Origin of the sequence: Methylocella sp., assembly GCF_041905455.1 — a bacterium.
Taxonomy (GTDB): Bacteria; Pseudomonadota; Alphaproteobacteria; order Rhizobiales; family Beijerinckiaceae; genus Methylocapsa.
Map to the genome: position 1 here is coordinate 1 of NZ_JAYRLA010000014.1, position 56,063 is coordinate 56,063.

A 56,063-nucleotide genomic window follows, 5' to 3' on the forward strand; every position below is an offset into this window, starting at 1 on the left:
TCTCAACAGCGCCGCAACCCGGCCAAAGAAGCCCGCCCAAGCCAGCCCAAAGCCCGAAAGCCAAAGACCAAACCCAGCCAAACCCCAAAACCAGACCACAGCGCCCGCAAGGACCCCGCCGCCCACGTTTCTCTTTCTTCCAGATGCAATTGTCAAAAAACACCGAAAACCCACGAGCAAACACCCGCGAACTCTCAGATAGAGCATATACGCTTCAAAAGCGCAAGGCCCGAAGCGACGACCTTAACTTAGCTTCACATCCAACCAGCGTCAAGAAGAAAATTCAACGAAAGCAGAATTTCCCTTGACCACAACAAGCAACCCAGAGAATCGACCCCGGATTTCTTATCGTCCCTCAAGTCAAGATCAAATCAATTCAGATTTGATCCAAGTCGAGGGAGGCCGCGTTACACACCCGACGGCGCCGGATGTCAAGCCGCATCGCGGAATTTTTTTTGCGCCGCAGAACAAAGCCGACGCTCAAAAAATTCGACCCGCTCTCCGCTCACGCCGCGAAACAGATCGCCCCGGCCAGTCAAGCCGAACGGGGAGGCTCCATTCCAAGCATACGAGGAAAAAAGCGAGACAGACCAAACGCCGCCCCTGTCAGAAAGAGCGGCGTCAAGCCCGGTGCGGAGGCTTATATGGGAGCCCTGCGGCGCGTGTCAACGTCGTTTGGCGTTTTTCTGACGGTTGCGCCGCACGACGACGACGTCTCGATGACCGGACCGCGCCAAAATCGGCGCAAGGCTCAGATCTTGAAGAAGGCGGCCGCGGCCTGCTTCGACGCCTGCTTCGCCTCCCGCGCCGCCTCGAGCCGCGCGATCTCGGCGCGCAGCAGGGCAATGCGCTCGTCGAGCTGATGCGCGGAGAGATCGTCGAGAGCCTGCCCGATCTCGTGCGCGGGCGGCCGGCGCGGCGGCGGCGCGAAAACTCCCTCGTCGTCGGCGATCATCGGCGATCCTCCCGGTTCAGGCGAGATGATAGCGCGTTTCGCCCAGGGGCGCGCTAGCGCAGCCCGAACACGGTCAGCGCGCCGCCGAGCGCGGTGTATTTCGCCAGCGCCGCGTAGACCTGCGGCGACGTCTCGTTCTCCTTTCCCCCGGTGAGGCCGGCGGCGAGCCCCGCCCCGGCCCAGCCGCCGACGCCCGAGAGGACGGCGACGTAATCGCGCCCTTCGAAGGAGAAGGCGACCGGATCGCCGACGACGCCCGACGGCGTCCTGAAGCGGTAGAGCTCCTCGCCGGTCCTGGCGTCGAGCGCCTTGAGATAGCCTTCCAGCGTTCCGTAAAAAACGACGCCGCCGGAAAGGGCGAGGACGCCCGAGACGACCGGGAAGGGCTCCTTCGCCTCCCAGGCGATCCGGCGCGCCGACGGATCCCACGCGATCAGCGCGCCCATCAGCCCGCCTTCACGGGGAAAGACCGTCGTGTCCGCTCCCGTGTAGGGCTGGCCTTGCGCGTAGTCGATGTGGAACGGCTCGAAGTCCATGCACAGACGGATCACGGGGACGTAGAACCAGCCGGTCCGCGGCGAATAGGCCGCCGGATTGGCGTTCTTGGAGCCCATCGTCGCCGGGCAGACCCCGCGCGTCACGGCGTCTTCGCCATTGGCCTGCGGCGAGAAGCGCGGATCGACGTCCGGGCGGCCGTAGCCGGGCGAAGACGGATCGAGGTCGATCGCGCGCGCCCAGTTCGCGCCCGGGTCGAACTTGTCGGCGCCAAGGAGTTCGCCGGTCGCGCGGTCGAGGATATAGACGAAGCCGTTGCGGTCGAAATGCGTGAGCAGCGGACGCGCGCGGCCTTCGACGACGCCGTCGGCGAGGATCATCTCGTTGGCCGCGTCATAGTCCCATTGGTCGTGCGGGCTGGTCTGGTAGACCCAGCGCGCGACGCCCGTATCGACGTCGCGGGCGAAGATCGCCGCGGTCCATCTGTTGTCGCCCGGCCGCTGCGCAGGGTTCCATGGCGCGGGATTGCCCGTCCCGTAATAGATCAGGTTGAGCTTCGCGTCGTAGGAGATCCTGCCCCATGGCGCGCCGCCGCCGACGCGCCACTGGTCGCCCTCCCAGCTCTTGAGGCTCGACCCCTCGCCGACGGGGCGCCCGAGCTGCGTCGTGCGGCGCGGATCGATCAGCATGTCCGCGTCGGGGCCGGTCGAGAAGGCGCGCCAGCGCAGGGCGCCGCTCGCGGCGTCATAGGCTGACAGAAATCCGCGCGCGCCATATTCGCCGCCGGCCATGCCGACGATCACCTTGTCCCTGACGACGAGCGGCGCGGAAGTTCCCGTCTCCCCCTTGGCCGGGTCGGCGTTCCTGACCGACCAGAGCGGCGCGCCGGTGCGCGCGTCGAGCGCGACGAGCGTTCCGTCGGCCTGATAAAGGAAAAGCCGCCCCTCGCCGTAGCCGAGGCCGCGGCTCACCGAATCGCAGCACATGACGGCGGCGGCCCCCGCATCCTGCCGCGGCTCGTAGCGCCACAGCACCCGCCCGTCGTGGACGAGATCGAGGGCGTAGACGACGTTCGGGAAAGGCGTGACGAGGTAGACGACGCCGCCGACGACGAGCGGCGCGCCTTCATGTCCGCGCAGGACGCCGGTCGAGAAGCTCCACAGCGGAACGAGCTCGCGCACGCTCGCGGCGTCGATCCCGCCCGAAGAGGCGGCGCGCCGGCTGGCGTAGTCGGGATCGGGGTCCGCGCCGGCCTGCGCGCCGGGCGCCGAAAGGGCCAGCGCGCACGCCAGCCCCCAGCCCATGGCGCCGCGCGTTCTTTCGCCTCGCGTTTTCGTCCGCATGTCCTTCCGCTCCGCCCGCGTCGGCGGAAGGTCGCGAAAACGCGTCTCCGGAGCAAGCCGCGAAACGGCGCGAACGGGCGCAGCGCGAGCAAAATCCCGTCAACGGGCGGGCGCGCCGCGCGGGCGAGCCTTACCCGTGCGCCCTCGCCTTGCGCGTCGCGGCCGCCTTCTTCGCGGAGGCGGAGCGTTCGGCGGCGCTGCGCGAGGCCGAGGCCTGCCCGCCCTTGCGCCCGCCGGCGTGCGCGGCCGGATGGCCCGTGTCCTTGCCGCGGCCGGAGCCGCCCGCCTTCTTGCCGCCGCCGTCGTCCTTGTTGACAGTCGCCCAGGCGCGGCGCTCGGCCTCTTTCTCCGGGACGCCCTTGGCTTCATAAGAGTCGGCGATGTGGTCCGCCTTGCGCTCCTGCTTGTCCGTGTATTTCGACTTGTCGCCGCGCGGCATGGCGCTTCTCCCGATCCGCGACGGCGCGCCCCGCGCCGTCTCGCGCCGGAACGCCGCGGCTCGCGCTCCGTTCCCCGCCAAGGCGGGAGAAGCCTGATGCGGTTCCGCTTCCTGCACGCCGCCGACCTGCATCTCGACAGCCCGCTCCTCGGCCTCAGCGCGAAGTCGCCGGAGTTCGCCGCCAGAATCGAGGACGCCTCGCGGCAGGCGTTCGACAATCTCGTCGAGCTCGCCCTCGCCGAGGACTGCCGTCTTCTCGTCGTCGCCGGCGACGCCTTCGACCGCGACTGGCGCGACTGGCGCACCGGCCGCTTCTTCGTCGAGCGGCTCGCCCGCCTGCGCGAGGGCGGCGTGAAGGTCGTCATGATCCTCGGCAATCACGACGCCCAGAACGGCCTCGCCGCGCGGCTCGAGGCGAGCGACAATTTTACGCTGTTCTCCTCGCGCTGCGCGCAGAGCGCGGTCTTCGAGGACATCGGCGCCGCCGCGCACGGGCGCAGCTTTCCCAATCGCGAGGTCGCCGAGAACATCGCGCTCGACTATCCGCCTCCCCTGCCCGGCTATTTCAACATCGGCGTCCTGCACACCTGCGCGACCGGACGCGAGGGCCATGAGCCCTACGCGCCCTGCACGGTCGAGCAGCTGCGCAACCACGGCTACCAGTACTGGGCGCTCGGCCATGTCCACGCCCGGGAGGTCCTGTGCGAGGACCCGCCGATCCTCTACAGCGGCAATCTGCAGGCCCGCCACATCCGCGAGACGGGTGCCAAGGGCGCGACGCTCGTCGAGGTCGAGGACGGCGCCGTGACGCGGCTCGAGCATCGCCCGCTCGACGTCGCGCGCTTCGCCCATGAGCGGATCGACATCGGCGCGGTCGACGGACGCGACGCGCTTTTGGCCCTCGTGCTCGAACGGGCGCAGGCCACCTGCGCCGCCGCCGAGGGGCGCGCATTGGCCTTGCGCGTGGAACTTTGCGGGGCGAGCCCGCTGCACGCCGAGCTCGTCGCCGACGCGCCGGCCCTGCGCGAGGAGATCGAGACCATGTTCGCGGCGATCTCGCCCGACCTCTGGCTCGAGAAGCTCTCGCTGCGCACGCAGGCGCTCGCGCGCGAGGCGAAGGTCGACCCGAGCGTCGCCGGCGGCCTGCGCGAGGCGATCGAGGAGCTTTTCGCGCAAGGGTGGCTAGAGGGGCGGCTGAAGGAGCGCCTTTCCCGCATCAGGGCCAAGCTGCCGCCGAACGCCCATGGCGAGGACCTGACGCGGCTCATGGAGGCCGAGGGCGCGGCGCGGGCGCGGGCGCTCGCCCTCGCGCTTCTCGAACGCGGCGACGGCTGATGCGCTTCGAGTCGCTGACCCTTGAATGCTACGGCCGCTTCGAGACGACGGAGCTGGCGTTTCCGCCGTCGGCGGGCCTTTGCGTCGTCTATGGCGCCAACGAGGCCGGCAAGAGCACGGCGCTGGAGGCGGTCGGCGATTTTCTCTACGGCGTCCATGACCAAAGCCGGCGCGCCGACACGTACGGCCCGAGCCGCCTGCGCATCGGCGCGACGCTGCGGTTCGCCGATGGAGCCCTGCGCCGGCTCGTCCGCCGCAAAGGGCGCAAAGGAACCCTGGCCGACGAGGAAGGCCGGTCCGTCGACGAAAGCGTGCTCGCCGCGGCGCTCGGCTCGACGACGCGAAAACGCTTCGCGGCGCTGTTCGGCCTCTCCCATGCGCAGTTGCGCGAGGGCGGCGAGGCGCTGATGAAGGCCGACGGCGACGTCGGCCGGCTGATCCTCGCCGCCGGCGGCGGCCTTTCCGCGCTCGTGCCGCGCGTCGAGGCGCTGGACAGGGAAGCCGACGCGCTGTTTTCCGAGCGCAAGGCCGGACATCGCAGATTCTACGCCGCGCTTGACGACTTCCAGGAGGCCGAGCGGCGACACAGGGAGACGCTGGTCACCCGCGAGCAGCACGAGAACGCGGTTCAGCGCGTCAACGCCGCCCGCGACCGCCTCAAGGAGCGCCGCGACCGCCTCGGCGCGCTGAACCGCGAGAAGCACAGGCTGGCGCGGCAGGGGCGCGTCGCCCCGACGCTCGGCGAGCTCGACATGCTCGGCGCGCGCCTCGACGCCTGCGCGTCGCTGGCGCCGCTCGGCGAAGATTTCGCGCAAGCCTGCGCCGACGCTTTCGCCGCCGAGAGACGCGCCGCGGAGAGCTTCGAGGAGGCCGATCTGCGCCTTGCGGCGCTGCAGGGGCGCATCGATGCGCTCGAGCTTCCGGCGGACCTCCTCGCCGCGCAGGAGCGGATTCAGGAGGCGGCGCGGCAGGCGACCCTCGTGCGCAAGGAGCGCGTCGACCGCGAGAAGCGGGAACGCGAGCTCGAGGCGACGCGAAAGGCGCTGGATCCGCTGCGCGCCCTCCTGAACCTGCCCGACGAGACGACGCTCGAAGCGGCGCTCCCTGCGCCCGACGCGCTCGCCGCCGCCCGTCGCCTGCGCGACGAGGGCGCGAGTATTCTCGCGCGACGAAACGCGCTGGACGAGCGCGGCCGCGCCGAGGCGCGGGCGCATACGGCGATTCTCGAACGCCGGCGCGCCCGGATCGAGGCCGGCCGCAACGCGCCGCTCGGCTTTTCTGCGGGGGATTTCGCGCCGACGCCTGGCGCCGAGACGGCGCTCGCCACGCGGCGCGACCGCCTCGCGCAGACCGGAGCGCGCCTGAAGGAGCGATGCGCCAGCCTCGGCTACGCAGATTTCGCGGCGCTCGAGGCCGACGCTTTCCCGGACGCGCAGGCGAGCGAGGCAGAAGGCGAACGGCGCGCGGCGCAGGAGGCGCGGCGCGACCGGCTCGCCGCGACGATCGAGTCCGCGCGCGCCGAGCGTGCGGCGCTCGACGCGGAAATCGGACGGCTGACCGAGGGGCGCGTCCTCGCCTCCCCCGAGGCGATCGAGGCGGCGCGCGCGGCGCGCGACGGCGCTCTCGGCGAACTCGCCGCGCGCTATGCGGACGGCGCGCAGGAGGAGCCGCGCGAAGCGCGGCTGGCTCGGGTCGAGGACGCCAAAGGGCTGGTGAGCGAGGCCGACCGTCTCGCCGACCGCCGCTCCGCCGAGGCCGAGCGCGTCGCAGCGCTGGAGCTCGCCCAGCGCAAGCGCGCCGCCGCGCTGGCGACGCTGGAGGAGGCGGCGCGCGCGCTGAAAACGCTCGACGCCGAGCGCGACGCCGTCGCGCAGACCTGGCGCGAAGCCTGGCCGGCGGCGGCGCGCTTTCCCGATCCCGGCCGGCTGCGCCGCGCCGCCGCCGCGCAGCGCGAGCTTGTCGAGGCGCGGCGTCAGACCGAGCTCGAGGCGCAGGCGCTGGCGGCGGACGAGGACGCCCACGCCGCAAGGCTCGCGGCGCTCGCCCGCGCGCAGGAGCGGCTCGGGCTCGCCGCGGACGCCCCGCTCGCCGCCCGCGTCGAGGCGACGGTCGCCGCGATCAGGACGCATGAGGCCGATTACGCCGATTTCCGCGCCGACCAGCAGGCGGCGGACGACGCGGCGCGCAAGCTCGCGGCGATCGAGGACGAGCGCCGCGCGCTCGACGAGGAGGAGGCGCGCTGGGCGCAGGCCTTCGCAATGGCCGCGGCCGCGCTCGGCGCGCCGGCGGGGGCGAGCCTCGAAGAGGTCGACGCGCTGTGCGCGCGCTGGGCCGACGCCCCGGGCCGCTTCGAGAGCCTGCGCAACACGCGCGCGCGCCTTTCCGGCATGGACCGCGACGAGAGGAACCTCGCCGAGCTCGTCGCCGCCCTCGCCGAGACCCTTGGCCGCGCGCCGGCGCCGGACGCGGCGGCCGCCGCCGAGGCGCTGGCCGCGCGCCTCGAGGAGGCGAAGGGCGTCGCTTCGCGGCGCCGCGGCCTCGAGGGCGAGCGCGCTGAGCGGATCGTCGAGCGGGACGGCGCCGCGCGCAAGCTCGCCGAAGCGCGGGACGCGCTCGAACGGTTGCGCGCCAGGGCCGGCTGCGAGGCTGAGGCCCTTTCCGCCCTCGCGGGGCGCTGCGCCGAGCGCGTCGAACTGGCCCGGCGCCTGCGCGCGCTCGAAGAAGAAATCGCGCGGCTCGGCGACGGCCTGCCGCTGGCGCAGCTTCGCGCCGAATGCGCCGGCCGCGCGGTGGACGAGGTGCGCGCCGCCGCTCAGGCGCTCGAAGCGGACGGGACCGCGCTCGAGGCCGAGGTGGAGGCGGCGCGCGCGGAGCTGCAGGACCGCCGCCGCGAGGCCGAGGCGCTGGAGGACGGGCCCGGCGTCAACGCCGCGGCGGTCGCGCGCGAGGCCGCCGCCGCGCAGATGCACGAGGCGATCGAGCGGCATCTCGAGACCGCGCTCGCCGGCGAGCTGCTGCGCGAGGCGATGGCGCGTCTGCGCGAGCGCCGCAAGGATCCGCTCGTGACGCGCGCCGGCGCGCTGTTTGGCGCTGCGACGCGCGGGGCGTTCGCGGGGGTCAGGAGCGAGGTCAGCGGAGAGGGCGAGCCGAGCGTCGTCGGGCTGCGCGCCGACGGGACGAGCGTTCCGGTCGGCCAGATGAGCGAGGGCGCGCGCGACCAGCTCTATCTCGCCTTCCGCGTCGCCAGCGTCGAGGCCTACGCCGCGGCGGCCGAGCCCATTCCCTTCATCGCCGACGACCTGCTCGTCCATTTCGACGACGCGCGCAGCGCCGCGGCGCTGGAGCTGCTGGCCGAGCTCGGCGAACGGACGCAGACGCTGCTGTTCACCCATCACCGCGGCGTGCGCGAGGCGGCCTCGGCGCTCGCCGGCTCGGGCCGCGTCGCCGTCGTCGACATCGAGCGTTAGGCGTCGTCCGCCTCGAACAGGATCCCCGTAAAGCTTTTCACATGCCGCTCGGGATGGAAGGGGATGGCGCACTCGAGCTCGTGAACCTCCCAGCGGTCGCGCACCCCGTAGCCGCGCGCGGCGAAATAGCCGAGAAACTCGTCCTCATTGTAGATTTCATAAGGCGAGACGCCGACGCCGAAATTCTGCAGCGTGAAGAACCCCGGCCCCTCGGTGAGCGGCAGCTTGTTGAGAAGCACGTGGCGCGGTCGTCCCTTGAAGCGCTCGAGCAGCGCGGCGCCGTCGCGCATGTACTGGATCGCGCCCGCCGACAGCAGAAAGTCCGGAGCCGGCGCCTGCGCCGGATCTTCGACGAAGCGCAGCGCGGCCTTCTCGTCGAGCGCCATGGCCGCGCCCTGGCGGGCGATCGCCGGCACCTCGACCACCGTCCAGTCGACTCCCTGCGGCGGCCCGAAAAAGCGGCGGTAGGCGTAATAAGCGAGGCCGACGCTGCCGCCGTAGTCGACCAGCGCCGCGCCCTCGCGCAGCAGGATATTGAGCCACATCATGACGGGATAGCTCGCCGTCTGCAGGTAGCCGAGGTTGCCGACCCAGAGCTCGGCCGCCGCGTCATTGTCCCAGCCCTCGCGGCGGTCGGCGGGAATGTCCGCGAGCGCTTCATCGTAGGAGGCGTAGACGCCGTAATAGAGGCCGGGATGGTCGCGTCGCCCGAGGGCGTAGCGCCTGTAGGCCGCCTCCGCGAAAGGCGCGCGGCGCAGCGCGGCGCCGACGCCGGTGGCGCCGAGAGCCTTCTTGGCGAGGACGTTGAAGGACATGGCTTGGCCCCGGGGCAAATGAGCGACGCGCCGACGGCGACGCTCCGACGTTAGCGTGGACGCAAGGCCAAAAGCGCAACACGACCAATCGAATTCAAGCGTTTCGCGCCGTGCGGGATCGCACGCCGCTCAGAACGACAGCGGCCCGAGCGCGCCGACGGCGCCGGCGGCGCGCACCCCGCGCGAGACGCCGGAGATCCGGTGGTCCCCGAGGCGGCCGGAGATCTCGAACAGATGATAGGCGGCGCCGTTGCGGCTTGATCCGCGCGCGGACGCGGAAGGCGCGCCGACGACCGGAATCCGGCCCGCCGGCCCCACGAAATGACGCACGCTCGCGCAATGATTGTGGCCGTGCAGGATCAGCTCCGCGCCCTGCCGGCGGATGACCTCGGCGAAGTCGCGCGCGTCGATCAGCCCGCGCGCGAGGCTCGCCGGCTCGAGCTGCGGCGGGTGATGCAGCAGCACGACGCGCACGAGGCCGGCCCGCGCGCAGTCGGCGAGCATCGCCTCCGCGCGCGCAAGCTGCGGCCTGCCGAGCCGGCCGGAGGCGATGAAGAGCGGCGTCGGCACGGCGGACGACAGTCCGATCACGGCGACGTCGCCGCGCACGCGCAGGAAGGGATAGAGCGCCTCTTCCGGCGCGTCGCCGCTCGTCCACGGGGCGAAGGAGGCCGCAAGGTCAGGCAGCGAGCCGCGCACATAGGCGTCGTGATTGCCCGGAACGAAGCTCACCGAACGCGGGTCGCCGAGCGTCTCGAGCCATTTGCGCGCGAGCTGGAACTCCGCCGGAAGGCCGAGATTGGCGATGTCGCCGGTCATCGCGACATGGTCGGGCGCCTGCGCGCGAAGGTCCGCGACGATATGGTCGAGCGTCGCCATGTCATGGACGAGATGGCGTCCGCGCCGCCAGTTCAGATAGCCGGTGGCCCGCTTGCCGAGAAGATCGCGGCGGCGCGGGCGCGGCAGGGGGCCGATATGCGGATCGGTGAGATGGGCGAGACGGAACGGCACGCGCGCCACTATCGGCGCCGGCGCCCGCGCGTCAAGCCGCGCCCGGCGTCCGCGGCTCCGCCGCGCTTTCCCGGAGCGCCGCGGCGCCCTAAGTTCACGCGCCTTTCTCCAGCCCCGACCCCATGGCCGACCTTTCCCTCATCCTCGCGCCGCAGACGCCGGGCGACGCCGTCGCCATCGAGCGCCTCGACGAGCGCGCCTTCGGGCCCGGGCGCTACGCCCGCTCCGCCTATCGCCTGCGCGAAGGCGTCGAGCCGGACTACGCCCTCTCGTTCGTCGCGCGCGTCGGCACGCTGCTCGTCGGCGCGAACCGCATGACGCCGATCCGCTGCGGCGACGCGCCGGCGCTGCTGCTCGGGCCGCTGACCGTCGATCCCGCCTTCCGCTCGGGCGGCATCGGCGAGGCGCTGGTCGTGAAGTCGCTGGAGGCGGCGCGCGCGGCCGGGCACGCCCTCGTGCTGCTGGTCGGCGACCCGCCCTATTACGAGCGCATGGGATTTCGCCCCGTCCCGCCCGGGCGGCTGCGCTTCATCGGCCCTGTGGACCCGGCCCGCCTGCTCTATTGCGAGCTTGTCGCCGGCGCCCTCGCAGGCGCGGGCGAGCGCGTGCGGCGCGCGCCGGAGCGTCCGACGGCGTGACGCCACGGCGCACGGTATATCGCGCGGCTCATTTCGTCACGAAATAGAACGCCTCGCCCGGCAGCGAGCCGTAGGTGAACGGCTCCTGGCGCTGGCGCGTCGCCGTGCGCACCTCGTCGCGGATCTGGCGGAACAGCATGTTGATCTCGAGCCGCGGCTTGACCACGTTGCGCAGGAAAGCCTCGGCGAAGGGGCTGTGCTCGCCGTCGCCGTCCTGCGCCACCTGGCCGTCGCGGGCGGCGTAGGCGACGAGCGTGCCTCCTTCCGGCTCGACGCGGGCGAAGCCGCGCCCGATCGAGCGCGTCGCCATCGTCCGCTGCATGCGCGCGGCGAACGGGTTGTCGCGGCAGGCGTCGAGGATCACGAGGCGCAGCTTCTTCGCCCGCTCGGCGGCGTTGAGCACGCGCTCCAGCGTGATCGCCTCGTCCTGCACGTCGCGGTCGGCGGCGAGCTTGGCGTCCACGGGAATGAGATAATTGACGCCGCCGAGCTCGATCCCGTGTCCGGCGTAATAGACGACCGCCCAGTCGGCGCTCGCCGCCCTGTCCTCGAAGGCGCGCAGCGCCGCGAGGAATTTGGCGCGGGTGAGGTTCGTCTCCTCGAACACCGTCTGGAAGCCGACGTTGCGCAGCGCCTGCGCCACCGCCTTGGCGTCGCGCTGCGGATTGGGCAGCCGGGCCACAGCCTCATAGTCGGAGTTGCCGATGACGAGGGCGACGCGCTCGCCGGGCGGGGCGAGCGGCGGGCTCTTGGCCTGCGCCTCCTCGGCCAGCGCCTTGGCGCGCGCCTCGATCTCGGCCGATACGCGCGCCTCGACCTCGGCTTTCGCGCGCCGCTCGAACTCGGCCTTGGCCTTGGCGTCGGCCTCGGCGAGCGCGCGCGCCTGCGCCGCGAGCTGAAGCTCGAGGCGCGCCTGCGTCGCCTGCGTCGCCGCCTTGGTGCGCGCCTCGACCTCGGCCCTGATGCGCGCCTCCGCCGCCGCCGCCTCGCGCTCGGCCTGAGCCTTGGCCTGCGCGTCGCGCTCGGCCTGCGCATGGGCTTCGGCGGCCTGTTGCGCCGCGCCGGCCGCCGCCGTCTTGGCGCTCGCGGCCTCGGCCGCGGCGAGCGCGGCGAGCCGGGCGCGCGCGAGGCTCTGCGCCGGCCGCGCGATCGCCGCCTCGGCGTCCGCGGAAAGGCCCAGCGCCTTCTCGTAGTCGGCCCGCGCCTTGGCCGTCTGGCCGAGCTTCTCGTAAGCCTGCCCCCGCCCGGCGAGCGCCGGCGCGAAATCGGGAGCGACGCGCAGCGCGTCGGAAAAATCGGCGAGCGCCTTCTCGCCCGCCTCGCGCGCGAGCTCGACGTCGCCGCGGAAGGCGAGGGCGAGGGCCGAGCGCGGATTGAGCGCGAGCGCGCGGTCGAGGTCGTCGAGCGCGCCGGAAAGATCGCCGGAAAGGCGCTTCATGCGGCCGCGCTGGGCGTAGGCGAGGTCGTATTTCGGCCGCAGCAGCAGCGCTTCGTCGCAGTCGGCCATCGCCGGATCGAGCCGGCCTTCGTCGGCGTAGACGAGGGCGCGGTTGACGTAGGCTTCCGGCGTCGCGGCGAGGCTCAGCGCCCGGTCGGCGTCGGCGAGCGCCGCGTCGAAGTCGCCCTTGAGGCGCAGCGCCTCGCCGCGATGGCTGAAGGCTTCCGCGTTGTTCGAATCGGCCTTGAGCGCCGCGCCGTAGCCCTCCAGCGCGCCGGCGACGTCGCCCTTGGCGAGCAGCGCGTCGGCGCGCTGGACGTAGCCCCGCGCCTCGCCCGGCGCGAGCCGGATGAATTCGTCGAAGTCGGCGAGCGCGCGGTCGAACTGCTTCTTGAGATAGCGCGCCTGGCCGCGGTTGTAGAAAGCCTTGGCGAACTTGCCGTTGAGCTTGATCGCGCGGTCGTAGTCGGCGATGGCGCGGTCGTATTCCTCGCGATTGACCAGCGCCGCGCCGCGCGCGTTGTAGAGGTCGGGCGATTTCGGGTCGAGCCTGATCGCCTGATTCAGGTCGGCGACCGCCCCCTCGAAATCGCCGTCGATCTGGCGGGCGAGGCCGCGGTTGCGGTAGGCGTCGGTGAAATTGGGGTCGCGGTCGAGCGCGCTCGAGAAATCCTTGACCGCCCCGGAAAGGTCGCCCTTGCGCGCCTTGGCGACGCCGCGGTTGTTGTAGAGCGAGGCCGCGCCCGCCCCGTTCCGGTCGGCGTCGATCAGCCGCGTGCAAGCGGGGATGCCAAGATCCGGGTCGGCGAGCGAGCGTCCGCACACGGCGAGGTCGCCCTCGAGCGCTTGCGCGCCCGTCACGGGAAGGAGCCCCGCGGCGGCGAGCGCCAGCGCGAGAAGCGCGGCGGCGAAAAGCGCGAGAGTGTTGCGCCTGGCGATCATGGCTCGTGCTCCGGGCCGCGGGGCGGCCGCGCCCCGCGAACGGCACCCTGCGGCGCCTGGCGGCGCCTCGCGGTGCGCCGTTGCACGCGCGTGAATTCTTGACGCGCCGTTCAAGCAGGCGGCGAGTTTACGCTCGCCTTGTTGCGCCCACAACACAGATGGACGCCGCTTTCTGCGCTAGAGTGCGAGCAGGCGGGGGCTTCGACATGAACGGCAGGATCACCATCGGCGTCGCGGGCGCGGCCGCGCTCTGGTTCGCGGGGCTCGGCGCGGCGCAGGCCGGCTCGCTCTGTCCGGCGAGCGTCTCGCAGACGGTGACGAAATCCCGGCTCGTCTGCGTTCAGCGCGACCCGTCGAGCGGCCAGTGCCTGCGGCAGGAGACGCAATTCTACCAGACGCAGGTGACCTATACGGGCGTCCAGCTGCAGAACGGCCTGTGCACCAACAACGGGCGGGGCGATCCCGATCCCGCCGCCTTCTCAGGCGCAGCGCTGGCGAGCCAGGCGTTGAGCGAGCTGTCGCAATCGACGACGCAGGAGACCGCGCGCAGCGCCGAAAACTCGATCGCCGGCCGGCGCGAGGAGGAGACCAACCGCTGCGCCGAGGGCTTCCGGCGCGTCGACGGCGCCTGCGAGCCTGTCGCGCCTCCGGCGCAGGAGCCTGCGCCGCCGCCCCCGCCGAAGCCGGCGAAAGCCGCCTCGAAGAAGAGCGCGAAAAAAGCCGCGCGCGCCGCGCCGGAGCCGGCCGCGCCCGCCCCGCGCGTCAGCTACGCGCGCCCGGCGGTCGTCAGCAAGGACGGCCCGGTTCCGCCGCCGATCGAGGCGCCCGCCCGCTACGGCGTCTGGGCCAACGTCTTCGGCGGCTACGAGAGGCGCGACGCCTCCGCGCCCGGCAGCGTCTACGGCCCCGATTTCAACGCCGGCGCGCCGGTCGGGATCGAGACCTACGTCCAGTCGAAGACCGGCACCGTCGGCTTCCAGACCGGCTTCGACTTCACTTCGCGCGGCCTGTTCGCGCCGACGGACGGCATGATCGTCGGCGTGCTCGCCGGCTATTTGTCCTCGACGCTGAACCTCGACACGCAGACGGCGTCCTCCTCTCCCGACATCGTCGGCGGAAGCTCGACGCATCTGCACGCGAGCCTGCAGGGCGCGACGCTCGGCGCCTACGCCACCTATTTCAACGGCCCCTTCTCGGCCGATCTCCTCGCCAAGTTCGACCTCCTGAGCCTCGACCAGAACTTCAACGACAATCTGGCCTTCGGCGGCCCGGCGGGACCGTTCAACGTCGCCTTTTCCGGCTCGGGCTCGACCAGCCTCACCGTCTCGACGGTCGCTGGAAACCTCAACTACCGCTTCACGCTGCAGCCGAACCTGTGGCTCGAGCCGACCGTCGGCGCGCAGTTCACCTGGCTCGGCTACGGCGGCGGCGCGCAGGCGCTCGGCCTTTCGGACGGCAACCAGATCATGGTGCAGGGCGGCGCGCGGGTCGGAACCTCCGGCGTCTTCGAGAACGTCAAGGTCGCCACGACGCTGACCGGCCTCGCCTATTCCGACGTCGCCGTCAACGGCGGCTTCATCGCCGGCGCCGCGGCCAACGGCAACAACATCCTCGCCGACGCCGACCGCGGCCAGGTGCGCGGGCGCGGAATCCTCGCGTTCAACTTCGATTTCGGCCAGGGCCTGACCTCGTTCATCGCGGGCGACCTCTATGGCGGCCAGGGGCTTTTCGGCGCCGGCGGCAAGGCGGGCCTGCGCTACGAGTGGTGAGCGGCGCCAGAAATTCCTGGCCGCCATCCTCGCCGCGACGCTGACTTTACTCTCCTGCGCGCCAACCGGCGCACTCGCCGCCTGCGCCGGACGCGACCTGCTGCCGCTGATCGCCGAGCGCGCGCCCGCCGCTTTCGCCGCCCTTGAGGCGGAGGCGGCGCGCACGCCCTTCCGCCACGGCGCCCTGTTCAGGGTCGCCTACCCGGGCGCGCCGCCGTCCTTCGTGTTCGGGACGCTCCACCTCTCCGATCCGCGCGCGGCGCCTGCATCCGCCGCCGCCGCGCTGGCGCGCTCGCGCGCGGTCCTCGTCGAGACGGTCGAGGACGGGGCGCGGCTGCACCGCCTGCCTCCCGCGCGCGCCCTCGCCCTGCGCGCCGCGCTGCGCGCCGGCTCCGGCGAGCGCGCGCGGGACCTCCTCGACGCCGACGCCCTGAGGCGGCTCGCGGCGCTGGGGCGCGCGGCGGGCTTCGCGCCGCAGGCGGTCGCGGACATGAAGCCCGCCGCGCTCGCCCTCGTCCTCGACCTGCCGCCCTGCGCGCGCGCCGCCGACTACGCCGACGCGTGGATCGCCGCCGCCGCGCGGGCGCGCGGCCTGACGCCGGTCGGCCTCGAGACGCTCGCCGAGCAGATAGAGGCGCTCGGCCCGCTCGACGCCAGGACGGCGACGGCGCTGCTCGAGGCGACGCTGAAGCAGGCGAGCGCCGGCGAGGACATCGTCGAGACGAGCCTTATCCTCTACGCGCGGGGCGATCTCGGCGCCCTGCTCGCCTTCATGCGCATGGGCGAGCCGCTTCCGGGCGTCGCCGGCTCCGGGACGCCGCCCGAATTCCTCGACCTTCTCATCGACAGGAGAAGCGCGCGCATGGCGGAGCGCGCCGCGCCCTACCTGAAGGCGGGCGGCGCTTTCCTCGCCGTCGGCGCGGCGCATCTGCCGGGCGAAAAGGGGCTTCTGCGCGACCTCGAACGGCGCGGCTTCTCCGTCGAGCGGGCCGACTGAAAGACGAGCTATTCCTCGGGGCAGGTGTTCGGCGCCTCGGGCGGCTCCGGCGTCGACTGATCAGTCGGCCAGCGCCCGGAAGCGGCGCGGCTCGTAGCCGCGCTGCATCAGCGCCGCGAGCGGATAGACGTTGCGGCACACGCGGCCCTGGCAGGCGCCGGGGGACGCCTCCAGCACCTCCGCCTTGCGGTCGGGCGTGAAGCCCATGAACAGCATCACATGCGAGCCCGGCTTGTTCAGCGCGTCGCCGGGCTTCAGCTCCCACGGATCCGCCACCTGCGACGTGATCGAGGGAATCGCCAGCGTCGTGAAATGGGTCGAGAGGCCCCAGGCGGCGCTGACGAAGGACGAGCAGTCGACGCCGACCACATCGCGGCGCGGCGCGTCGCGCGTGCAGACGTTGCCGGCGAGCGCGCCCTTCGCCACCCGCGCCGCGAACTGCGGCAGCGAGCCCTGGCAGCCCCAGCAATAAGGCACGCCGCGCACCTCCTGTCCCGCCCGCCCGGCGAGATAGGGCGGACGGCGCACACGGTTGAATCCCGAGCACGGCGCGTCCGGGTCGCCGCCATAGGAGGTCGGCCCCACCCGCCACGTGAAGGCCTCGAAGGCGCGGCCGGTCTCGACCACGCTCGCCCGGGTCAGCGGGCGCACCGCGGCGATGGCGCCCTTGCCGAGCTTCGCCAGCGCCGCGTAATCGACGGCGGCGGCGCGCGCGGCGACAGCCTCGCCGCGCTTCATCGGCGTGAAGCCGACGCCGATCACGTCGACGACGCCCTTGCGCGTGCGCAGGAAAAAGACCTCCCCGTCGGGCGAGACGGTGACGAAGCGGCGCGACAGGGCGAGGCTCGGCGTCAGCGGCAGCTCGTAGACGCCCTCGAAGGCGCCGCCCGGCGCGAAGCGCGCGACGAAGGTCGCCGCGCCGAGGCCGGCGAACTCCGGGATGATCTCGGCGAGCGCATACATGCGCCCAGCCCTGTCGACGTCGAGGAATTCGATCGAGCCGAACTTCGCCTGCGCCTTCATCGCCAGGCTGGCGAAAGCCTTTTGCGCGCCCTTCTCGTAAAGCGCGAGGCGCGCGCCCTTTCCGTCTCCCTCGAGGCTGACCGCGGCCTCCACCATGCCGCGCCCGCGGGTGGCGACGAGCTGGCGCGCGCGCGCCGGCGCGATCGCCCGCGTGCGCCCGTCCGCGCCGTCCTCGATCTGCGAGCCCGTCTGCGCGAACATCGAGCGCGCCGCCTCGAGGTCGTCGCCGCCCTCGGACAGGCTGCGGGTGAGCCCGCCTCCCTTCGCCTCGAGCGCGATCGGCTTGCCGTCCCAGACGTAGACGGCGCCCTGCGCGACGACGAGGTCGGTCGGCTCGACGCCCTCCGGCAGCACCAGCGAGCGCGTGCGCTCCGGCGCCTTGGCGTCGAAGTTGAGGACGCGGCCGTTGACCTGGTCGAGCAGGTAGATCGTTCCGTCGTCGGCGGCCGAGATCGCCTGCGGCCCGTCGATCTCGGTGTCCTCGGAGGCGTCGACGACGCCGACCGACTGCGGCCCCGCGCCGGCCGGGAAGGCGCGCAGCACCGTCTCGCGCGCGGCGGCCGGCGCGTTCTCCTGCGCACCCCCCTGCGCGAAGCCGCGGGCGGGCGCGAGCGCGAGAACGAGGATAAGGAGAAGACTGCGCGAAATCATCGTCGCCGACTGGCTTGCGGCCGCGCTGGCTAAAGCACGGGGCCGGAAATCTTGACCTGGGAGGACTTTCCCTGCGGGCCCTGCGAGAAGGTCTTTTCGTCGAACGGCCCCATTTCCAGGAAATACACCCGCCCCTTGATGTCCTGCCCGGCGCGCGGCGGCATGTCGTCCTGCTGCATGCCGAAGGGAAAGCTGACGATCTCGCCCGCCTTGGTCTTGAGGTCGGATATGCGGCAGCCCATCAGCCGTCCTCCCTGCTGCGCGTCGAAGGAGAGCGTCGCGACCGTTCCCTTGTCGGCGTCGGCGAGGCCGTCGAGGCCGATCTTCTTGTGGAACGTGTGCGGGATCATCCGGCCGACGTCGGCGCGGAAGCCGAACGGATCGTCGATGATCCACACGTCGGTCGAGGCGCACTCCTTCTGCGCCTTGGCGCCAGGCGTCGAGGAGAACATGTACCAGGCGATCTTCGACTTATCCTCGGCGATCATCGCGAACACGACGCGGATCTTGCCGCCGCCGCCGCACTCGACCTCGAAGCCCGTGAGGCCGGTCAATTTGTAGAGCACCGTATCGTCGCCCATGGAAGCCTCCATCCCGGCTCCGCGAGCCGCATCCCGAAGGACGAGCCTGCGCGAGGACGGCGCGCGCCTCCGTGCGCGCCGGCACGGGTCAATCGCGTCCGACGAGCAGGATCTTCAGGTCGCGCGTCGGCGTGAAATTCTCCGCCTGCGCCTCGAAGGCGGTCGGCGAGACTTTCCGCACATTGTCGAAGCAGAAGCTGACCAAGCGGTCGGGCCGGCCCTTGTCGACATGCAGGCGGAAGCTCTTGACCGGCCCGGCGGAAGCCGCGCCTTGCGTCAGGGCGTAGGCGATGCGGCGCTCCTTCAGCCGCGCCTCGTTGGCCGGCGAGGCGCCGGCGAGCTTGTCGAGGCTGCGGAAGAAATCCTCATTGAGGCAGTAGTCCTTGCGGTAGCGCTCGACCATGGGCGAGATCGCGTCCGTCTCGCGCAGCCCCTTGCGCAGCGGCGTGTCGGGGCCTCCGCCAAGGCTCGTCCTGTAGCGATGCTCGACCTCGACCGCGGCGCCCGGCGCGAACACATGCTTGCGGGTGAACACGGTGGCGAGCGTCCAGGTCGGACCGTAGATCGGCGCGCCGGCCGCGTCCGCGCCGAGCTGGGTGAGAAGCCCGGCCTCAAGGAGGCGCGCGCGCGCGTCGGGCGCAAGCCCGGCGAGGCGGGCTCGCGCGTCCGCGCCGATCAACGCCGCCGGCAGCCCCGCCGCCTTGAGCTCGCCCGTGACGTCGCGCCCGTCGAGCAGAGCGCGTTGCGCCCCGTCGAACCTCACCGGCCTGCCGTCGACGCTGGCGTGGAAATCGACGAAATTGAGCGGGTCGGACCCCGGGATCGCATAGTCGGCGTCGGCGTCGGAGAGGTCGATGTCGGGCAGGGCGAATTTCAGCGCCAGCGTGACCGGCGCCGGCGCCCTGCTGACGACGCGATAGGCGACCGACACCCTGTCCGGGGAGATCGACAGCGTCTCCTCCTCGATCGAAACGTCAGGCGAGCGCGCGAGGACGAGCCCGCCGACGGGAAGCTCGATCGAGCCTTCGTCGGCGCGGGCGGCGGACGACGCGAGCGCAAGCGCGAGCGCCGCGGCGGCCGCTCGCGGAAGGGCCGCGCCCGCCACGCTAGCCGCCGATCATGACGGTCGGCATTCCGCCGACGATCACCCCGCCATGGACGGTCATGTCGCCGATGCGCGCCGCCGGCAGCCCGTTGATCATCACCGTGGTCGAGCCCATCGCGATCATGTCGGGCGGCCCGACGCAGACGGCGACGTCGGTGACGCGCGCGGCCGGCAAGGCGCCGATCAGCACGGTCACCGCCCCCGGCGCGACGATGGGGCCGCCGACATGCGGCACGAGCACGGTGACGGCCGGACAGACATGGGGATCGGTGAGGCGGGCGGCGGGAGGCATTCTCGAAACCCCTCTTGAGGGAAGCGCCTTGCGCATCTGGCGCACGCCCGAGCGGGCGGCGCAACGGTTTTATTCAAATCGCGGGGGCGCGCCGGAGGGGGTGCGGGCGCGCACCGCGTCTTGCCGGCGCGCGGCGTTGAAGTAGAATTGAGAGGCTCGCGCGCATGCGGGCCGCCCATGTCACGGGTCGTCGTCATGAGCCTTCCGCCGCCAGGCCGCCGCGCCGCGCTGAAGCAGGGCGCGGCAGCCGCCCTTTTCTCCTTCTTGCTCCCCCTCGCGCCCGTCGCCGCGCAAACCCCCTGCGCCGATCGGATCGAGGCCTTCAACCGCGCCGTCGACGCCGCGCCCGACGACAAGGCGCAGGCCGGCGTCGACGCGCTCGTCGCCGATCCGCGCTGCGGCGGCTTCGTCATCCCGGCGCAGCGGCGCCTCGCCGCCGCCCGCCTAGCGCGCGCGCAAAAACTGCCCGCCGGCGCCGACGATCCTTATTATCTGGCGCTCGTCATGGAGGCCGACAAGCCGGCGGTGCTGTGGCAGGCCGCGGCGACGCTGGCGGAATCCGCGTTCGCGCGGCGCAGCTTCGCCGAGGCGGCCAAAAACTTCGACCGCGCCATCGACATCGTCGGCAATGAGACGATGACGCCGAAGGCGCCGCCACGCGAGACGATCGAGGGGCTGTTCAAGCGCGCCGCGGCGGCGCGGCTTCTCGCCGTCAACATGGGCCAGCGCCTCTACGCCGCCGCCGCGACGCGCGACGGCAAGCTCGGCGGCCTCTACGCGCCGCGCGTGCGCGGCGTCGAGCCGCGCGCCGTGCCCATGCCGATCACCTTCGACTACCGCTCGGCGAACCTGACCGAGCAGGGACGGCAGTCCGCGGCCGAGCTCGCGCGCGCGATCAGGGAGCAGCGCCCGGACGCCGTGCGCCTCGTCGGCCACACCGACCCGCGCGGCGGCCCCGACTACAACCAGAAGCTCTCGGTGGAGCGCGCGCAGGCGGTCGCCGCCTTCCTCAAGGAGAACGACGTCGAGGTCCCGGTCGAGCCGGAAGGCGTCGGCGCGCGCGAGCCGCTGGCGCTCGACGACATGAGCGGATTGAGCCAGGAGGACGTCTACGCGCTCGACCGGCGCGTCGAATGGCGGCGGGACGCGCCATGAGGCCGCGCGCGCGCCGCGCCCTTCTCGCCGTCGCGGCCTGGCTCGCCCTCGCCTCGCTCCCGGCCGGCGCCGCGGCGCAGGACCTGACAGCGAAGAACTTGACGGCGCAAGCCGAGCTGCGCAACCCTTCCGCCGTGCACGCCATCGTCGTCGGCGTCGACCGCTATGCGGGGCTCCCGCCGCTGCGCGGCGCCGTCGCCGACGCGCGCGACATCGAGGCCTCGCTGCGCCGGCTCGGCGTCACCGACGTCGCCGCGCTTTATGACGAGGCCGCGGACCGCGACTCGGTGCTGAAGCGGGTCTTCGACCTCAGCGCGCGCGTCGGACGCGGCGACCTCGTGATCCTGTCGATCGCCGGCCACGGCGCGCTCGAGCCCGAGCTCGTCAAGGGCTCCGAGCCCGACGGCAAGGACGCGGTGTTCCTGCTTTCGGGCTTCTCGCCGTCGGGGCCGGGCACGCGCCAGCGCATCATCGACAAGGAGTTCAACCACCTCATCAAGATCTTCGAATCGCGCGGCGCGCGCGTCGTCTTCGTCGCCGACTCCTGCTTCGGCGGCGGCCTCGCCCGCTCTGTCGATCCGCGCGGCGGCGACGTCGTCTACCGCTCCGTCCCCGCCTACGCCGTCACCGACGACGAGCTGAAGCCCGTGTCGAGCGCCGCCGACGCCTATGCGAGCGAGGTCGACTTCACCCGCTCGATCTTCCTCGCCGCGGTCGACAAGAGCTCGAGGGCGCCGGAGATCAGGTCGCCCGACGGCGAGGGCTTTCGCGGCGCGCTGAGCTACGCCTTCGCCCGCGCGCTGGAGGGCGCGGCCGACGCCGACGGCGACGGCGTCGTCACCGTCGACGAGCTGTTCTCCTATGTGCGGCAGGCCGCCTACCAGCTCTCCGACCAGCGCCAGACGATCGTTTCGGCGAGCCCGCCGACGCTCAAGGCGGCGAGCGAGCCGGTGGTCGAGCTCTCGCGCGGCGTGACCGTTCTCGGCCCTCCGGGGCCGGCCCGCGTCGCTCCGGCGCAAGACCGCGTCACGACGACTCAAGACCGCGTCGTGACGGCGGAAGCGGCGCCGGGAGCGCCGGCGCTGTCCTCTCAGCGGCCGGTGCGCCTCGCCGCGCTCGACGGCTTGCCGGAGGCGTTCGACGGGGTCGCCCCGCGCGAGGCGCGCTTCGAGGTCGTCACGCCGCGCCAGTCGCCCGAGCTCGTGTGGGACCGCAAGACCGGCGACGTCATCGCCGCCGGCGACGTCGTGGCGCGCGAGATCGCGCGCGAGGATCTGCCCGGCGTCGTCGACCGCACCGCCGCGGTGCGCGCCCTGAAGGCGATGTCGGCGAGAGCCCTGCAGGACGTCGCCCTCTCGCCCGACAGCCGGACGCATCGCGCCGGCGCGGTCGTCGAGGCCGTCGTCGGCGACCTCTCGGGGCGCTCGCTCGTCCTGTTCGACATCGCCGGCGACGGCGCTCTCACGCTGCTCTATCCGCGCGAGGCCGGCGAGGCGCAGGCCGTGGACAAGGCGCAGTTCCGCCTGCCGATCCGCGTGCGCGCCCCGTTCGGCGCCGACCAGCTCGTCGCCGTCACCGGCGACGCGCCGATGCAGGCCCTCGCCGAGACGCTGCGCCGGCTCGACGGACGCAGGGCGCCGGCGCAGGCTCTGCGCGCGGTCGCGCAGAACATGAGGCCCGACATGCGGATCGGCTCGATCGGCGTGTTCACCGCGCCATGACAGCGCGAGGACGCCTCGCCGCGCTCGTCGCCGCCGCGCTCGCCTGCGCGCCCCAGCCGCCGCGCGCGCAAGAGGCGAATCCGGGAGCGACCCGCGCCGTCACCATCCTCGCGCCGCGCGAGGCCCCGGCGCCCGGCGCCGACAATCCGGCCGGGCTCAACGTGGAGATCCTGCCGGGGGAGCGCTTTCCGCTCGGCGCGAAGGTGACCTTCCGCGTCGGCGCGCGCAAGTCCGGCTATCTCATTCTTCTCGAGGTCGACGCCTCGGGCAAGGTCACGCAGCGCTTCCCGAACCTCTATTCGATGGCGCTGCCTGCGGGGGCGAATGACAAGTCCAATCTCATAACGCCCGCGCGGCCGACGCTGATCCCGAACCGCCTCAATCCCTTCGCCGCGTTCGAATATGTCGCCGAACCTCCCGCCGGCGCGGGCTTCTTCGCGGCGCTGCTGAGCCCACGGCCGGTGCAGTTCGTCGACCTTCCCGACGTGCCGCAGCAGCTTCTTGGAACGCCGCAGGCCGAAGCCTTCCTGATCGAGGAGGCGCGCCGCCTGCGCGTCGTCGGGCGCGACGACAAGAGCGCGCCCGCCGACCCCGGCTGGTCCTTCGCCTTCGCGCCCTACGCCATCACGCCCTGAGCGAGCCTCACGTCCACTCGTAGGCGAAGCCGCCGTCCGGCGCCGCCAGCACCCGCGCCGCGCGCGGCGCGTCCTTGGCCAGCGCGCGCTTCAGGAATTCGCGCGAGAGCGCCGGCAGCAGCGTGCCGGTGACGATCTCGTCGACGATGCGGCCACCCGAATCGGGATTGTCGCACATCGCCGCGATGCGCTCGACGACGGCCTCGTCATAGGAGAAGTCGGCGTCATGCGCCTCCCGCACGCGCCGGCCGACGCGCGAAAGGTTGAGCCGCACGATGCCCTTCAGCATGTCGGGCGACAGCGGCAGATAGGGAATGACGACGAGGCGTCCGAGCAGCGCCGGCGGAAAGACGTCGAGCAGCGCGGGCCGAAGCTCGCTCGCCAGCGCCTGCGCGTCTCCGTCGAAGGACGGATCGCGCGCGCGGCGCATGATCACGTCCGTGCCGACGTTCGACGTGAGGATGATGAGCGTATTCTTGAAGTCGATCCTGCGCCCCGTTCCGTCCTCCATCACGCCCTTGTCGAACACCTGGAAGAACAGCTCGTGGACGTCGGGATGCGCCTTCTCGATCTCGTCGAGCAGCACCACGCTGTAGGGCTTCCTGCGCACGGCCTCGGTGAGGCGCCCGCCCTCGCCATAGCCGACGTAGCCGGGCGGCGCGCCCTTGAGCCCGGAGACCGTGTGCGCCTCCTGGAACTCCGACATGTTGATCGTAATGACGTTCTGCTCGCCGCCGTAGAGCGCCTCGGCCAGCGCCAGCGCCGTCTCGGTCTTGCCGACGCCCGAGGGGCCGCACAGCATGAAGACGCCGATCGGCTTGCCGGGATTGTCGAGCCCGGCCCTGCTCGTCTCGACGCGCCTGGCGATCATCTCGAGCCCGTGCGACTGCCCGACCACGCGCTTGTTGAGAATCTCCGGCAGGCGCAGCACGTTCTCGATCTCGTCGCGCACCATGCGCCCGACCGGAATCCCGGTCCAGTCGGACACCACGGCGGCGACGGCCGGCGCGTCGACATGGGCGTAGACCATGCGCTTTTGCGCCTCGACGCCCGAAAGCGCGGCGAGCTTTTCGGCAAGCGCGGCGCGCGTCCCAGCGTCGTCCCCGTCTTCGGCGAGCCTGGCGCGCAGGGCCGAAATTTCGGCCATCAACGCGCGCTCCCTCGTCCAGTCCGCCTCGAGCTCGCCGGCGCCGGCCTCGAGCGCGGCGAGCTCCGTCTCGATCGCGCCGACCCGATCCTCGTTCGTCGCGCCGAGATCGGCGTCGGCGAGCAGCGCCGCCTTCTCCGCCTGGAGCGCCGCCGTCTTCGCGCGCGCGTCGGCGAGCGCGGCGGGGACCGCGTTCTGGCTGATCGCCACGCGCGCGCAGGCGGTGTCGAGCAGGCTCACCGCCTTGTCGGGAAGCTGGCGCGCCGGGATGTAGCGCGACGACAGGTTGACGGCGGCGACGATCGCGGCGTCGGAGATGCGCACGCCATGGTGCTTCTCCATCGGCGCCAGCGCGCCGCGCAGCATGACGCAGCAGCGCTCGACGTCGGGCTCGCCGACCTGCACCGGCTGGAAGCGCCGCGTCAGCGCCGGGTCCTTCTCGATATGCTGGCGATATTCGCTCCATGTGGTGGCGGCGATGGTGCGCAGGGTTCCGCGCGCCAGCGCGGGTTTAAGGATGTTGGCGGCGTCCCCCGTCCCCGCCGCGCCGCCGGCCCCGATCAGCGTATGCGCCTCGTCGATGAACAGCACGATCGGCGTCGCGCTCGCCTGAACCTCGTCGATCACCGCCCGCAGCCGCTGCTCGAACTCGCCCTTCATCGAGGCGCCGGCCTGCATCAGCGTCACGTCGAGCGCATGGATGCGCACGCCGCGCAGGGCGGGAGGAACGTCGCCGGCGGCGATCTTCAGCGCGAGCCCCTCGACGATCGCGGTCTTGCCGACGCCGGCCTCGCCGGTGAGGATCGGATTGTTCTGGCGCCGGCGCATGAGCACATCGACGATCTGGCGGATCTCGTCGTCGCGGCCGAGCACCGGATCCAGCTCGCCGCGCTCGGCTTTCGCGCTCAAATCCTGCGAGAAGCGCGCGAGCGCCGTCGCCTTGTTCGCGCCCTGCGCCTCGGCGCCGGGCGTTCCCGCTGCGGCGACGCCGGAGCCGTCGATCGGACGCAGGCTCTCCTCGTCCGATCCGGCCCACAGCGCGCGATGCTCATTGGTCGGCGCGTCCTCGGGAATCTTCCTGAATTGGTCCGAGATCGAGACGAACGCTCGACGCATCTCCGGCGACTTCATCGCGCCGGCGAGAAGATGGCCCGTGCGGATCTGGGTTTCCCCGAAATAGAGCGTCGCGAAGATCCAGCCCTGCTCGAGCAGGTCGAAGATGCGTCTCGAGACGTCGGGCATCTCGGTCTCGTTGCGGCGCAAGGCGCCGGCCGCGCGCGAAAGGTCCGCGGCGAGCCGGCCCCGGTCGATCTTGAAATGATCGGCCGTCAGCGCGAGGTCGCACCGGTCGTTCTGCAGGATATGCGTCAGCCAATGGACGAGCTCGACGTTGCGGTTGCCCGCGCCCTTCGCCTGCCGCAGCGCCTGCATGAACGTCTCGTAGCCGATCCGGTTGAGCTTGCCGGCCATGGCCTCGAGGCTGATGTCGGCCATCATATCCTCCTATAACGCGGACGCCGCCTCGGCGCGCGCCTGCCGCATGCGTTCGGCCGGGCTGAATCGCGCGTCGGCGCGAATTCCGTCGGCTCTGGTCCAGTCCGGCGCGACCCAGCTCGTCCAGCCGAGCGCGCCGGCGCGCCCGAGCCTCGTCGGCTCGACCGCCTTCGCCGGAATGGCGAGCTCGAGGTCGTAGTCGAGCGCTTCGCCGACGTAGAAGAACACGAGGTCGGCGAGCTTCCCGCAGAACTCGCCCTGCGGCAGGAAGCGCCGGTACGCGGCCATGTCCGCGACGAAGACGCGGATGCGGATCTTGTCCTGCACGCTGAAGAAGCTCGCCCCGACGAGCGCGTCGACGCCGAGCCGCGCCATGCCGAGCCGCGACTGGTCGCAGGCCTCGATAGGCAATCGCGAGCCGACGAATTCGTCGATCTCGACCTCGACCCCGAACAGGCCGCGAATGACGCCGCAAAGGCGCGAGGCCGAGCGCGCGGCGGGGCCGAGCAGGCCGCTGTAGCCGAGCAGCGCGCGGTCGGGCGCGGCGCCGAGGCCGCGGAAAATTTCGGACCCAAGACCGCAGGCCGATCCGACGTAGGTCTCGAAGCGGTCTTCGTCCGGCCGGTCGTGCTGGGCGATCGGACGCGCGTCGGCCCAGGCGCGGTAGAAGAGCTGCAGGAAGCGATGGTTGAGAAGGTCGAGGAAGCGCGCGAAGGCGTCGTCCTGCGCGAGGAGCCAGCCATAGGCCTCCTCGGTCGTCGCCAGCGGCAGCGCGCCCTGCGGCCCGAGCAGGCCGAGAAAATTTGCGCGCACGTCAGCCCCGCCGTCCTCGCGCGCGCGAAAATGCGAAAGCGTCGAGGCGGGAAAGGCCATGTACGGGTCCTGCCCCAGGCGCGCGTAGTCCTCGCGCGTCGAGGCGGCGTCGCCGATGCGCGGACGCCGCGCGCAGCGTCGCTCCAGCGCCCGCAGCACGGCGTAGAAATCGAAGCGCCAGGGCTCCTCTTGCGCCGGCTCAAGGTTCACAGCGGCCTCCTTAATCCGGCGCGCGGCGGCCAGCGCATGACGACGCCGCGCTCGACCGAACGGATCACGACCTGCGTGAAATGATTGAAGCCGGCGTATTCGCAATAGAAGCGGTCGAGAATCGCGCCGAGGAGGAAGGCGCCTGACCCCTCGAACGCCTTCTCGTCGATCGTCACGGTCACTTCGAGCCCGCGCGCGACGCCGACGCCGCCGGCCTGCCGCATGCGCCGCGTCACCGGGCGGCTGTCGACGCTGCGCAAGCCGCGGATGCGCCGTTCGGTGGCGCTGTCGGAGAGGTCGGCGAACATCGACAGCGTCTCGCGCAGGGCTTCCGCATTGCGTCCGGCGCCGCGCTCGACGAGGCCCTGGTGGTTGAGGTTGAGGAGATTGATGAGCCGCCAGGCGACGCGGCCGGCGTAGGCCGATTCGCCGCGGCTGCGCAACTGCGAAACGACCGGCTCGCGCGGGCGCGTCGGCGCGCCGACGCAGCGCAAGTCGATCGTCATGTTCTCGACGAAATGGAAATCGGCGCCGCCCTCCCCGACCGGAAGGAGCTCGCACAGGTGGCGGTTCGAGCATAGCGCGCGCACGCCGAGCTCGGCGACGTCGCCCTCGCCGTGGTCGACGAGCGACAGGAACATTTCGGAGCCGACGTAATCCGACACGGGGCCGCGCTCGACCTCGCGCCCCGAGCGCCGGCGCGGCAGGCGGCGCACCGAGAAATGCAGGCCGCCGCGCCCCTCCCCCTGCGCATCGGCGCAATAGAGCGGGCGCGCCGGCGCCTGATCGCGCCCGCCGCGGAAATGCGCGACGACGGAGAGGACGCGGTGCGGCTCGAAATCGAGCGGACGGCTGCGGTCGGGGACGAGATGGTGCTCGTGGACGTTCGGCTTGACCTGCACGCGGTCGAGCGTCTTCTCGAACAGATTGACCGCGGGCGCGGCGTAGAGCGCCAGCATGTCGGGACGCACGGCGACCTGCAGGCGCGGGTTGAGCTCGCTGAAGCTGAATATGACGTCGACGTCGCGCGCGCGCATCTTCTTCAGCGCCGCGCGCAGCCGCACGAGGCGCAGGCCGAGGAACCTGCGCGGGAGGGTGAAATATTCGCGGATGAGGTCGAAGCCGGAGAAGAGGCGGTCGTTGCGCGGGAACAGCGCCTCTTCTTCGCGAAAGCCGATCTGCTCGACGCAGTCCGGCGACAGCGGAACGACGACAGGATCGCCGAACGGATCGAGCATGCGCAGATGAACGCCGACGCGCGCCGCGAAGATCTGCTCATAGAGCGCCGCGGCGTCGCCTTCGGGCCCGAGGAAATGGATCGGCAGCTCGTCGGCGCTGACGCCGTCGGCCCACAGGTCGGGGCGATTCGCCGCCTCCTCGTCCGAGGGCTCGTCCTCGCGTCGCTCGACGCTGCGGCAGGTTAGCGAAATCCTGAGGCCGGCGAGCGCCTCAGGGCCGGCGGGAACGCCGAGCGCCTGCAGCGGCGCCGAGGAGCCGAAATATTCCGCCGCCGTGATCTCGAAAGGCAGCATGCGAAGCTCGCCGGCGAGACGGAAGCGGCAGGAGATCTGACGCTCCCGCTCGCGATAGACGGCGTCGAGATAGGCGCCGCGCGAAATTTGCAGCCCGTCGCGCAGCGCAGGGTCGCCGTAGGGCGGGACGGCGCGCAGCATCAAGGCGCTCGGCGTCGGCGCGAGGCAGTCGGGGACGAGCTCCTCGATGAGATTGGCGGTGAATTCGGGGAACTCGTGCTTGAGCTTCAGCTGCACCCGCGCGGCGAGGAAGGCCGCCCCTTCGAGCAGGCCAGAGATCATCGGATCGGCGCGCTCATCGAGAAGGCCGCCGAGCCGCTCGGCGACGCCCGGATAGTCCTGCGCGAATTCGCGCGCCTGCTCGTGCAGCAGCTTCAGCTCGCGCTCGTAGTGGTCGAGGAATTCGCGGTTCATGGCCTCAAGCCCTGCGCAACGCGACGGCGCCGGAGTCGAGCTCGACGTCGGCGACGAATTCCACCGGGGCGTTGACCGGCGCGCAGACGAGGTCGGCGCGCGCGACGAAGCGCAGCCGCAGCGAGCCGGGATCTCGCGTCTCGTCGCGCGCGACGCTGACGGTCGCCGGGTCGAGGCGCGGCTCGTAGCGCTTCAGCGCCGCGGCGATCTCGCCGCCGATGCGCGCGACGCCGGCCTCGTCGATCGTGCGATGGATGAGGTCGGGCAGGCCCCAGTTGAGGATCGAGGCGCGCGTCGCCGGAAAGGCGGAAAGGTCTTCGCTCGACTCGAGCGCGGTCGCGTTGAACAGCGCCTCAAGGTCCTTCGCCACCTCGCGGCGCAGCGTCGGCTCGGCGACGGCGGCGCGGGCGGCCGAGCGCCTCGCGGCGACGACGCGCTCGCCCGCCTCGTCGCGAATATCGAGCTTCTCCCGCGCGTCCTTCGCCGCGAAGGCGGCGCGGAAGGCGTGCATGAAAGGAGGGCTCAGCCGGTTCTTGCGCGAGGGAGACATCCGGCTTCGGCTCCAGGGCGGACGGACGAAAGGGAGAGACGGACCGGCGCGCCGCGAGAGGGTCGGCGCGCCGGCCAGGAGCGTGGAAGCGTCAAACCTTCTTGTTCTCTTTGATGTTCCAGCCGGCCGAAATGGCGCCGCCGAGCGTCCCGTCGGGTTTCTGCGGCTTGTATTCCTTCTCGATCTTGGAGAAGGCGAGCGACACGCTCTCGTGCGCGAGGTCGCCGCCGGCCGCGTGGTCCTGGAACGAGATCGAGGAGACCATGACGTCGGTGAGCTTCACGGTGAGATATTCCTGCTGGTCCTTGCCGGCCTTGCGGAAGGTCAGCGTCGCCGACTTGATGTGCTCGCCCGACGAGCAGGCGAGGAACAGCTTGGGGCTCGACTTGTCGACCTTCTTGGTGAGATGGATGTCCTGATGATGCGCCTTGCCGACGCCGCCGCCGCCGCCCTGCGAGAAGGACGTGGCGTTGGAGACGCCCCAGGACACGGTCTCGACCTGCATCTCGTTCTTGTGCTTGGAGTCTTCGCTTTCGCCCTCGATGCCTTCGAGCTTGAGAAAGATGTCGCCGGACATGATGAACCTCGGTTGAAGTTGCGGGGATCGGATCTCGACGCCGCGCTCCCGCGGCATCTATCGTCAATCTACAGGAGCGCCGGATTGTCTTCGGTGTCCGATCACACAGGAGTTCGATTACTTATATTTCGGCTGTCATTTGTTTGCGGCGGGCAGCCGCGAGACGAGGCTGAGGCCGATGTCCATCGCCTCGAGCTGGTAGTGCGGCCGCAGGTAGAAGCGCGCTGCGTAGTAGCCGGGATTCTCCTCGTCGGGGAAGATGTCGACGCGCGCGTCGGCGAGCGGCTTCCTCGCCTTGACCGTCTCGGACGAGCCGATGGGGTCGCCGTCGACATATTGGGTGATCCACTCCTGCAGCCAGATGCGCAGCTCCTCCGCCTCCTTGGTCGCGCCGATCTTGTCGCGCACCATGCACTTGAGGTAGTGCGCGAAACGCGAGACGGCGAACATGTAGGGCAGGCGCGCCTTGAGGTTGTCTGAGGCGGTGGCCTCGACGCCGTTCTTGCCCTCGTATTTCTTCGGCTTGTAGACCGACTGCGCGCCGATGAAGGCGGCCTTGTCGGTGTTCTTGCGGTGGATCAGCGGGATGAGGCCGGATTTGGCGAGCTCATGCTCGCGCCGGTCGCTGATCGCGATCTCCGTCGGGCATTTGAGGTCGACGCCGCCGTCGTCCGTCGGGAAGGTGTGGGTCGGCAGGTTGATCACCTCTCCGCCCGACTGCACGCCGCGGATGCGCGTGCACCAGCCGTATTCCTTGAAGGCGCGGTTGACGTTGACCGCCATGGCGTAGGCGGCGCTCATCCAGCCGTATTTCTCGCCCTTGTGGCCGTCGGTGTCCTCCTCGAAGGCGAACTCCTCGACCGGCTCCGACTTCGCGCCATAGGGCAGGCGCGAAAGGACGCGCGGCATGCACAGGCCGACGTATTTGGAGTCTTCGGCGTCGCGCAGCCCCTTCCAGGCGGCGTATTCGGGCGTGTCGAACACCTTCGACAGATCGCGCGGATTCATGAGCTCGGTCCACGAGTCCATGCCCATCAGGGTCGGCGAGGCGGCGGCGAAGAAGGGGGCGTGTGCGGCGCCCGCGATCTTCGACAAATCGCGCATCAGCTGCACGTCGGCGGGCAGGTGGCTGAACTCATAGTCGCCGATCAGGCAGCCGTAGGGCTGGCCGCCGAGCTGGCCGAACTCGGCCTCGTAGACGCGCTTGAACAGCGGGCTCTGGTCCCAGCGTGCGCCCGGGTAGTTGCGCAGGTTCTTGTAGAGCTCGCTCTTCGACACGTTCATCACGTGGATCTTGAGCTGGGCGTCCGTCTCCGAGTTGAAGACGAGGTAGTGCAGCCCGCGCCACGCGCTTTCGATCTTCTGGAACTCCGGCGCGTGCAGGATCTCGTTCATCTGCGCCGTGAGCTTCTCGTCGAGCTTGGCGATCATCGACTCGATCGTGTCGAGCACGTCGGCCTTGATGACGCTCTGGTCGGCGAGCGCCTCGCGCACCAGCGTCGAGACCGCGTTCTCGACCTCCGTCTGCGCGCGCTCGGTGCGCGGCTTGAAGCTCTGCTTGAGGAGCGCGGCGAATTCGTCGACGTCATTTACGGCGACGCCCGCGGCGGGGCCGGCCGCGGAGCCGGACTGCGCGGATTTGGTTTGAGTCTCCACAGCCATGATTCCCTCCCCGCTCAGGCTTCGTCGGCGGCGCCGGCCGCGTCTTTCGGCTTTTCGGCGGCCAGGCGCTCGTTCAGCGCCGCGAGAAGCTTCGGATCGGCGAGCAGCGTCTTGAGCCGCGTCTCGGCGTCGACCTTGCCGTCCATGTAGCGCAGCAGGTTGGCGAGCTGGTCGCGCGCCTCGAGCAGCCGCGCCAGCGCCGGAACCTGGCGGGCGATCGCCGCCGGGCTGAAGTCGTCCATCTTTTTAAAGCGCAGCGACACCGACAGCTTGGCGGCCGGATCCTCGCCGAGCCGGTCGGGCGTGGCGAAGGAGGTCCCGGGCTCGATCGCGCTCATGCGCTTGTCGAAATTGTCCATGTCGACGTCGACGAAGCCGCGGTCGGCGACGTCCGGCTTCTCGACGCCGGGCGTCGGGCCGGACAGGTCGGCGAGCACGCCCATGACGAAGGGGAGCTCGATCTTGCGCTCCGCGTCATAGGGGTCCTCGTAGGCGATCTGCACGCGCGGAGGCCTGTTGCGCGAAATGAATTTCTGGCCGCTGTCACCTGTCATTGGCGTTCGTCCTCATGCTGTTCGCAGGCGCGCCGCTCACTGTGAGATCAGGCTCGCGCAGGGTGATCTTGATGGGCTGGCCGGTCAATCGAGCGCCGCCTTCAGGCGCCGGCCGAAGCGTCGACGCCGGCGACCTTAACGGCGCGTCTCGCCGCCGCTGTGCGGCGCGACACGAAGGGCGACGAACGACGCTCCGTCAACGGGTTATGGATTTCGCGCAACAGGGCGCGGGCGCGCGCTGAAGGTTCGCGGCGGCTTCGACGCCGCGGCGCCGCGAAGAAAAAAATAATCGAAACTTAAGCGCCGCCCGGCGGCTTCAGCGCGTCGGGCGGCAGCATGTCCTTCAACAGGGCGAGGAAGTCGCGTCCGGTGAGCGCGCGCGCGCGCTCGATCAGATAGGCGATCGGGCTCGAGGGCTCCGCCTGCTGGTAGAACGCCGCGGTCTTCGCGAGCAGCGCGAGCGCGGCCTCGCGCGTCTCGACCACGAACTCCGGCGCTTCGCCCGCCTCTGCCGGCTGCTCCACGTCGGCGAACTCGGAGAGGCGCTCGATCGGCAGCTCGAACACCTGCGCGCGGCCGACCTGCAGCTTGGCCTCCTCGACATGGCCGGGAACGAGCGCGCGCATCACGTCGAGGAAGGACTTGCCGATGAGGCGCTCGGCCTGGCGCACGACGAGCAGGGCGGGATTGGAGGGCTCGCGGCGCGCGTAATAGGCGCCGACCGCCCGCAGCGCCGCGGCGGCGGCCGGAAAGCTCGCCACAGCGCCCGCCGGCGCGGCGGCGACCTGCTCCGCGCCCGCCGAAACCTCGCCGTCCTGCGGCGCAGGCGCCGCCGCGGCGGCCGGATCGCGTGCGGCGACGAGCGCGGCGAAATGGGCGCGCATCGCCTCGACGAGCGGGCGCAGGCGCGGAAAGGCGACCGCCTCGCCTGCGCCGACATGCTCGACGAAGGCGGCGCGGGCGCCGTCGAGCGCGCGCGCGAGATCGTTCAGCTCGTCGCGGCGACGGACCAGCGCGTCGAGGTCGGCCTCCTCGAAGGCGCGGCGCAGGGCGCCCGCGTCCGGCGCCTCCTCCTCGCCGCGCGGCGACGCCTCTCCCGAAGCCAGTAGATGCAGCCGCCACGTCACCGCGCCGAAGCGGCGGTGCTCGAACAGCGGCGCGTAGTGCAGCGGCAGGATGACGGGCGCCATGTCGTCGAGCGACTGCAGCGCGGCCATGCGCAGCACGTAGTCGCCGTCCTCGCCGCGCGGATGCGCCTCCTCCCACCGCTCCGCGCACAGGCGCTCGACGGCGCGCGCCGCCTCGACGAAGCCCGAGAGGTCGTGGTCGAGGATGCGCAGCTTGGCGAGCAGCGCGATCAGCCGCAGGTCGCAGGTGCGGGCGGCGAGCTGGCGAAGCGCGTCATATTGCGCCGGGAAGTCGATCTGCGCGCGGTCGAACGGGCGCCCGTCATGCGCGGAGTAGAAGGTCGCCGGCAACAGCCCCTCGGCGGCGGCCATGAAGTTCATGTAGTCGGGATCGCCGAGGAGGTCGAGGTCGGGGCCGCAGGGCTCGGCCTCGCTCAGGGGGGCGGTCAGCGCCTCGAGGGACAGGGCTTCGTCGCTCATGGTTCAGGCCTTCTTCGCCCGGCGCGCGCCGACGCGCCGGCGGGAGACCATTGCGGCGGGGCGCGGCGCCTTGCTGTGCGCAAACGCAGCGCCATGGGGGGCGCGGGCGGCGAACATGTCAAGACGAGGCGCGCCCCCCGCTCGACGCCGGCGCGTCGGAGCATTATCCTCGCCGCGACCGGCGTTTCGAGGTTCGCATGACGTCCGAACTCGCTCAAGACACGCGCCTCGCCTCGCTCAAGACCCCGCTCGGCGAGGACAAGCTCGTCCTCACGCGCTTCGACGCGGCGGAGGCCCTGAGCGAAACGTTCGAGGTCCGGATCGAGGCGACGAGCCTTGACGCCAACATCGACTTCGACCGCGCCATCGGCGTCAACTGCGCCGTCGTCGTCAAATCCTACGGCGGACGCGAGCGCGCCTTCAACGGCGTGCTCGTCGAGGCGCAGGCGGCCGGCTCGCGCGCCGAGCTGTCGCTCTACCGGCTGACCCTGCGGCCCTGGCTGTGGCTGCTCACCCGCACCAGCGACTGCCGCATCTTCGAGAACAAGACGGCGCTCGACATCGTCAAGCAGGTGTTTCAGGACCGCGGCTTCTCGGATTTCTCCGACCGCACGACCACGAGCTTCCCCCAGCTCGACTATTGCGTGCAGTACCGAGAGACCGACTTCGCCTTCGTCTGCCGCCTCATGGAGCGGCACGGAATCTATTATTTCTTCGAGCACGCCAAGGACAAGCACACCCTCGTGCTGGCCGACGCGAAATCTTCATTGAAGCCGGTCCCCGGCCTTGCGAGCCTGCCGTTCATCGGCGGCGACAAGCAGGAGCGGCGCGACCGCGAGCATGCCGCGAAAATTACGCCGCAGCGCAGCTTCCGCTCCGGCAAGTTCGAGCTGACCGACTACGACTATCTGCAGCCGGGCGCGGACCTTAAAGGCGACGCGCAGGGCGAGGCCGCCTACGCCCGCTCGAAGATGGAGATGTTCGACTATCCCGGCGCCTACAAGAAGAAGTCGGACGGCGAGACCTACGCCCGCGTGCGGCTGCAGGCGGAGCAGGCGCTGGACCGCCGCGCCGCCGCCGAAGGCGACGCGCCGAGCCTCTTTCCGGGCGGCCTCACGACGCTCGAAGGCCACCCGCAGGGAAGCGTCAACAAGGAATATCTCGTCGTGCGCGCGCTGCATTCCTATTCGGCGCAGGCCTACCGCTCGGGCGCGGCGCCCGGCGGCGACCTTTATTCGGGCCGCTACGAGCTCTTGCCGAGCGACGTCCCCTACCGGGCGCCGCTCGCGACCCCGCGCCCGCTCGTGCACGGGCCGCAGACGGCGAAAGTGGTCGGCAAGGACGGCGAGGAGATCGACGTCGACGAGCACGGCCGCATCCTCGTGCGCTTCTTCTGGGACCGCAAGAACAAGCAGTCCTGCCGCGTGCGCGTCGCGCAGGTGTGGGCCGGCAAGGGCTGGGGCGGCCAGACGATCCCGCGCATCGGCCAGGAGGTGGTGGTCGAATTCCTCGAGGGCGACCCCGACCGGCCGCTGGTGACCGGCGCGGTCTACAACGCCGACTACAAGCACCCCTACGACATGCCCGCCGACAAGACGCAGTCCGGCCTCAAGTCCGACTCCTCGAAGGGCCACGGCGGCTACAACGAGTTCATGTTCGAGGACAAGAAGGGCTCGGAGAAGGTGCGCATGCGCGCCGAGCGCGACCATGAGGCGAAGATCCGGCGCGCGCAGACGGTCGAGATCGGCGAGGCCTTCACGAGCCACGGCGACCCCTCGCGCGACGTGACGCTGAAGAACGGCTCCGACTCCCTGTCGATCGAGAACGGCGACCAGAGCGTCGACGTCAAGGGCAAGCAGGACGTCAGCGTGCTGCAGACCATTTCGATCGAGGCGATGCAGAAGATCACCCTGACGGTCGGCGCGAGCTCGATCACCATCGATCCCGTAAGCATCACCCTCAACGCGCCGATGATCAATCTGCAGTCGGCCGTCCAGACGCAGATTTCAGGCGGCGCGATGCTCACGCTGACCGCCGGCTTCATCACCATCAACTGATTCGCCGCGACCGAAGGCCCGACGATGAGCCCGCGCCTGCGCTTCTCCGCCGCCGAGGACCTTTTCGAGGCCTATCCGACGGCCCGCCTCGACGTCGGCGCGCCGGCGCAGGGGCGCTCCAGCCTCGACTTCGCGCGCGCGCTCGCAGGCGAGGGCGCGCTCAAGGGCGCGCTCTCGTTCTGCGCCTATCTCCTGCCGCGCTACGACGCGGTGGTGTGGGGCTGCGCGTGCCTGCGCGCCGACGCCATGGACGGCGCCCTCGCGGCCGAGGAGGCGTGCCTCGCCGCCGCCGAGGCGTGGGCGCGAACGCCCGAGGAGCCGCGCCGCAGGGCCGCGCTCGACCTCGCCGAGCGCTCCGACAAGCTCGCGCCCGCGACCTGGATGGCGCTCGCCGCCGGCCGCGCGGGCGGGCAGATGTCCGTCGACGGCGAGCATTTCGCGCCGATCCCGCCGCACGCCACCGCGCAGGCGACGCGCGTCGCCCTCATCCTCGCCGCCGGCCGCGCCGGATTTTCAGGACGCGACGCCCTGATGCGCGGCTGGATCGAGGCCGGCCTCGCCCGCGCCGTCGCCTCGTGAGCGCCGCCGGCGCGCGAAGCTGTTGCGCGCGCGGTCCGGGGCGGCCATTCTCGCGCGGCACGCATCCTTGAAGGCCGCGCCGCAATGGGGCTGAAGCTCACGCTCGAAAACGTCGCCAACCTGCCCGACGGCGGTCCGGTCAGCTTCACGGCGGCCGGCCGGCGCGGCGTCGACATCGGCCGCGACGACCATCTCGACTGGACGCTGCCCGACCCCAACCGCTACATCTCCGGCAAGCACTGCGAGATCCGCTACGAGGGCGGCGCCTATGTGCTGACCGACGTCTCCTCGAACGGCACCTTCCTCAACGACGAGACCTTCCGCCTGCGCGGCCCCCATCGCCTGCGCGACGGCGACCGTCTGCATATCGGCCATTACATCGTGCGCGTCGCCCTCGACGGGACCGACGCGGGCGCGGCCGAGCCGGACGCGGCCGCGCCGGGACGGCCCGCGCCGCAGGACATCTGGGACAGCGGCGAGGCCGCGCCCGAGCCGATCGACCCGCGCCTCCTGCGCGCGAGCCCCGAGCGGCCGAAGGCCGCCGATTTCCTCGACTGGTCGCTCGACGTGTTCGACCCGCTGACGGCGGCGGCGCGCGCGCCCTCTCCCGCGCCGGCCGAGGCGCAGGACTGGCTGCCGCCCCCGCCGCCCGCGCCGGAGCCGCAGCCCGAGCCGGAAATCCCGGCGCCGCGCCGCGCGCTTTGGGCCGACGCCGAGCGGCCGCCGCCCGCCGCGCCGGAGCCCGCGCCGCGCGCGGAAAGCGGGGATGAAGACGCCGGGGCGCGGTTCCTGCGCCGCTTCGCGCAGGCGGCGGGCCTGCCCGAACACGCCCTCGCGCGCGCCGACGCCGAGGCGCTGGCCGGGGAGCTCGGCGCGCTCGTCAACCTCGTCGCCGGGGAGATGAAGGAGCTGCTGGCCGCGCGCGCGCGCGCGAAGCGGGACATGCGGGCGCAGGCGACGGCGGTCGAGGGCGCGCGCGCCAATCCGCTGAAATTCTCGCCGACCGCCGCCGACGCGCTGGGGCTGATGTTCGGCCCGCCGACGCCGAGCTATCTTTCCGCCGGACCGGCGCTGCGCGAGGGCTTCGGCGACCTCAGGCGCCATGAGCGGGCGACCCGGGCGGCGCTGCGCGAGGCGGCGCGCCGCTTCGCCGCGGAGTTCGACCCCGCCCGCCTCGAGGCGGAGGCCGGCGAGACGGGCGGCGGCCTGTTCTCCTCGCGCAAGGCGCGGCTGTGGGACCTCCACGTCGCGCGCGCGCAGGCGCTGGCGCAGGGAGGCGCCGACGGGCTGGCCGATCTCTTCATGCGGCATTTCGCGCAATGCTATGACGAATCGCACCGGGGCTGACGTGAAAAGACGCTAGAAGAACGGGCGGCGCGGCGAGACGGCGGGGTTCATCGAGGCATGTCCTGGCATAGCAAAGTCCTTTGGTCGGAAGGGCTTTTCCTTCGCCCGCACCACCTGCAGCAGGCCGACCGCTATCTCGAGCGCCTGGTCGAGGCGCGCGCGCGCTCGGTCACCCCCTACCCCTGGGGCTTCGCGCAGGTCGAGATCGACCGCGACCTCGCCCAGCAGAGCAAGTTCGCGCTGCGCCGCGCCGCCGGCGTCATGCCCGACGGCGTCCCCTTCGACGTTCCGGCCGACAGCCCGCCGCCGCCGCCGATCGACGTTCCGGACGGGACGGCCGGCCAGATCGTCTGGCTGGTCATGCCGACGGCCGCGCCCAACACGCGCGAGGTCGACGCGCCGGACGCGCAAAGCGCCAGCCGCTACGTGACCGGGGCCGAAACCTTCATCGATTCGACCTCCCCGCTGCGCGTCGAGGAGGAGATCGACGTCGCCTATCCGCGCCTCTCCTACGATTTGCGCAAGACCGCGCGGCCGGGCTTCAACGCCCTGCCCGTCGCCCGCGTCGTCGAGGTGCGCGACAAATCCGTCGTCTTCGACGAGAAGTTCGCCCCGACCGTGCTGCTCTGCTCGGCGCATCCGACGCTCGAGGGCTGGATCGACCGCGTCGTCGGCTGGATCGAGGCGCGGCTCGGCGAGCTCGCGCGCTATGCGGCCGACCCCACGGCGGGCGGCGGGTTGCAGAGCGTCGACTACCTCGTGCTGCAGGTCCTCAACCGCACGCTTCCCGTGCTGCAGCACCTGCGCGGCTCGCGCTACGTCCATCCCGAGCGGCTCTACACGGAGCTCGCGCGGCTCGCCGGCGAGCTCGCCACCTTCGCGACGCCCGAGCGGCGCGCGCGCCTCTATCCGCTCTACGACCACGACAATCTGGAGCCGACCTTCGCCCCCCTGCTGCGCGACCTGCAGGATTTCCTGTCGGCGCGGCTGGGGCGCCGGGCGATCCGGCTCGACATCATCGCCCGCGCGGAGAACGCGTTCATCTCGCCGATCCGCGACCGCAGCCTGTTCCGCACGGCGAGCCTCGTGCTCGAAGTCTCCGCGCGCCGGCCGCTCTCCGAGATCCAGAGCGCGTTCCCGCATCTGTTCAAGGTCGGGCCGGGCTCGAAGATGAACGAGATCGTGCACGCCCATCTGCCCGGCGTGCCGCTCGTGCATCTGCCGACGCCGCCGCCGCAGATCCGCGCGATCACCGACCATGTCTATTTCTATCTCGACCGGACCTCGCCGCTGTGGCCCGAATTCTCGACGGCGAGCTCGATCGGCATGCATTTTTCCGGCGACTGGCCGGAGCTCGGGCTCGAGCTGTGGGCCGTGCTCGAAGACCGGAGCTGACCTCATGGGCGAGGGCGCGGCGCGATGAACGACAAGGACCCGCCCGACAGCCTCGGCCGCCGCGACAACCGCACGGTCATCGTCCCCAATCCGGGCGGCCGGCGCCCGCAGCCGCGCCCGGCGGCGCCCGCGCCGGCGCCGTCCGTTCCTTCGCAGCCCGCCCCGCCGCCCGAGGCCGCGCCCGGCGAGGACTGGATCAGGGGCGCCTCGGCCGCCCCCGCGCCGGCCGCGCCGCAGAAGCGCGAGATCGACGTCGGCGCGCTGATCGTCCCTAACGAGAACCCCCTCCTGCGCGCCGGCGGCCCGCTGCTCCTGCTGCTCGGGCGCCTGCGCGTCGCCCAGCTGCAGGCCTCGCCGGCGCTGCTGATGGGCCAGGTCGCCGACGCCGTCGGCCTGTTCGACGCGGATGCGCGCAAGGCCGGCGTTCCGGCGGCGCAGGCGGAGACGGCGAAATACATCCTGTGCGCCACCGCCGACGACATCGTCCAGAACATCCCGACCGAAGACCGGCATGTGTGGACGCAATATTCCATGCTGAGCCGCTTCTTCGGCGAGCGCATCGGCGGCGTGCGCTTCTTCTCGGAGCTCGACCGGGCGAAGGCCGATCCGCTCGGCGCCTACGATCTGCTCGAGCTCTTCTACGTCTGCCTCGCGCTCGGCTTTCAGGGCATGCACCGCAGCGCCGCGAACGGGGTCGCCACGCTGCAGCAGACGCGGCGCGACCTTTACGAGCTGCTGCGGCGCGCGCGCCCGCGCGTCGACCGCGAGCTGTCGCCGGCCTGGCGCGGCCAGAACCTGCCGCGCGGCGCGCTGAGGAGCGCGGTGCCGCTGTGGAGCCTCGCCGCGCTCGCCGCCCTCGCCATGTTCGGCCTCTACGTGACGCTGCGCATCCTGCTTTCGGGTTCGGCCGACGCCGCGGCCTCCGACCTTTCCGGCCTCCTCGGACGCGGCGAGATCAGGCTGGTGCGCCAGAACCTCGCCCCGCCGCCCCCGCCCCCGCCGCCCGAGCCCGGCAAGCTCACCCAGCTGCAGCGCATCCGCCTCGCGCTCGCGCCCGAGATCGCCGCCAGGAAGGTCGACGCGACGCAGACGGCGACGCGGATCAAGATCATCGTCGGCGACCTCGCCGCCTTCGCCTCCGGCAAGGCCGACGTCAAGCCGGCCTTCCAGCCGATCGCCGCGCGCATAGCCGAAACGCTCCAGAAGGAGCCGGGGCCGATCTCGATCGTCGGCCACACCGACAATGTGAAGCTGCAGAAGACCTCGCCCTTCGCCTCGAACTGGGAGCTTTCGATGGCGCGGGCGAAGGCCGTCGCCGCTCTGGTGCGCAAGGGGATTTCCGATCCCGCCCGCGTGGAGGTGGACGGCAAGGCCGACGAGCAGCCGATCGCCTCCAACGACACGCCGGCCGGAAGGGCGCTGAACCGGCGCGTCGAACTTTCCCTCGCGCGATCGGACTGAGGCTGATGCCGCTGAAGGAGATCATCCGCATCGTCGCCGCCGGGCTCGGCCTCGCCTCGATCGCCGCGCTCGTCTGGCTCGCCGGGCCGATGGTTTCGATCGGCGGCGTCCGCCCGCTCGAGAATCCGATCGTGCGCGACATCGTCGTCGTCCTCCTCGTCGCCGCGGCGGCGGGTGTCGCCGGCTGGTCCTTCTGGAGACGGCGCAAGGCCGCCGCCGAGATCGAGAAAGGGCTGGAGCAGGGCGCGGAGGACGACGGCGAGGTTCTGGCCGAGCGCATGAAGGACGCGCTGGCGACGCTGAAGAAGGCCTCCAGGGGTGGGCGCGACTATCTCTACGAGCTGCCCTGGTATGTGATCATCGGCCCGCCCGGCGCCGGCAAGACGACGGCGCTCGTCCATTCCGGGCTCAAGTTCCCACTGAGCCGGGGCGCCGCGCCGGCCGCCGTCGCCGGACTCGGCGGCACGCGCTACTGCGACTGGTGGTTCGCCGAGGACGCCGTGCTGATCGACACCGCCGGCCGCTACACCACGCAGGACTCGAACGCCGAGGCGGACAGGAAAAGCTGGCGCGCCTTCCTCGACCTGCTCAAGGCCAACCGGCCGCGCCAGCCGATCAACGGCGTCATCGTCGCGATCGCCCTCTCCGACGTCATGACGGCCGACGAAGCCGAGCTCGAGGCCCATGCGCAGGCGGTGCGGGCGCGGCTCATCGAGCTGCACGAGAGCCTGAAGATCGACTTTCCGGTCTATGCGCTGTTCACCAAGGCCGATCTCGTCGCCGGCTTTCGGGAGTTCTTCTCCTCCTTCGGCGAGGCCGCGCGCGCGCAGGTGTTCGGCGCGACCTTCCAGAGCGCGGACCGGCGCGCCAACCTCGTCGCCGAGGCGCCGGCCTATTACGACGCGCTGATCGCCCGGCTGAACGAGCTCGTCGTCGACCGGCTGCAGGAGGAGCCGGCGCCGGGGACGCGCGTGTCGCTGTATGGCTTCCCGGCGCAGGTCGCGGCGCTGAAGACGCCGGTCCTCGATTTCCTCGGCCGCGTCTTCGAGCCGACGCGCTACCACGCCAACGCCGCTCTGCGCGGCTTCTACTTCACCTCCGGCACGCAGGAAGGGGCGCCGATCGACCAGCTGATCGGCGCGCTCGCCCGCGAGTTCGGCGCGCGGCCGGCGGCGGCCGACGCCTTCTCGGGGCGCGGCCAGAGCTATTTCCTGAAGGACCTTCTCGGCAAGGTGATCATCGGCGAGGCCGCCTGGGTCTCGACCGACCGCGCCGCCGTGATGCGCGCGCGGCTGCTGAAAGGGCTCGCGATCGGCGCGCTGGCGCTCGTCTGCCTCGGCCTCTCGCTCGCATGGTTCAACAGCTATCGCCGCAACGCCGACCTCATCGCCCGCACGAAGGAAGGCGCGGCCGCCTTCGCCGCCGCAGCCGGGCCGCTCGCCGACGAGAGCGAGATCTCCGACCGCGACCTTTCCAAGATCCTGCCGGCGCTCAACGCGCTGCGCTACCTGCCTGCGGGCTACGAGACGCGCGGCGAGCCGGCGCCGCTTTCCGCGACCTTCGGCCTCAGCCAGCTCGACCGGCTGCGCTCGGCCTCGAACGGCGCCTACGCCATGGCGCTCGAGCGGATGCTGCGCCCGCGCCTCGTCTACAGGCTCGAGGAGCGCATGGAGGCGAACCGCGGCGACCCGAGCTTCCTCTATGAGGCGCTGAAGGTCTATCTGACGCTGGGCGGGCTGCATCCGGCCGACCGCGCCCTCGTCATGAACTACCTCTCCCGCGACTTCTCCGAGAACCTCTATCCGGGCGCCGCCAACGCGGAAGGGCGCCGCGCGCTCGAGGCGCATGTCGCGGCGATGCTCGACCTCAACGGCGAGGTCGTCGTCGGCCTCAACGGCCCGCTCGTCGCGCAGACGCAGGGCGAGCTGGCGCGGCTCTCGGTCGCGCAGCAGGCCTATGAGCTCTTGCGCGCGCAGGCCGCGGCCGCCGGCGTTCCCGAGTGGAGCGCGGCGCGCGCCGGCGGGCCGGACGCGGCGGCCGTGTTCGAGGCGACGCAGGGCGCGGCGCTCGACACCGTGAAGATTCCGGCTTTCTACACCTACGAGGGCTTCCACGCGCTGTTCCTCGATGAGCTCGGAAGCGTCGCGCAGAAGCTGAAGGACGACCGCTGGGCGCTGGGGGAAGCCGGGCGGCAGGCGGCGGTCGAGGACCAGTACAAGAGCCTTTCCGACGATCTCCTCGCCCGCTACGCGAAGGACTATGTCGCCGTCTGGCGCGCCGCGCTCGACCGGCTGAAGCTGAAGCGCCTGCTCGCCGACAAGCCGAAATATGTGACGCTCGCCGCGGCCTCGGCGCCGACCTCGCCGCTGAAGCAGCTGATCGTCTCCGTCCGCGACGAGACGGCCCTTACGCGCGAGCGGCCGGCCGGCGGCAAGGATGGCGGCAAGGACGACGCGAAGCAGGCGGCGCTGTTCTCCACCCGCGTCGTCCCGGGCGCCGAGGTCGAGCAGGCGTTTTCCGCCTATCGCGCGCTCGTCGACGGCGACCCGGGACGCTCGCCGATAGACCTCATCCTCAACAATCTCGGCGAGATCTACCGCAACCTGCTGCTTTCGGGCGATCCGGCGCAGGCGGCGCAGGCGGGCGCCCAGATCCAGACGCAGACGGCGGCGCTGCGCGCCAACGCCAACCGCCTGCCCGCCCCCTTCTCGGCCATGCTGCAACAGGCCGCTTCGGATATCGAGAGCGACCTCACCAACACTTTTCGCGCAGCGTTGAACAGGTCGCTGCGCGACGAGGTTACGGGGGTGTGCCAGCAGATCACGGCGAACCGCTATCCCTTCGTCAAATCCGAGCGCGAGGCGGCGCTCGCCGATTTCGGCCGCCTGTTCGGGCCGCAGGGGATCATCGACCGCTTCTTTTCCGGCCAGCTCGCCCGCTATGTCGACACCTCGAAGCCGGCGTGGAGTTTCCGCGCCGACACCAACGTCGGACGCGCGCTCGCGGGCTCCAGCGCGTCGCTGAAGGATTTCCAGCGCGCGGCGCAGATCCGCGACGCCTTTTTCGCGCAAGGCGGCCTCGCGCCTTCGCTGACGCTGACCGTCACGCCGCCGGCGGGACCCGTCGCCCCGCCCGCCGCCGCGCCGGCGCCGACGCCCGGCGCCGCGCAGGCCGCGCCCGCGCCCGTCGTCACCGTCAAGATGGACCTCAACGGCACGCCGATCATCAGTCCCGCCGGCGCCTCGGCGCCGGTCGTCGCGGGGTGGCCGGGCGCGGGGACGAACCGCGCGGCGGTGATCGTCACCTCCGACCAGCCGGGCGCGCAGCCCTCCATGCTCGAGCGGCGCGGCCCCTGGGCGCTGTTCCGCCTCGTCGAGGCCGGCGCGCCGGCGACGCAGGGCGACGAGACCGTCGTCACCTATGTGGTCGGCGGGCGCGAGCTGCAGTATCGCCTGCGCTCGGGCGCGACGCTGAACCCCTTCGCCCTGCCGGCGCTGCGCGAATTCCGCTGCCCGGCCGATCTTTAGCGATGCGTCTCGGCCTCATCGGCAAGATCAGGGCGAAACCAGGCTTCGTCGCCCATGACGCGCCGCCCGCCCTCCTCGGCGCGCTCGAGCCCTGGCTGCACGCCGGCGCCGGCGCGAGCCGTCTCGCGCTCGGCGCGCGCTGGCGGTCCGCCTTCCTCGCCGCGCCGGTCTGGCGCTTCTGGCTCGGCGGGGCGATCTGCGGCGCTCCGACGCTCGGCGCCTTCGCACCCTCGATCGACGCCGACGGCCGCTATTTCCCGCTGCTTCTCTTCGCGCTCGCCGAAGGCGCGCGGGCGATCCCGCCGCCTGAATTTTCCGCGCAGGAGGAATTCCTCTCCGCCGCCGAGGAGCTGCTGGTCGGAACGCTCGCGCCGGGCGCGCGCTACGAGGACACGCTCGCCGCGCTCTCCCTTCTGCCGCCCCCGACGCTCGCGCCGGTCGAAGCCGCCGGAGCGCCCGTCGTCTTCGTGCGCGGCGGCCTCGCCGCGCCGCTCGACGACCACGGCCCGCAGGAGCTGTTCGCGCGGCTGCGGCGCGCCGACTGGGCGCGCGCCTATGCGCCCATGAGCTTCTGGAGCACGAAAGGCGGCGCGGGCTTCCGGCCGCTGGCGCTGGCCGTGTCGGGACTGCCCGACGCCAGCCTGTTCGCCGGCTTCCTCACAGGGGATTTTTCTGGCGGCGGCGCCGCGTCGATGGGATAAGGCGGCGGGCGAAACGCTCTTCAAACGGGAGGCTTCATGTTCGCGGCACGCATCTTTCTCTTCGCGCTCGGCGCCGGCCTCGGCCTCGCCGCCGCGGCCCCTCCTCCCGCCGCCGCGCAAGAAGGCGCGGGCAAGGAGACGGTCGCTCCATCGGGCCTGCGCATGGTCGACGTCGCGCAGGGAGCCGGCGCCGCGCCGAAGGCCGGCCAGAAGGTCAGCGTGCATTACACGGGCTGGCTCTATGAGGACGGCAAGAAGGGCGCGAAATTCGACTCCTCGGTCGACCGCGGCGCGCCCTTCGTCTTCACGCTGGGCGCGGGAGAGGTCATCAAGGGCTGGGACGAAGGCGTCGCCACGATGCGCGTCGGCGGCAAGCGCACGCTGATCATCCCGCCCGGCCTCGCCTATGGCGCGCGCGGCGCGGGCGGCGTCATCCCGCCCAACGCGACGCTGATCTTCGACGTCGAGCTGTTGGGGGCGAAATAGCGGGATCGCCCCGCCCGGCGCAGGCGCAGGAGGCTCACGGGAGGCCCGATGGAGCGGCGGGACGCAGACGAGCGCACGCGAACGGGCGTCGGAAGCCGCCCGCCGCGGTCCGGCGCGACGTCGGGCGGCGACATCCTGCGCCCGGGCGCGCGGCTCAACGGCGTCTATGAGATCGACGCGCTGCTGACGCGCGGCGGCATGGGCGAGATCTACCGCGGCCACGCCATCCAGACGGGCGATCCCGTCGCGATCAAGGTGATCCGCGACGACCTCGCCGACAGCGAGGTCGCGCTCGCCCTGTTCCGCAGCGAGGCCTCGAAGCTGCACCGCCTCCACCACGAGGCGATCGTGCGCTATTTCGTGTTCTCGGCCGATCCCGAGCTCGCGCGCGCCTATCTCGCCATGGAGTTCGTGGAAGGCGAGCCGCTGTCGCAAAAGCTCGCGCGCGGAGGCCTGCCGCCCGGCGAGGCGCGGCGCCTCGCCATCCGCGTCGCGCAGGGCCTCGGCGCGGCGCACCGGCGCGACATCGTCCACCGCGACGTCTCGCCCGACAACATCATCATTCCCGAGGGCGGCGTCGACGAGGCGAAGATCATCGACTTCGGCATCGCCCGCTCGGCGCAGGCGGGCACGACGCTGATCGACGTCGGCTTCGCCGGCAAGCTCAACTACGCCTCGCCCGAGCAGCTCGGCCATTACGGCGGCGAGGTCGGCCCGCGCTCGGACGTCTACAGCCTCGGCCTCACCCTCGCCGAGGCGCTGCGCGGCGCGCCGCTCGACATGAACGGCACGCAGGTGGAGATCATCGAGAAGCGCAAGACCGTGCCGGACCTTGCGGGCGTCGATCCGCGCCTCAGGCCGGTCATCGCGAGGATGCTCGCTCCCGACCCCGGCCTGCGCCAGCAGTCCATGGAGGAGGTCGCCGCCGACTTCGAGCGCGTAAGGCTCGACGCTCCGCCCACCCCGGCGGCCGCCCCGCGCGCCCGCGCGCGGCTTCTCGCCGCGGCGGGGATCGCGGCGCTCGCCCTCGCCGCCGTGCTGTGGTTTTTCGCGCACGCGCCGAAGGCGCCGCCCGCGGCGCGGCAGGAGGCGCGACAGGAGGCGCGACAGGAGGCGACCGAAGAGGCGCCCGCCCAGGGAGCGCCCGTCGCGCCGCCGGAGAAAGAGCCGACCGCGCCCAAAAATCCGCTCGCCTTCGTCGAGGCCTACGACGGCGGGCCCTGCTTCGCCGTGCTGTCGGCGCAGGCGAGCGGCGCGGCGGCGCAGATCGAGGCGGCGGGCGCGAGCCTTCCCGCCTTCGGCGCGCTCAACGCGGCGTTCCGCGCCGCGAACGGCTTCGAGGCCGACGTCAAGGCCGTGCTGACCGCGCCGGCGCAATGTCCGGCGGTGGATTTTTTCCGCGCGGCGAAGGCGTCGGGCGCGCCCGCGCCGCAGGTCAGCCTCGACGCGCCCTTCCTGCGCGCCGGCGAGGCGTTGACCGGAACCTTCGCCGCGCCTCCCGGGCGCGTCGTCGCGGCCGCTCTGATCGACGACGAGGGCGCGCTGCGGCCGGTCCCGCAGATCGGCGAGGAGCGGCGCCGCGGCGATTTCCGCCTCGCCGTGGGAACGCCGAAAGCCGCCGGGCGGCCGCTGCTGCTGCTGCTCGTCTCGAGCGCCGCGCCGTTGCCTGCGCTGGGCGCGCCGGGCCCCGCCGGGGAGGCTTTGAAGGCGGCGGGCGCGCAGGCCGCGGCGCAGGGCGAGGCGGCGGGGGCGGCGCTCGCCTATGTCTATGTCGCGCAGTAGCGCGGCGCCCGGGCCGGGGGGCGCCTCAATGCTTCGCGCCGAGCCGGTCGGCGACGGCGAGCAGCACCATGGTCGCGGCGAAGGCGATGAGGCAGCCGATCACCCAGGCGAGCTCGGTGAAGTTGGTGTCCTCGTTCATCTTCAGGAGGCGCTCGAGCACGTTGACGGCGGTGATCGCCACGATCGAGCTGATGAGCTTCTGTTTTAGTCCGGCGAAGCCGATCTGCACCAGCCCCTCCGGCCAGTCGGGATGGTCGGCGAGATTGATCGGCCGCACGAAATTCTCGTAGGTCGAGCAGATGACGATGAGGATCAGATTGCCGGTCAGCGAAAAGTCGACGAGGCTCAGGACGCCGACGAGCATGCCCGACTGGTCGGTCGTCTTGAGCGCGAGCAGGAAGTCGAACAGCTTGACGCCGAATTTATAGAGCAGCCCGCACAGGCCGAGGATGAGGCCGAGGAGAAAGGGCGCCATCAGCCAGCGGCTGCCGAAGAACAGGCTCTCGACGCCGCGCTGCGCCGTCCTCGCGCCGTTCCCCGTCGACATTCCGCTTTCTCCTCGATGCTCGCGAGCCGCGCCCGCGCCTCCTCATGCCATGGACGACGCGCGCCGCGCAATGCGGCGGCCGCCTCTCACTCGGGCGGCGAGCCCGGCGGCGCCGGCCCGGAGGCGGGCGCGCGCAAGAGGCTCAGCGAGACGAAGCCGCCGATCCACGAGCCCGCCGCCGCGAAGACGACATAGGCCCAGTTGTCGGTGTAGCTGATGACGGCGTAGGCCGAGAGCAGGTACCACAGGCTCGACCAGTTCGCGGCGGCGAAGCGGCGGCGCGCGACGACGGCGGAGGTGAACTGGACGTAGACGGCGTCGGTCGCGGCGGTGGCGGCGGCGACGCCGAGGGCGATCAGCGGATCGACGGCGGAAAGAGCGTGCATTGGGCCTCGGGGCGTGACGGGACGGCGGAGCGCCGGCCGACGCCGAGGTTATCAGGCCGGCGCGCGCTTCTCCTGCTTTCCCGCGGCCGCGCGCGCTATTTCAGGTTGCGCACGGCGGCGGCGATGAGCTCGGCGAGGCTGCCGACGCCGAGCTTGCGGCGCAGGAGGGAGGTCACGTTGACCACCGTCTTGTAGCTGACGCTCATCTCTTCGGCGATCGCGCGGTAGGACTTGCCCGCCGCGAGCAGCGACAGGATCTGGATCTCCCGCCGCGACAGCTCGGACAGCGGGTGGGAGGCCGCATGCGCGCCGAGCAGGGCGACCTGCGTCGCGACGGCGACGCTGAGATAGGGCTTGCCCGCGCACACCGTCTTGACCGCCTCGACGAACTCCTCGACGCCGGCGTCCTTCACCACATAGCCGACGGCGCCCGCCTCGAGCGCGCGGCTGATGATGACCGGATCGGCGTGCATGCTGAAGATGAGGATGCGCACGGCGGGGTCGCGCCGGCGCATGCGGCGGATGAGGTCGAGGCCGGCGAGGCCGGCGCTCTTCAGCACGAGGTCGACGACGACGAGCTCGGGCTTCATTCTGTGAAACAGGCGGTAGGCGGAGACCACGTCGCCGGCCGCGGCGACGGTCGAGGCGCCGCATTCCTCGAGCAGGCGGCGGGACGCCTCCATGAGCATCGGATGATCTTCGACGATGAGGGCGGATTTCATGATGCGTATGTCCGGCCGGCGCCGGCCGCGGCGCGGCTTTGCGCAGGCGCCGCGCGCCTTGCGTCGAGCGGGAGGCTCATGCGCAGGAGGGCGCCGCCGCCCGGCCGCTCGCCGATCGACCACGAGCCGCCGAGCGCGCCGATCCTCTCCCGCATGCCCTTGAGGCCGAAGCCCTCATGGGCGTCGCGCCCCACGCCCCTTCCTTCGTCCTCGACGACGAGCGAAAGCTCGCGCGCCCCGCTCGCGCCCGTCTCGCGCAGGCGGATGCGCACGGCGGCGGCGCCGGAATGGCGGATCGCGTTGGTGAGGCTTTCCTGGACGCAGCGATAGACGGTCAGGTCGATCGCCTCGCCGTAGCTCGGCGCCAGGCCCTGCGCGTCGAGATCCATGGAGATTTGCGGGTTGAGCCTGGAAAAATCGGCGACCAGCAAAGTCATGATCTCTTTCAGCGGAACATGGCCCATGGCCATCGGCCGCAGGCTGTGCAGCAGCGCGCGATTGGCGATCCGCATGCGGTCGAGGATCTCCTCCATGGCCTTGAGCTGCTCCATGGCGCGCGCGTCGTCCGCCGGAAGGTCGGCCTTGAGGGCGCGCAGGCATGCGCTCACGCCGAAGAAGCATGGGCCGAATTCGTCGTGCAGATCGAGCGCGATGGCCCGGCGCTCCTCGTCCTGCAGGCCCACGAGGCGCTGATTGAGCCTCCTGTTTTCGGCGTTCGCCTCGCCGAGCGTCTCCGCGAGATGGTTGAAGCGGTTGACGATCTCGGCGAACTCGCGCGTCCCCGGCGCCTTGATCCGCGTCGAGAATTCGCCCTGTTCGAGGTCGTCGAAGCCGCTCGCGAGCCGCGTCAGCGGCTCGAGGATGCGGCCGAAGGCGACATAGAGGGTCGCGATGACGAGCAGATTGGCGACGAGCGCGATGGTCGCGAGCGCCGTCGTGTCCTCCCAGACCTCGGCGACTTCGTCTTGCGGCGCGCCGATGATCTGCGCGACGCCGATCTTGTGGCGATGCGCGATGATCGGCACGGCGCGCCGTTCGGGCGACGGCGCGACGAGCGCCATGAACCAGTCCGGCGCGGGCTCGCGCTCGACGACGTCGTCCCTGGCGCGCAGCCCGCCGACCGCGCGGCCCTCCTCGTCATAGATCGAGAAGCGGACGTGCCGCACGAAGCCGAGCTGCTGGGCGAGGGCGGCGAGCAGCACGTCGGACGGCGTATGCGGCTCGTTGGCGCGGACCGTCTCGGCGACGAGCGTTTCGGCGAGGCGCATCGACCCCTCCATCTCGACGACGGCGGCGCGGCGCGCCTTGGCGATCACCACCGCCGCGCACACGAGAGCGGCGAGGAGGTCGATGACCACGAAGCCGGCGATCAGCTGCGCGCGCAGCGAGGGCGCCCATCTTGGCGAGCCTGCGATGGAGAGCCTCCTGTCGAAAAACGGAGCGGCGGCGGACGAGCGCGCGAGGCGGGCGTCAATGCGCATGCGGATAGGCCCGGCGCAGCTCCTCGAGCGCCGCGCCCCGCGTTTCGCCCCTCTCTCTCAGATTGAGGTAATGTTGGCAAATCTGGCCATAGAGCAGCTTGCCGCCGGTGAAGTCGGCGAGGCTCGTGAAACCGTCGAGAAGAGAGTCGTAGGTCTCGGAAATCCCATGGTCGGCGAGCGCCTGGGCGGTCTGGACCGTGCGGTTGGCGATCATCCGCTGCTCCTCGTGGAACTGCCGCTCGCCCTGGACGAGAAAATTGCGATAAATCTCGATCATCTTGTCGTCCTTCGGCGCCGGCCCGCCGATGCGGCGGCTCGCCAGCCACCAGGCCGGGTCGATCCTGGTTCCGGCCGGGAGCCAGTCCGGCGCCTCGAGCCGCTCCTGCGCCGGGAGCTTGCGGCGCTCGGGCTCCGGCGGCGCGTCGCAGGAGGCGAGCGGCGCCGCGAGCGCGAGCGCGGCGAGGAGCGCGAGGGCGCGGCTCACGTCCGCGCCTTCGCGCAGAGGCCGGCGCGCGGCCCTCCCCCGGTCCTGAAGCGCCTGACTTCCTCGAAGGACTGCAGGTCGATCACCGAAACGTCGCCGGAAAACCAGTTCATGACATAGGCCTTGGGCAGATGCGGCGCGACGACGACGCCTTCGGGATAGCGTCCGACGCGGATCGCGCGGGTCTTTTCGAGCCGTCCCGTCGGCACGCGCGAGAGCGTCCCGCCCTGCTGGCTGACGACGAGCAGGGCGGCGCCGTCCGGCGCGGCGGCGAGGCCGTAAGGCGTCGGCCCGCAGGCGATCTCGCCGATTCGCGTCAGGGAGGCGGCGTCGAGGACGCTCACCGTCCCGCCGCGCACGCTGGCGACGAACACCTGCGCCCCGGCGGGCGAGGCGGCGATCGGGAACGGCCCCTCGCCGACGCCGATCCCGGCGACGCGCTTCATCGCGTCGAGATCGACGACGCCGACCGCGGCGTCGTCGCGCTCGACGACGTAGAGACGGCGGCGCGACGCGTCGAGGAGCAGCAGCGCCGGCGCGCGCCCGACCGCGATCTCGCCGATCCGCTCGCCGTCCGCGCGCCGCACGCGACGCAGCGCGGCCCCGCTCCAGTCGCCGGCGAGAATCTCGTCCGCCGTGGCGGCGAGGCCGAAAGGCTCGCCGCCGACATAGATCGGCGCCTGGAGCTTGCCGGTCGCGAGGTCGAGCGCGGCGATCTCTCCGGTCTCGGGCATGCTCGCGTAGACGGTCTCGCCGTCGGGCGCGAGCGCGAGCGCGGCCGGTCCTGAGGGCAGCGCCAGCGCGTCGGCGACCTCGTCGCGCTCCATGTCGATCACGAGGATGCGCTTGCCGTCCTGATCGGCGACATAGAGCGCGAAGCCTTCCGGCGCGGCGCGCGCCCCCCCTCCCGCGAGAGAGAACGCGAGCGAGCCGCAAAGCGCCGCGCGACGCGTCAGCATGTGTGTGTCCTTCCGCCCTTCCGCGAGGCCGACGCGGCGCGAAGCGCCTAGGGCGCCTTGCCCTCAACCTTGGCCTTCAGCCCCTCGAGGCCGGTCTTCATGAAGGCGTTCATGGCGTTGACGGCGGCCTCGTCGTTGAGTTCGTCCGGCGGGAAATTGCTGGTGTCGCCGCGGTAGAAACGGCCGAACCATTCGACGAGCGCGCCCTCCGGCGAAGGCTTCACGTCGATCGTCGCGGAATAGAAGCTCACCGGCAGCGCGTCGAGGTTGGGGTCCTTCAGGCGATAGGAATAGCTCATCGCCGCGGCGTCGTATTCGTCGAGATCCTCGTTGATCTCGCCGCCCTTCTTCAGGACGAGGGCGCGGGTCGCGCCGGCCTTGTCGCCGTCGCTCGACTTGCTCGAGGCGACGAGCGGATTCCAGCTCGCGACGTCGCCGTAGGACTTGAGGACGCTCCACACCTTTTCGGGCGTCGCCGCGATGGCGATGGTCTGTTCGACCTTCTGCGGCGTCGGGCCATGCGCGCCGGCGGGACCGGCGAGCGCGACGAAGACGAGGGAGACGAGGGCGGGAAAAAAGGCGTGTTTCATCAGGTCAGGCGCTCCGGCGCAGGGAGGGAAGGAAGCGGGCCGTCGCAGGGACGGCGTAGGAGAGGACGAGCAGAGCGAGTGCGAGTCCGAGGGCGAGCGGGCGCAGGTCCTGCGGCTCGGACGCAGGTCGCGGCCGGCTCGCGGAAAGGATCGCCGATTCAAGCGAGGCGGCGTCGGTGAAGCGGGCGTAGGAGAGGCCGGTCTCCTTGGCCAGCATGCGCAGATAGGGCTCGCGCAGGGACGATAGATGCTCGTCGCCTTCCGCCGCGGCCGCGCCGAAGGGGGCGTTGCGCGGATTGTAGCCCTCGCGGCTCTCGGCGTCGGCCGGCGGCGGCCCCGAGCGGTTCTCCTGCGTCACGTCGCCCATCGCGAGAAAACCGATCTCGCGGCCGTCGTCGTCATATTTGGGGATAGGCGAGAGCTGGAGGCCGCCGACGCCCATGATGACGCCGTGGGACTTGGCCGGATCGCCATCGAAGGCCGGGCCGCCCGAGGCCGGCAGCGGCGGCGCCTCCTGCCCGTCGGTGAAGAAGACGAGGTCGGCGTCGAGGCTCTGGGCGAGGTCGATGGAGCGGAACAGGCCCGCGGCGATGCGGCTGTCGCCCTCCCAGGCCATGCGCCAGTCGAGCGCGGCGACGGCGCCGTCCACGGCGGCGAAGCTCTCGCAGACGTCGATCGGCTCGAACAGCAGGAACGGACGCCGCTCGGTGAAGACGCCGAGCCCGACGCGCGCCGGGCAGGGCAGGCGCGGGAACGTCTCGCGCAGCGCGGCCTTGACGGCGTCCATGCGCGACGTCGCCGCGCCGCCGCGCTCGTAGTCGCGCACGTTCATGCTGGTCGTCACGTCGACGATGGCGAGCAGGGTCACGCCATTGGTCGTCGCAACGCGCCGCAGCGGCGGAAAGCTCAGGAGAAGCGCAAGGCAGGCGCAGACGAGAAGCCAGAAGCGCGGGTCGCCGAAGGCGCGCCGGCGCGAGGCCCGAGCGGGCGCGAAGAACTGCGAAAATCCCGCCGCGAGGCTCATGCGCGCCTCGTCACGCCAGCGTCCTCATGGCAGCCCCTTGGGTCGCCCGGGCGCGTCCGACCAGAGGCGTTCTTTCTTCGGCGCCTCGTCGCCGCGCGTCTCCTCGAAGGCGGGAAAGTCGCGCACGAGCCGCGAGGCGACGTCAAGATTGAAGCGCGCGTCCCACAGCTCCGGCTCGCGGGTCAGCGCCGCGCGATAGTCCGCGCGCGCGAGATTGACGAAGGGTCCGGCCTCCTCGAGCTTGCTCGCCTCGAGCAGGGCGAAGGCGCGGCGCAGGCGGGCGTCGCCGAGCGCGAGCCGCGCCTGCGCGCCAAAGCGCGAGCCGCGCCGCTCGAGCGCGTCGACGAGCGGTTGCGCCGCGTCGATTTCGCCGCGCGAGGCGAGGAACAGGACGCGCGCCAGCACGAGCTCGTCCGGCGCCGTCGGCGCGACGGCGACGTCGCGTCCCGCTTCGAGCGCCTCGATCTGGCGGTTAGCGGCGGCCGCCGAGATCCATCGCGCGGCGAAATAGAGCGTCGCGGCGAGGGCGCAAAGCAGCAACGCGATCAGGAGCGGCGAGCGCGCCCGCCGCGCCGTCGCCGCAAGCCCGGCGCGCAAGGCGGAAAGGGAAAAGGCCGGCCTCACGCCCCCGTCTCCGCTTTCGCGCCCGCGAGCTCCGTCTCGACGAGCTTCGCGCCGACGAGCAGCAGCGCGCAGGCGAGCGAGACGCCGGCGGCGACGCCGGTGAGGTCGCGCGCCGGCAGGCGCTCGGAATAGCTGATCGGGCGCGTCTCGAGCCGTCCGATCTCGGCGACGGCGGCCTCGACCGCGCCCGGATTCTCGACCTCGAAGGCGCGATAGGGCACATGCAGGCTCTTGAAGAAGAGGTCGAGATGACGTTCGGGCATGGCCTGCGGCGTGTCCTGGCCGGGCTTCGGCTTGTCGTAGACGCCAGCCGAATCGGCGCTGCGCAGGAACAGCCAGTAGAGATTGACCGGCATGCGCGCGAAAGCCATGCGCAGGCGATCCTGCATCTTGCTGTCGATCACCGCCGCGCCGTCCGAGACGAGCAGCAACACGCGGGCCTGACGCGCGTCCTGCTCCAGCATCGAGAGGGCGGCCGCGAGGCCGCGCCCGATGTCGGTGTAGGCGAGCGCCGGCCGGTCGAGCGCGGCGACGGCCGCCGCGGCCGCGTCGGCGTGGTCGGTCAGCGGCAGCATCGGGATCGGCGAGGTCGAGAAGCCGATCAGGCCGAAGCGGTCGTGCGGGCGTCCGCGCAGATAGTCCTGCAGCACACGGCGCGCGGTGCGCGTCTTCGACTCTTCCGATCCGTCAGGCTCGCGCCCGGCGAAAGTGTCGTTCATGCTGGCGCTGCGGTCGACGAGAATCACCGTCTCGGCGCCCTTGCCGACGCGCGTCGCCACCTCGCCGCCACCGCGCGGTCCGGCGAGCGCCAGCGCGCAGGCGCCGATCGCGCCGACGCCGGCGAGACGGATCGCCGCCGAAACGAGCCGCGAGGCGAGGTCCCGCGGCGCGCCGGCGAGAGACGGATAGGCGCGCCGGCGCAGCAGCGGGAGGACGAGCGGCAGCAGGGCGAGCGGCAGCAGCCACAATGCGCCGGGGCGGGCGAAGAAGTCGCTCATTTCGCTCCCCGCTCGATCGCCGCGAGGCGACGCGCGAAGGCGCGCAGCTCGTCGAGGCCGAAGAGGTTTCGGGCGGCCTCGCCGCCGGCGTAGAACATCCGGCGCGAGGCGTCGAAGAAGCGCTCGAACGCGGCCCGTTCGTCGGAAAATTCCGGGCGTCTTTCAAGAAAGCCGCCAAGGTCCTCCTCAAGCAGCCGGCCGCCCGAGGCCGCGTCCATCGCCTGATGCATGACCTTGAACGCGGCGGGATCAGCCTGCGCTCCGTTCTCCCGCGCGAGGCGTCGGGCGGCCTGCGCGAAGGGACGGGCCGGCCGCTTCTGGAACGGCGGCCAGGCGCGGTCGAAGGCGACGAGGCCGAGCGCCAGCGACGCGAGCGCGAGGCATCCGCCGAAGGCGCGGCGCAGCGGCGCGAGATCCTTGCGCGGCGCGGGTGGATCGGGGCGCAGCAAGGCGTCTGGATCAGAGGCGTCGGGCTGCGCCTCGCGCAGCGACGAAATGACGAAAGAGAACGGCGCGACCTGCGCGAGCGCCGTCTTGTCGCCGGAGCGGAAGGTCAGGTCGAAGCCCGGAACGACCATCTGCCTCGCATCGAGCGCGGCGTAGAAATTCTGGTAGTCGAGGCGCAGCCGCACGCGGCGCGGCGAGCCGCCCTCGTCGTCGATCCTGACGCTGCGCAGGTCGAGCCAATAGGTCACCGGCCCCGGCTGCGGCGCCGAGGCGAGGTCGAGCCGGTAGGCCGGATCGACCTCGACGAGGATGTCGAAGTCGAGCGTGTCGCCGAGGAAATGGCCGAACGGACGCGGCTCGGCGCGTTCGATCGAGACGATCTGCGCCTTTGCCGCGCTCGCGGCCGCCGCCAGCGCCGCGAGCGCGAAAAGGAGCGCGCCGCCCCGCCGCATCCCCTCAGCGCTCCAGAAGCGCACGGGAGAGGTCTTCGACGTCGAGGCGGTCGGTCACGCGCACGGCGGCGCGGCCGTGGCGCAGGAACAGCCGGTCGAGCTCGATCTCTCTCGCGCGCGCCTCCTCGAGCCAGCGCCGCCGCAGCGAGGGGCGCATGAAGACGACCTGCTCCGCGCCGGTCTCGAGGTCGCGCAGGGCGATGAGGCCGAAGTTGGGCAACCCGCCCTCGCTCGCGGAATCGCGCAGGACGACGGGAATCACGTCATGTCCGGCGAGGGCCTCCATCAGCGCGTCGACGCGGTCGAGCGGAAACTGAAAGTCGGACAGCAAAAAGACCAGCTTGCGCCGGCCGGCGAGGCTCGCCGCCGCCGCTTCAAGCCCCTCGCTTCCCGCCCCGCGCGGCGAGAAGGCGTCGAACAGCGCGCCGACCTCCAGTTCGAGGCCGCGCCGGCGCGTCGCGCGGATATGGAAGTCGGGACGCGGGCGCGCGTCGGCGCCGGCCACCCCGAAGGCGTCGCCGTAGCGGCCGGCCGCGCGCGCGAGCTCCACGCAGAGGCGGCGCGCCAGGGCGAAGGGCTGGCCGAAGCCCGAAAAGCCGAGCGAGGCGGAAAGGTCGACGAGGGCGTAGACGTCGATCGAGCCCGGC

General features: G+C 71.7%; 48 protein-coding genes (1 of these 48 running past the window's edge). 18 read left to right on the forward strand and 30 right to left on the reverse strand.

The genetic code is table 11. The features are described 5' to 3' along the window. The coding region (locus tag ACE3OG_RS12185; RefSeq protein ID WP_374308996.1) for a hypothetical protein at positions 1-308 on the forward strand (308 nt) is incomplete at its 5' end. A 443-nt stretch (positions 309-751) separates the two neighbouring features. Here ACE3OG_RS12185 and ACE3OG_RS12190 read toward each other — a convergent pair. The 3 genes from ACE3OG_RS12190 to ACE3OG_RS12200 all read right to left on the reverse strand — a co-directional run bounded on the left by ACE3OG_RS12190 (position 752) and on the right by ACE3OG_RS12200 (position 3,232). Beyond that, positions 752-955: a DUF1192 family protein gene (locus ACE3OG_RS12190; protein WP_374308998.1), complete on the reverse strand. Its 204-nt coding sequence runs from the start codon at positions 953-955 to the stop codon at positions 752-754. 53 nt (positions 956-1,008) lie between these two features. Then, positions 1,009-2,754: a PQQ-dependent dehydrogenase, methanol/ethanol family gene (locus tag ACE3OG_RS12195; RefSeq protein ID WP_374309000.1), complete on the reverse strand. Its 1,746-nt coding sequence runs from the start codon at positions 2,752-2,754 to the stop codon at positions 1,009-1,011. A 169-nt stretch (positions 2,755-2,923) separates the two neighbouring features. After that, positions 2,924-3,232, reverse strand: a complete 309-nt coding sequence (locus ACE3OG_RS12200) for a plasmid stabilization protein (RefSeq protein ID WP_374309002.1) — start codon at positions 3,230-3,232, stop codon at positions 2,924-2,926. A 96-nt stretch (positions 3,233-3,328) separates the two neighbouring features. Here ACE3OG_RS12200 and ACE3OG_RS12205 point away from each other — a divergent pair, with 96 nt between their 5' ends. Together ACE3OG_RS12205 and ACE3OG_RS12210 are read left to right on the forward strand one after the other, a co-directional pair. After that, on the forward strand, positions 3,329-4,567 hold the full coding sequence (locus tag ACE3OG_RS12205) for an exonuclease SbcCD subunit D (RefSeq protein WP_374309004.1): 1,239 nt from the start codon (positions 3,329-3,331) through the stop codon (positions 4,565-4,567). After that, positions 4,567-8,034, forward strand: coding sequence for an AAA family ATPase (locus ACE3OG_RS12210; protein ID WP_374309006.1), 3,468 nt, complete (start codon positions 4,567-4,569; stop codon positions 8,032-8,034). Before ACE3OG_RS12205 ends, ACE3OG_RS12210 begins: the two co-directional genes overlap by 1 nt. Here ACE3OG_RS12210 and ACE3OG_RS12215 read toward each other — a convergent pair. Next, positions 8,031-8,849 carry a methyltransferase, TIGR04325 family gene (locus ACE3OG_RS12215; protein WP_374309008.1) on the reverse strand — a complete coding sequence of 273 codons (819 nt, stop codon included), beginning with the start codon at positions 8,847-8,849 and terminating at the stop codon, positions 8,031-8,033. The genes ACE3OG_RS12210 and ACE3OG_RS12215 overlap by 4 nt on opposite strands. Positions 8,850-8,978: 129 nt before the next feature. Next, complete coding sequence (locus ACE3OG_RS12220; protein WP_374309010.1) at positions 8,979-9,869, reverse strand: metallophosphoesterase; 891 nt, start codon at positions 9,867-9,869, stop codon at positions 8,979-8,981. Between the two features lie 113 nt (positions 9,870-9,982). On the opposite strand from ACE3OG_RS12220, the gene ACE3OG_RS12225 reads away from it, so the two are divergent. Beyond that, positions 9,983-10,498, forward strand: a complete 516-nt coding sequence (locus ACE3OG_RS12225; protein ID WP_374309012.1) for a GNAT family N-acetyltransferase — start codon at positions 9,983-9,985, stop codon at positions 10,496-10,498. Between the two features lie 28 nt (positions 10,499-10,526). Here ACE3OG_RS12225 and ACE3OG_RS12230 read toward each other — a convergent pair whose 3' ends face one another. Continuing rightward, positions 10,527-12,878, reverse strand: a complete 2,352-nt coding sequence (locus ACE3OG_RS12230; RefSeq protein ID WP_374309014.1) for a tetratricopeptide repeat protein — start codon at positions 12,876-12,878, stop codon at positions 10,527-10,529. Between the two features lie 206 nt (positions 12,879-13,084). Here ACE3OG_RS12230 and ACE3OG_RS12235 point away from each other — a divergent pair, with 206 nt between their 5' ends. Both ACE3OG_RS12235 and ACE3OG_RS12240 read left to right on the forward strand, forming a co-directional pair. Continuing rightward, on the forward strand, positions 13,085-14,647 hold the full coding sequence (locus ACE3OG_RS12235) for an autotransporter outer membrane beta-barrel domain-containing protein (protein ID WP_374309016.1): 1,563 nt from the start codon (positions 13,085-13,087) through the stop codon (positions 14,645-14,647). Continuing rightward, positions 14,589-15,644: a TraB/GumN family protein gene (locus ACE3OG_RS12240; protein ID WP_374309018.1), complete on the forward strand. Its 1,056-nt coding sequence runs from the start codon at positions 14,589-14,591 to the stop codon at positions 15,642-15,644. Before ACE3OG_RS12235 ends, ACE3OG_RS12240 begins: the two co-directional genes overlap by 59 nt. Before the next feature lie 60 nt (positions 15,645-15,704). On the opposite strand, the gene ACE3OG_RS12245 is transcribed toward ACE3OG_RS12240, so the two are convergent. The 4 genes from ACE3OG_RS12245 to ACE3OG_RS12260 form a co-directional block, all read right to left on the reverse strand. Then, on the reverse strand, positions 15,705-17,318 hold the full coding sequence (locus ACE3OG_RS12245) for a hypothetical protein (RefSeq protein WP_374309020.1): 1,614 nt from the start codon (positions 17,316-17,318) through the stop codon (positions 15,705-15,707). A gap of 29 nt (positions 17,319-17,347) precedes the next feature. Next, positions 17,348-17,899, reverse strand: a complete 552-nt coding sequence (locus ACE3OG_RS12250) for a hypothetical protein (protein WP_374309022.1) — start codon at positions 17,897-17,899, stop codon at positions 17,348-17,350. Between the two features lie 88 nt (positions 17,900-17,987). Continuing rightward, on the reverse strand, positions 17,988-19,004 hold the full coding sequence (locus tag ACE3OG_RS12255) for a DUF4424 family protein (protein ID WP_374309024.1): 1,017 nt from the start codon (positions 19,002-19,004) through the stop codon (positions 17,988-17,990). Between the two features lies 1 nt (position 19,005). Further along, positions 19,006-19,296: a PAAR domain-containing protein gene (locus ACE3OG_RS12260; protein WP_374309026.1), complete on the reverse strand. Its 291-nt coding sequence runs from the start codon at positions 19,294-19,296 to the stop codon at positions 19,006-19,008. 177 nt (positions 19,297-19,473) lie between these two features. Between ACE3OG_RS12260 and ACE3OG_RS12265 the strand changes: the two genes are divergently transcribed. From ACE3OG_RS12265 to ACE3OG_RS12275, 3 genes are read left to right on the forward strand one after another with little or no spacing between them, the layout of a single operon-like run. After that, positions 19,474-20,451, forward strand: coding sequence for an OmpA family protein (locus tag ACE3OG_RS12265; protein WP_374309028.1), 978 nt, complete (start codon positions 19,474-19,476; stop codon positions 20,449-20,451). Next, positions 20,448-22,172 (forward strand): caspase family protein, encoded by a 1,725-nt coding sequence (locus ACE3OG_RS12270; protein ID WP_374309030.1) that lies wholly within the window; start codon positions 20,448-20,450, stop codon positions 22,170-22,172. The genes ACE3OG_RS12265 and ACE3OG_RS12270 overlap by 4 nt, the downstream gene beginning before the upstream one ends. Further along, positions 22,169-22,807: a DUF4384 domain-containing protein gene (locus ACE3OG_RS12275; protein WP_374309032.1), complete on the forward strand. Its 639-nt coding sequence runs from the start codon at positions 22,169-22,171 to the stop codon at positions 22,805-22,807. Before ACE3OG_RS12270 ends, ACE3OG_RS12275 begins: the two co-directional genes overlap by 4 nt. Before the next feature lie 7 nt (positions 22,808-22,814). Here ACE3OG_RS12275 and tssH read toward each other — a convergent pair whose 3' ends face one another. The 8 genes from tssH to ACE3OG_RS12315 all read right to left on the reverse strand — a co-directional run bounded on the left by tssH (position 22,815) and on the right by ACE3OG_RS12315 (position 33,367). Continuing rightward, positions 22,815-25,448 (reverse strand): type VI secretion system ATPase TssH, encoded by a 2,634-nt coding sequence (tssH, locus tag ACE3OG_RS12280; RefSeq protein WP_374309034.1) that lies wholly within the window; start codon positions 25,446-25,448, stop codon positions 22,815-22,817. Positions 25,449-25,457: 9 nt separating this feature from the next. After that, positions 25,458-26,471, reverse strand: a complete 1,014-nt coding sequence (gene tssG, locus ACE3OG_RS12285; protein WP_374309036.1) for a type VI secretion system baseplate subunit TssG — start codon at positions 26,469-26,471, stop codon at positions 25,458-25,460. After that, a complete protein-coding gene (tssF, locus tag ACE3OG_RS12290) occupies positions 26,468-28,417 on the reverse strand; it encodes a type VI secretion system baseplate subunit TssF (protein WP_374309038.1) in 1,950 nt (649 codons plus the stop codon). Before tssF ends, tssG begins: the two co-directional genes overlap by 4 nt. Positions 28,418-28,421: 4 nt before the next feature. Beyond that, positions 28,422-28,967, reverse strand: a complete 546-nt coding sequence (gene tssE / locus ACE3OG_RS12295; protein WP_374309040.1) for a type VI secretion system baseplate subunit TssE — start codon at positions 28,965-28,967, stop codon at positions 28,422-28,424. 91 nt (positions 28,968-29,058) lie between these two features. Beyond that, positions 29,059-29,544 carry an Hcp family type VI secretion system effector gene (locus tag ACE3OG_RS12300; protein ID WP_374309042.1) on the reverse strand — a complete coding sequence of 162 codons (486 nt, stop codon included), beginning with the start codon at positions 29,542-29,544 and terminating at the stop codon, positions 29,059-29,061. A 135-nt stretch (positions 29,545-29,679) separates the two neighbouring features. Beyond that, positions 29,680-31,206, reverse strand: coding sequence for a type VI secretion system contractile sheath large subunit (tssC, locus tag ACE3OG_RS12305; protein WP_374309044.1), 1,527 nt, complete (start codon positions 31,204-31,206; stop codon positions 29,680-29,682). A 14-nt stretch (positions 31,207-31,220) separates the two neighbouring features. Beyond that, entirely contained in the window at positions 31,221-31,760 is a 540-nt protein-coding gene (gene tssB / locus ACE3OG_RS12310; protein ID WP_374309046.1) for a type VI secretion system contractile sheath small subunit, read from the reverse strand. A gap of 296 nt (positions 31,761-32,056) precedes the next feature. Then, positions 32,057-33,367 carry an ImpA family type VI secretion system protein gene (locus ACE3OG_RS12315; protein ID WP_374309048.1) on the reverse strand — a complete coding sequence of 437 codons (1,311 nt, stop codon included), beginning with the start codon at positions 33,365-33,367 and terminating at the stop codon, positions 32,057-32,059. A 197-nt stretch (positions 33,368-33,564) separates the two neighbouring features. Between ACE3OG_RS12315 and ACE3OG_RS12320 the strand changes: the two genes are divergently transcribed. The 9 genes from ACE3OG_RS12320 (at position 33,565) to ACE3OG_RS12360 (ending at position 46,702) form a co-directional block, all read left to right on the forward strand. Further along, on the forward strand, positions 33,565-35,424 hold the full coding sequence (locus ACE3OG_RS12320) for a type VI secretion system Vgr family protein (protein ID WP_374309050.1): 1,860 nt from the start codon (positions 33,565-33,567) through the stop codon (positions 35,422-35,424). 24 nt (positions 35,425-35,448) lie between these two features. After that, the gene (locus ACE3OG_RS12325) at positions 35,449-36,003 is read left to right on the forward strand and encodes a hypothetical protein (RefSeq protein ID WP_374309052.1); all 555 of its coding nucleotides are present in this window, start codon (positions 35,449-35,451) and stop codon (positions 36,001-36,003) included. An 84-nt stretch (positions 36,004-36,087) separates the two neighbouring features. Continuing rightward, the gene (tagH, locus tag ACE3OG_RS12330; protein WP_374309054.1) at positions 36,088-37,350 is read left to right on the forward strand and encodes a type VI secretion system-associated FHA domain protein TagH; all 1,263 of its coding nucleotides are present in this window, start codon (positions 36,088-36,090) and stop codon (positions 37,348-37,350) included. A gap of 57 nt (positions 37,351-37,407) precedes the next feature. Continuing rightward, positions 37,408-38,745, forward strand: coding sequence for a type VI secretion system baseplate subunit TssK (gene tssK / locus ACE3OG_RS12335; protein ID WP_374309056.1), 1,338 nt, complete (start codon positions 37,408-37,410; stop codon positions 38,743-38,745). Positions 38,746-38,769: 24 nt separating this feature from the next. Beyond that, complete coding sequence (gene tssL / locus ACE3OG_RS12340) at positions 38,770-40,206, forward strand: type VI secretion system protein TssL, long form (RefSeq protein ID WP_374309058.1); 1,437 nt, start codon at positions 38,770-38,772, stop codon at positions 40,204-40,206. A 5-nt stretch (positions 40,207-40,211) separates the two neighbouring features. Next, on the forward strand, positions 40,212-43,733 hold the full coding sequence (tssM, locus tag ACE3OG_RS12345) for a type VI secretion system membrane subunit TssM (RefSeq protein ID WP_374309060.1): 3,522 nt from the start codon (positions 40,212-40,214) through the stop codon (positions 43,731-43,733). A 2-nt stretch (positions 43,734-43,735) separates the two neighbouring features. Beyond that, entirely contained in the window at positions 43,736-44,434 is a 699-nt protein-coding gene (gene tagF, locus ACE3OG_RS12350; protein ID WP_374309062.1) for a type VI secretion system-associated protein TagF, read from the forward strand. Positions 44,435-44,470: 36 nt separating this feature from the next. After that, a complete protein-coding gene (locus ACE3OG_RS12355) occupies positions 44,471-44,920 on the forward strand; it encodes an FKBP-type peptidyl-prolyl cis-trans isomerase (RefSeq protein WP_374309064.1) in 450 nt (149 codons plus the stop codon). A gap of 48 nt (positions 44,921-44,968) precedes the next feature. Continuing rightward, positions 44,969-46,702, forward strand: a complete 1,734-nt coding sequence (locus tag ACE3OG_RS12360; protein ID WP_374309066.1) for a serine/threonine-protein kinase — start codon at positions 44,969-44,971, stop codon at positions 46,700-46,702. Positions 46,703-46,727: 25 nt separating this feature from the next. Here the strand turns inward: ACE3OG_RS12360 and ACE3OG_RS12365 are convergent, their stop codons facing one another. From ACE3OG_RS12365 to ACE3OG_RS12420, 12 genes are all read right to left on the reverse strand, one after another. Next, the gene (locus ACE3OG_RS12365; RefSeq protein ID WP_374309068.1) at positions 46,728-47,249 is read right to left on the reverse strand and encodes a YqhA family protein; all 522 of its coding nucleotides are present in this window, start codon (positions 47,247-47,249) and stop codon (positions 46,728-46,730) included. An 86-nt stretch (positions 47,250-47,335) separates the two neighbouring features. Then, positions 47,336-47,635, reverse strand: a complete 300-nt coding sequence (locus ACE3OG_RS12370; protein ID WP_374309070.1) for a hypothetical protein — start codon at positions 47,633-47,635, stop codon at positions 47,336-47,338. 95 nt (positions 47,636-47,730) lie between these two features. Continuing rightward, positions 47,731-48,357 carry a response regulator gene (locus ACE3OG_RS12375; RefSeq protein WP_374309072.1) on the reverse strand — a complete coding sequence of 209 codons (627 nt, stop codon included), beginning with the start codon at positions 48,355-48,357 and terminating at the stop codon, positions 47,731-47,733. Further along, entirely contained in the window at positions 48,354-49,838 is a 1,485-nt protein-coding gene (locus tag ACE3OG_RS12380) for an ATP-binding protein (RefSeq protein ID WP_374309074.1), read from the reverse strand. Before ACE3OG_RS12380 ends, ACE3OG_RS12375 begins: the two co-directional genes overlap by 4 nt. Beyond that, positions 49,828-50,322 carry a hypothetical protein gene (locus ACE3OG_RS12385; protein WP_374309076.1) on the reverse strand — a complete coding sequence of 165 codons (495 nt, stop codon included), beginning with the start codon at positions 50,320-50,322 and terminating at the stop codon, positions 49,828-49,830. Before ACE3OG_RS12385 ends, ACE3OG_RS12380 begins: the two co-directional genes overlap by 11 nt. Beyond that, positions 50,319-51,281, reverse strand: coding sequence for a YncE family protein (locus tag ACE3OG_RS12390; protein ID WP_374309078.1), 963 nt, complete (start codon positions 51,279-51,281; stop codon positions 50,319-50,321). Before ACE3OG_RS12390 ends, ACE3OG_RS12385 begins: the two co-directional genes overlap by 4 nt. A gap of 47 nt (positions 51,282-51,328) precedes the next feature. After that, positions 51,329-51,871 carry an SRPBCC family protein gene (locus tag ACE3OG_RS12395; RefSeq protein WP_374309080.1) on the reverse strand — a complete coding sequence of 181 codons (543 nt, stop codon included), beginning with the start codon at positions 51,869-51,871 and terminating at the stop codon, positions 51,329-51,331. A gap of 4 nt (positions 51,872-51,875) precedes the next feature. Next, the gene (locus ACE3OG_RS12400) at positions 51,876-52,895 is read right to left on the reverse strand and encodes a VWA domain-containing protein (protein ID WP_374309082.1); all 1,020 of its coding nucleotides are present in this window, start codon (positions 52,893-52,895) and stop codon (positions 51,876-51,878) included. 24 nt (positions 52,896-52,919) lie between these two features. Further along, positions 52,920-53,519 (reverse strand): hypothetical protein, encoded by a 600-nt coding sequence (locus tag ACE3OG_RS12405; protein WP_374309084.1) that lies wholly within the window; start codon positions 53,517-53,519, stop codon positions 52,920-52,922. Then, positions 53,516-54,517 (reverse strand): vWA domain-containing protein, encoded by a 1,002-nt coding sequence (locus ACE3OG_RS12410; protein WP_374309086.1) that lies wholly within the window; start codon positions 54,515-54,517, stop codon positions 53,516-53,518. The genes ACE3OG_RS12405 and ACE3OG_RS12410 overlap by 4 nt, the downstream gene beginning before the upstream one ends. Next, a complete protein-coding gene (locus tag ACE3OG_RS12415) occupies positions 54,514-55,416 on the reverse strand; it encodes a nonribosomal peptide synthetase MxaA (protein WP_374309088.1) in 903 nt (300 codons plus the stop codon). The genes ACE3OG_RS12410 and ACE3OG_RS12415 overlap by 4 nt, the downstream gene beginning before the upstream one ends. 4 nt (positions 55,417-55,420) lie before the next feature. After that, positions 55,421-56,063, reverse strand: partial view of a DUF58 domain-containing protein gene (locus ACE3OG_RS12420; RefSeq protein ID WP_374309090.1) — the 3' portion only. 212 nt of this gene lie beyond the right edge of the window; 643 of the gene's 855 nt are visible here — the last part of the coding sequence; its start codon lies off the right edge, out of view; the stop codon is at positions 55,421-55,423.

Excerpts from the sequence above, each read along its gene's own strand:
- ACE3OG_RS12190 (WP_374308998.1), bottom strand. The coding sequence starts at position 955 with ATGATCGCCGACGACGAGGGAGTTTTCGCGCCGCCGCCGCGCCGGCCG.
- ACE3OG_RS12195 (WP_374309000.1), bottom strand. The coding sequence starts at position 2,754 with ATGGGCTGGGGGCTGGCGTGCGCGCTGGCCCTTTCGGCGCCCGGCGCG.
- ACE3OG_RS12200 (WP_374309002.1), bottom strand. The coding sequence starts at position 3,232 with ATGCCGCGCGGCGACAAGTCGAAATACACGGACAAGCAGGAGCGCAAG.
- ACE3OG_RS12205 (WP_374309004.1), top strand. The coding sequence starts at position 3,329 with ATGCGGTTCCGCTTCCTGCACGCCGCCGACCTGCATCTCGACAGCCCG.
- ACE3OG_RS12210 (WP_374309006.1), top strand. The coding sequence starts at position 4,567 with ATGCGCTTCGAGTCGCTGACCCTTGAATGCTACGGCCGCTTCGAGACG.
- ACE3OG_RS12215 (WP_374309008.1), bottom strand. The coding sequence starts at position 8,849 with ATGTCCTTCAACGTCCTCGCCAAGAAGGCTCTCGGCGCCACCGGCGTC.
- ACE3OG_RS12225 (WP_374309012.1), top strand. The coding sequence starts at position 9,983 with ATGGCCGACCTTTCCCTCATCCTCGCGCCGCAGACGCCGGGCGACGCC.
- ACE3OG_RS12230 (WP_374309014.1), bottom strand. The coding sequence starts at position 12,878 with ATGATCGCCAGGCGCAACACTCTCGCGCTTTTCGCCGCCGCGCTTCTC.
- ACE3OG_RS12235 (WP_374309016.1), top strand. The coding sequence starts at position 13,085 with ATGAACGGCAGGATCACCATCGGCGTCGCGGGCGCGGCCGCGCTCTGG.
- ACE3OG_RS12240 (WP_374309018.1), top strand. The coding sequence starts at position 14,589 with ATGGCGGCCAGGGGCTTTTCGGCGCCGGCGGCAAGGCGGGCCTGCGCT.
- ACE3OG_RS12245 (WP_374309020.1), bottom strand. The coding sequence starts at position 17,318 with ATGATTTCGCGCAGTCTTCTCCTTATCCTCGTTCTCGCGCTCGCGCCC.
- ACE3OG_RS12250 (WP_374309022.1), bottom strand. The coding sequence starts at position 17,899 with ATGGGCGACGATACGGTGCTCTACAAATTGACCGGCCTCACGGGCTTC.
- ACE3OG_RS12260 (WP_374309026.1), bottom strand. The coding sequence starts at position 19,296 with ATGCCTCCCGCCGCCCGCCTCACCGATCCCCATGTCTGTCCGGCCGTC.
- ACE3OG_RS12265 (WP_374309028.1), top strand. The coding sequence starts at position 19,474 with ATGTCACGGGTCGTCGTCATGAGCCTTCCGCCGCCAGGCCGCCGCGCC.
- ACE3OG_RS12270 (WP_374309030.1), top strand. The coding sequence starts at position 20,448 with ATGAGGCCGCGCGCGCGCCGCGCCCTTCTCGCCGTCGCGGCCTGGCTC.
- ACE3OG_RS12275 (WP_374309032.1), top strand. The coding sequence starts at position 22,169 with ATGACAGCGCGAGGACGCCTCGCCGCGCTCGTCGCCGCCGCGCTCGCC.
- tssH (WP_374309034.1), bottom strand. The coding sequence starts at position 25,448 with ATGGCCGACATCAGCCTCGAGGCCATGGCCGGCAAGCTCAACCGGATC.
- tssF (WP_374309038.1), bottom strand. The coding sequence starts at position 28,417 with ATGAACCGCGAATTCCTCGACCACTACGAGCGCGAGCTGAAGCTGCTG.
- tssE (WP_374309040.1), bottom strand. The coding sequence starts at position 28,967 with ATGTCTCCCTCGCGCAAGAACCGGCTGAGCCCTCCTTTCATGCACGCC.
- ACE3OG_RS12300 (WP_374309042.1), bottom strand. The coding sequence starts at position 29,544 with ATGTCCGGCGACATCTTTCTCAAGCTCGAAGGCATCGAGGGCGAAAGC.
- tssC (WP_374309044.1), bottom strand. The coding sequence starts at position 31,206 with ATGGCTGTGGAGACTCAAACCAAATCCGCGCAGTCCGGCTCCGCGGCC.
- tssB (WP_374309046.1), bottom strand. The coding sequence starts at position 31,760 with ATGACAGGTGACAGCGGCCAGAAATTCATTTCGCGCAACAGGCCTCCG.
- ACE3OG_RS12315 (WP_374309048.1), bottom strand. The coding sequence starts at position 33,367 with ATGAGCGACGAAGCCCTGTCCCTCGAGGCGCTGACCGCCCCCCTGAGC.
- ACE3OG_RS12320 (WP_374309050.1), top strand. The coding sequence starts at position 33,565 with ATGACGTCCGAACTCGCTCAAGACACGCGCCTCGCCTCGCTCAAGACC.
- ACE3OG_RS12325 (WP_374309052.1), top strand. The coding sequence starts at position 35,449 with ATGAGCCCGCGCCTGCGCTTCTCCGCCGCCGAGGACCTTTTCGAGGCC.
- tagH (WP_374309054.1), top strand. The coding sequence starts at position 36,088 with ATGGGGCTGAAGCTCACGCTCGAAAACGTCGCCAACCTGCCCGACGGC.
- tssK (WP_374309056.1), top strand. The coding sequence starts at position 37,408 with ATGTCCTGGCATAGCAAAGTCCTTTGGTCGGAAGGGCTTTTCCTTCGC.
- tssL (WP_374309058.1), top strand. The coding sequence starts at position 38,770 with ATGAACGACAAGGACCCGCCCGACAGCCTCGGCCGCCGCGACAACCGC.
- tssM (WP_374309060.1), top strand. The coding sequence starts at position 40,212 with ATGCCGCTGAAGGAGATCATCCGCATCGTCGCCGCCGGGCTCGGCCTC.
- tagF (WP_374309062.1), top strand. The coding sequence starts at position 43,736 with ATGCGTCTCGGCCTCATCGGCAAGATCAGGGCGAAACCAGGCTTCGTC.
- ACE3OG_RS12355 (WP_374309064.1), top strand. The coding sequence starts at position 44,471 with ATGTTCGCGGCACGCATCTTTCTCTTCGCGCTCGGCGCCGGCCTCGGC.
- ACE3OG_RS12360 (WP_374309066.1), top strand. The coding sequence starts at position 44,969 with ATGGAGCGGCGGGACGCAGACGAGCGCACGCGAACGGGCGTCGGAAGC.
- ACE3OG_RS12365 (WP_374309068.1), bottom strand. The coding sequence starts at position 47,249 with ATGTCGACGGGGAACGGCGCGAGGACGGCGCAGCGCGGCGTCGAGAGC.
- ACE3OG_RS12370 (WP_374309070.1), bottom strand. The coding sequence starts at position 47,635 with ATGCACGCTCTTTCCGCCGTCGATCCGCTGATCGCCCTCGGCGTCGCC.
- ACE3OG_RS12375 (WP_374309072.1), bottom strand. The coding sequence starts at position 48,357 with ATGAAATCCGCCCTCATCGTCGAAGATCATCCGATGCTCATGGAGGCG.
- ACE3OG_RS12380 (WP_374309074.1), bottom strand. The coding sequence starts at position 49,838 with ATGCGCATTGACGCCCGCCTCGCGCGCTCGTCCGCCGCCGCTCCGTTT.
- ACE3OG_RS12390 (WP_374309078.1), bottom strand. The coding sequence starts at position 51,281 with ATGCTGACGCGTCGCGCGGCGCTTTGCGGCTCGCTCGCGTTCTCTCTC.
- ACE3OG_RS12395 (WP_374309080.1), bottom strand. The coding sequence starts at position 51,871 with ATGAAACACGCCTTTTTTCCCGCCCTCGTCTCCCTCGTCTTCGTCGCG.
- ACE3OG_RS12400 (WP_374309082.1), bottom strand. The coding sequence starts at position 52,895 with ATGAGCCTCGCGGCGGGATTTTCGCAGTTCTTCGCGCCCGCTCGGGCC.
- ACE3OG_RS12410 (WP_374309086.1), bottom strand. The coding sequence starts at position 54,517 with ATGAGCGACTTCTTCGCCCGCCCCGGCGCATTGTGGCTGCTGCCGCTC.
- ACE3OG_RS12415 (WP_374309088.1), bottom strand. The coding sequence starts at position 55,416 with ATGCGGCGGGGCGGCGCGCTCCTTTTCGCGCTCGCGGCGCTGGCGGCG.